The following is a 54,745-nucleotide window of genomic DNA, read 5'->3' as shown; positions in this document are numbered from 1 at the left end:
GCCACGAGACCCTGCTGGGCCTGGGCTTTGCGTTGCTGGGCACGTTCTGCTTTTCCACCGGCAACATGCTGTCGTCGCTGCAGCAGCGCGCAGGCATTCGCCCATTGACGGGCAATGCCTACAGCATGCTGTACGGCGCCGCGGTGCTGTTGGCGGGCTGCGTCGTGGCGGGCGTGCCGTTCCGTTTCGACACGTCCCCGGCCTACGTGGGCGCCCTGCTCTACCTGGCGATTCCGGGGTCGGTGATCGGTTTCACCGCCTACCTGACGCTGGTCGGACGCATGGGGCCGGCGCGTGCGGCCTACTGCACCGTGCTGTTCCCCGTGGTGGCGCTGAGCGTGTCCACCTTTGCCGAAGGCTACCAGTGGACGCCGCCCGCATTGCTGGGCTTGGCGCTGGTCATGTTCGGCAACCTGCTGGTCTTCACGAAATGGACGCCGTTCGTGCGCCGGGCGGCGGCGTAATGGCCCAGGCCATGGGGCTTATCGGCGCTGGCCGGCCAGGGTGCGCAGCGCTTGCACCAGCCGGTCGATTTCATCCGGATGCGTCAGGTAGCTGACCGAGGCGCGCGCAATCTGCGTCAGCCCGCGCGCAGTCATGTCCAGTGGCGTGTATGGCACGCCGTTGCTGCCGATGACGATGCCCTGCGCCGCCAGCGCCTGCTGCACGGCAGTCGCTTCCTGGCCCGCGAGGTTGAACGACACCAACCCCGAAAGTTCGCGCCCCTGGTCCAGCACCTCGATGCCGGGGATGGCCGCCAATTCGGCGCGCAGCGCCTGGGCGGTGGCGTCGACCTGGGCGCGGATCGTATCCAGGCCGATATCCAGCGCTTCCTGCAATGCATTGGCCTGGCCGCAACGCAGCGCCACCGACGCCTCGGCGGATTCGAAGCGCCCCGCATCGGCGCGCAGCCGGGGCTCGCCGTCGGCATCGAGCGGTGCGGAATAGGTGTCGACAAAAGCGGGCGTCAGCTGCGCCAGGAAATCGCGCCGCACATACAACAGGCCGGTGCCGCGCGGGCCGCGCAGCGCCTTTCGGCCCGCGCCGCTGAGCACGTCGCAGCCGACTTCGGCCACGTCCACCGGCAGTTGTCCCACCGCCTGCGCGGCGTCCAGGTAGTACGGCACGCCGGCCGCGCGCGTCACCCGGCCCACGGCGGCAGCGGGGTTGATCAGGCCACCGTTGGCGGGCAGCCAGGTCAGCGCCACCAGGCGCACCCGCGCATCCAGCATGGCCTGCAGGGCAGCGGGGTCGACGCAGCCGCTGTCATCGGACGGAATGGTTTCGATCGACACGTCTACGCCACGCGTCGCCAGCCGCATGGCCGCCAGGTTGCCGCCCCATTCGTGGCGGCCGACCAGGATGCGGTCGCCGTCGCGCCACGGGCCCAACGCCGCGAATGCCGCGCCCCAGCCGGGTGAGTTGCCGCCCGTCAGCGCGATTTCATCGGGCTGGGCGTTGAGCAGCCTGGCTGCCAGGTCGCGGGCCTTGCCAGTCAGTGCGCGGGCGGCCACACCCGCTTCCATGGGCCCCTGCTCGGCCTCGCGCCGCAAGTGGGCCTGGATGGCGTCCAGCGTGGCGGTGGACGGCAGTGATGCGCCCGCATGGTTCAAGTGCACGGTGGTGCGCGTGCCGGGCGTGGCGGCGCGCAGCGCCTGCAAGGTGTCGGGGGTCAACGGGGCAGCGGGCATGGCAGTTCCAGAAAACGGCGCCGGACCGCAGCCCGGCGCCAAGGCATCAGGCGGGGGTCAGTGCGATGACCGCTTCGACTTCCACGGCCACCCCTTGCGGCAGCGACGCCACGCCGACGGCGCTGCGCGAGTGACGGCCCGCATCGCCGAACACCTCGACCATCAGGTCCGAGGCGCCGTTGGCGACCGCGCTCTGGCGGCTGAAGTCCGGCGTGCTGGCCACGAACACGCCCAGGCGCACCACGCGGGCCACGCGATCCAGGCGGTCGCCGGTGGCGGCGGCGACTTGCGACAGGATGCCCAGGCCCGACAGCCGTGCGGCGGCCACGCCGTCTTCGTCGGACACCTGGTTGCCTAACTGGCCCAGGAACGTGGGCTTGCCGCCCTGGCGCGAAATCTGGCCCGAGATATAGAGCAGGTTGCCTTCCTGCACGAAAGGCACGTAGTTGGCGGCGGGGGCGGCCGCGGCTTCCAGCGTCAGGCCAAGTTCGGCCACGCGGCCGGAGATCGAACGGGTCATGGGGGTCACCTCTGAAACGGAAAAGGGAAATCGCACCCCCCGATGCTATCGGCCGAGGCCGTCCCTGACCAATCAATTCTTGCCGGGTATATATGAGTAAAACTAATGCGTTCAGTCAGATGCCGCGGCGTCTGCCAACCAGGCATGGAAGGCCTGCGCCGTGTCGTTGGTTTTGCCGCGCGGGCTGATGAACCACCAGCCGATGCGGGCGTCTTCCAGAACCGTATCCGGCAGGGCCTGGACCAGTGCACCGCTGGCCAATTGTGCGGCGATCATCCGGTGACGGCCCATCGCCAGGCCCTGCCCGGCCAGCGCGGCTTCGACCACAATGTTGTAGTCGTGCAGGCGCACCGTCTGGGCGCGGCCCAGATCCAGGCCGAAGCGACGGGCCCAGGCATCCCATTCGAAAGGGTGTTTGGTGTGCGAGGCCAGAAGCGGATAGCGCAGCAGGTCGTCGGGCGTGCGCGCACGCCGCTTGCCAGCTACCAGGGCCGGTGCACAGACCACGGACAGCCGTTCGGACATCAGACGCCGCGCCCGCACGCCAGGCCACGTGCCGCGGCCATAGCGGATCGCCACGTCGACCTCGCCACCTGCCACATCCGCCAGGCCGATATCGGGCAGCAATTGCAGGTCGATCTCGGGATGGGCGGCGGCAAAATCCGGCAAGCGTGGCGCCAGCCAGCGCGTCGCGAACGAGGCCAGCAGCCCCACCTTGAGCACGCGCCGTTCGGTGGCCGGCGCGCGGATCGCCTCGGTGCCCTGGCGCAGCAGTTCAAAGGCGGCATGCACCCGCTGGTAGTAGGCCTGCCCGGCCGGTGTCAGCGCCACGGCGCGGGTACGGCGTTCGAACAGCGCCACGCCCAGTTCCGTCTCCAGCCGCTGGATATGGTGGCTGATGGCGCTTTGCGTGACGAACAGTTCTTCCCCTGCCAGGCTGAAGCTCAGGCGCCGTGCGGCGGCCTCGAAGGCGCGCAGCGAGACCAGGGCGGGCAGGGATCGGTGGGAACGCATGGGGGCGGCAGGTGGGACCAGGGATGCGCGTCATCCTACGCCGGGTGGCGGGCGCAATGCAAAAAAGCCCTTCAAATGAGACCCGCCAATGCAAAAGGCCCGCAACAACGTTGCGGGCCCTTCAGTACTGCATTCTTTGGCTCCCCGAGCTGGGCTCGAACCAGCGACCTGCGGATTAACAGTCCGTCGCTCTACCGACTGAGCTATCGGGGAACAGGTAGAGGGGCCGAATTATGCACAAATTTTGCGGGGAATGCAAAACGGGTGCGTGCGGACCGTTTTACCCCTGCTGGATGGCCTGCGCCGTGCGGAACAATTGCGGCACGATGTCCTGCTGCAAGCGGTCGACGGGATAGTCGTGGCGCAGTGCCCGCACGCTGATGGCCGCCAGCGGCGCATTGCGCGCATCGCGCATCAGCACGGCGGCGCCCACCTGGTTCTGCAGCACCTGGTCTTCGGTCAATGCATAGCCGTCTTCGCGGGCCTGGCGCACCAGATCCGCCAGTGCGTCGGGGGCGGTCACGGTGCGCGGCGTGTAGGCGCGAGGCGGCGATTGCCGCAGCGCGGCCTGCACGCCGGCATCGTCCAGCGTGGTGAGCAACATGCGGCCGCCGCTGTTGCACCACGCCGGCATGCGGCGCCCGGGCAGCATTTCGGCCAGCGTCAGCTGGCGGCTGGGCAGGCGCAGCAGATAGATCATGTCGCCGCCGGCCAGGACGCTCAGGTGCACCGCCAGCCCGCAGCGGTCTCGCAGCGCCACCAGATGCGGCGCGGCCATCGAGACCAGCCGGTCGTTGCGCAGGAAGAAATAGCTCAGCTCCACCACGCGTGAGCCCAGGCGATACCGGCGCGTCGCCGGGTCCTTGACCAGGTAGTCCAGTTTTTCCCAGGTATGCACGAAGCGCTGCGCAGCGCTCTTGCCCAGGCCGGTCAGGGTGGCGATGTCGGTCAGGCCCAGCGATTCGGTGGCGTCGCGGAACGCTTCCAGCACGCGCATGCCCTTTTCCAGCGAGGCAACGAAGAGCGGGTCGTCGGCCGCGGCAGCGGGCAACTCAGCGGCGGGGGGCTTGCGCGGGGCCATAGTGGGATTCGTCCGAAAAGCGACCAAAAGGCGTTCTGTGGGCGTGGTTCACGAGTTTCCCCGAATTGTCCGGGAACGGGATAGCCACTATAAAGTTAATTATTCAATACTTTGTATCGCATAGCAATACACCCAGGCTGCACATGACGATTGCCCCGCTGTCCGCTCCCCCCTCCCTTTCCGCCACGCCCTCTCCGCTCTGCCACATGACCGCCATGGCGCTGCGTACCGACATCGCCGCCGGCCGGGTCAGTGCGCGCGAGGTCACCGCAGCGCACCTGGCGCGCATCGCCGACGTGAATCCCCACGTCAATGCCGTGGTGACGTTGGACGCAGAGCGCGCCATGGTGATGGCCGCCGCTGCCGACGAACGCCAGGCCCGCGGCATGGCCCTGGGCCTGCTGCATGGCCTGCCGGTGGTGCACAAGGATTCGTTCCTGACCGCCGGCATGCGCACCACGTATGGCTCGCCCGTGTACCGCGACTTCGTGCCCGGCCACGACAGCCTCATCGTCAGCCGCCAGCGCGACGCCGGCGCCATTACGCTGGGCAAGAGCAACCTGCCCGAGTTCGGCGCCGGCTCGCAGACCTACAACACCGTGTTCGGCGCCACCCGCAATCCCTACGATCTGCGCATGACTGCCGGCGGCAGCAGCGGCGGCGCCGCGGCCGCCCTGGCCGCGCGCATGGTGCCGCTGGCCGATGGCACGGACATGGGCGGCTCGTTGCGCAACCCGGCTTCGTTCTGCAACGTGGTGGGCCTGCGGCCGTCGCCTGGCCGCGTGCCGCAATGGCCCAGCGCCAACCCCTACAACGCCTTGACGGTCGCCGGGCCCATGGCGCGCACCGTGGCCGACGTGGCGCTGCTGCTGGCGGCCACTGCGGGCCAGGACCCGCGCGATCCGCTCTCTATCGAGCAGGACCCGGCGCGCTTTCTGGACAGCCTGGAACGCGACTTCAAGGGCGTGCGTATCGCCTATGCGCCCACCTGGGGCGGCTTGCCGACCGAGCCCGCGATCGTGGCGGCGCTGGCGCGGCAACTGCCCGTGTTCCAGACCTTGGGCGCGATCGTCGACGAGGCCTGCCCCGACTTCACCGGCGCCGATGCCGCCTTCCATGCGCTGCGCGGCCAGGTGTTCGCCGTGGGGTACGAGGCCACGCTGCGCGAACACCGCGCGCGGCTGAAGGATTCGGTGATCTGGAACATCGAACTGGGCCTTACCCAGCCGGCGGCCGCGGTGCTGCAGGCCGAGCGCGACCGCACCGCCCTGTTTGCGCGCATGCATCGGTTCATGCAGACCTACGAATTCATGATCGGCCCCGTCAGCCAGGTGCTGCCGTTTGCCGCAGAAACCGAAACGGTGGCGCAGATCGAAGGCGTGCCCATGAACAACTACATCGATTGGATGCGTTCGGGCTACTACCTGTCGCTGACGGGCCATCCCGCCATCTCCGTGCCCTGCGGCTTTGCGGCCAATGGCTTGCCCGTGGGCATCCAGATCGTTGGCCGCTACCGCCAGGAACACGCGCTGCTGCAACTGGCGCACACGTTCGAACAAGCCACCCAGTTCTGGCGCCAGGCGCCTGTCTTGCCGTCCTGACCTTCACTTCATAAAACACAAGGGGAATTCCAGATGCACAAACCGCTCGCCCGGGCGCTTGCCCTATGCCTGCTGTCCGCCGCGCCGTTGTGGGCCAGCGCGCAAAACTATCCCGACAAGCCCGTCACGATGGTGGTGCCGTTCCCGCCGGGTGGCTCCACCGACGTCATTGGCCGCCTGCTCGCGGCCAAGCTGGGCGCGAGCCTGGGGCAGACCGTCGTGGTCGAGAACAAGCCCGGCGCGAATACGGGTATCGGTGCCGCGGCCGTGGCCCGCGCGGCGCCCGACGGCTATACCTTCATGATCACCGGCGCGCCCACGTTCACGCTCAATTCGCTGCTTTACCCCAACCTGAACTACGACCCGCTCAAAAGCTACGAATACGTGGCCATCGCGGGCAGCACGCCGTTCGTCATCCTGACCAACCCGCAGACAGGCATCGGCAGCGTGGCCGACATCACCCGCAAGTCCGCCACGCAACCGCTGAGCTTCGGCTCGTTCGGCAATGGCTCCACGCCGCATATCGCGGGCGAATCCCTGGCTCAGCTCACCGGCGCCAAGCTGTTGCATGTGCCTTACCGCGGCAGCGCGCCCGCCATGACCGACCTGATCGGCAACCAGATCCCTTTGTCCATCGATACGCTGGTGGCCAGCCTGCCGCAGATCAAGGCGGGCAAGGCCCGTGCGGTGGCGCTGACGGGTCGCACGCGGTCGGCGCTGGCCCCCGACGTGCCCACGGTTGCCGAAAGCGGCGTGGCCGGCTACGACTTCGAGACCTGGTTCGGCATCGTGCTGCCGCGCGGCACGCCGGCCCCCATCGTCGAACGCCTGTCCAAGGAAATCCAGGCGGTCATGGCGCAGCCGGACACCCGGGCCAAGCTGCAGGATCTGGGCTTTGACGCCACCTACCAGGATCCGGCGGCGTTCCGCAGCAAGGTCACAGCGGAGCTGGACCGCAACGTGACCATCATCAAGGCGGCGGGGATTCGTCCCGAGTGACAGGGGTATTTCAGGACGGCGCCGGCTGATCCCTTATCATGGCACCCAGAAGGTTCGCGACCTCTCTCGTTTTTTCTGGGTTTATCCATGTCTTCGTTCGACATTCAATTGCTGCTCACCGCCCTGGTGAGCGTTCTGGTGCTGGTCGCTCTCATCGTTTCGCGCATCCGCATGCATCCGCTGCTGGCGCTGCTGATCGTTTCCCTGGGCGTGGGTTTTGCCACCGGCATGGAACCCACCGCCATCGTCAAAAGCCTCACCGACGGCGCCGGCAAGACGCTGGGCGCAGTAGGCGTGGTGATCGCGCTGGGCGCCATGCTGGGCAAGATCCTGGCCGATTCCGGCACCACTGAACGCCTGGCCAACGCCATCCTGGCCCGTACCTCGGTCCGCCTGATTCCCTGGGCCATGACGCTGGTGGCCTTTGTCATCGGCATTCCCATGTTCTTCGAAGTGGGCCTGGTGGTGATGCTGCCGCTGATCTTCAGCGTGGCGCGCAAGCTCGAAAGCCAGGAACGCTTCAAGGGCTCGGCCTACGTCTATGTGGGCGTGCCCGTCATTTCGGCCCTGGCGGCCATGCATGGCATGGTGCCGCCCCACCCCGGGCCGCTGACCGCCATCGCCAGCCTGAAGACCACGGTCGGCCCCACCATGATCTACGGCTTCATTGCCGCACTGCCCGCCATGATCCTGGGTGGCCCCCTGTACGGCGCCTTCATCGCGCCGCGCATGACCACCCGCCCCGATGACGCCCTGCTCGAGCAGTTCACCGCCACCCAGGAAACCGCCAACGGCCGCGCCCCGGCCAGCGTGGGCCTGGGCGTGCTGGCGGCCCTGCTGCCGGCGCTGCTGATGCTGGTGCATGCGGTGGCCGAGATGCTGCTGCCCAAGGGCTCGGGCCTGCTGCACGCGGCAGCCTTCCTGGGCAACCCGCTGGTCGCCATGCTGCTGGGCGTGCTGTTCGCCATGGCCACCCTGGCCCTGCCGCGCGGCGGTGATGCCGAAAAACTGCGCGGCGCACTGGGCCAGAGCCTCAAGCCTATCGCCGGCATCATGCTGATCATCGCCGGCGGCGGCGCGTTCCAGCAGGTGCTGACCAGCGCCAAGGTCGGCGACGCCATCGTGCACCTGACCCAGCAGTTTGCCTTCCCGCCGCTGATCCTGGGCTGGCTGATCGCCATGCTGCTGTCGGTGTCCACCGGTTCCGCCACGGTCGGCATCGTCGGCGCCGCGGGCCTCCTGGCCCCGCTGGCGGGCGCCGACCCCAACCTGAACCTGCCCCTGTTGGCGCTGTCGATCGGCTGCGGCTCGCTGTTCTTCAACTACGCCAATCACGCGGGCTTCTGGATGGTCAAGGAATCCTTCGGCATGACCATGGGCGAAGCCACCAAGACCATTTCGGTGGTGCAGTCCATCGTCTCAGTCGTGGGCCTGATCATGGTGCTGCTGTTCAATATGTTGCCGGCGTTGGGGTGATGCCCCTGCTGGAAATGCAAAAGGCCCAACCAGTCGGTTGGGCCTTTTGCTTGCCGCCGAATTTGGGACTCAGGCGGGGGCCAATTTTTTCAAGGGCGATGGCGGACCGGCATCTTCGTGCGCGCCCTGCCTGATTCCTGCGCTTCCGCTGGTAATGGCACGTACGCCCACGTCGGTAAGCGTCAGTTCACGTACCTTGATGACTGCACCCGGTTTCGAAATGAGCTTGGACTCTTTGACGAACGCCTCGGACGGCTTTCTGATGGCAGTGTTCATTCAATACCTCTGGGTGACAAAGTGGCTGATGGCTTTGGTTCCTGCACCAACAATTTCCACGACATCGTTACGTTCAAATAGCGACCGGTCACTTGAGTCCAAGTAGATCACGCCGATGGGGTGCTGTCCAGATCGGTCCAAGACAGGTACGGCCATTGCGGAGTAGCGCCCCGGCCCCAGTTTTCGTGCTTCTGCCTCCGTGTAGCCCCACTCTTGCACTAATTCGTTGCGCAGTTGCTCTTCAGTTCCGTGTTGACTGGACATCACCAAGGGCTTCTTGCTGCGAATGGCTCTGCCCGTTATGCCCGTATGGATTGAAAACGTTCGTCCGACTCCTTCACCACCCGAGCCTGCGTAGTTGATGATCTGTTCAATCTGTTGCGGGTCATGGATGGGAGGAACAACTCGATGAAAGGTCGCACGGATATCGGCGCCACAGCCGCGTTTGTCGCACCATTCCGAAAGCATGGTGTGCACGGTGGATACTGCAGCGTATAGCCCCTCGTGGACGACATCTGGGCCTTCTTTCTGGTCTTCAGCGCGGGCCGTCGCAACGCGTACGATTGTCGCGATTGCGAGCCATATGCATGCAGCGGTGGCGAAGCCGAATATCCATGGATCGAACGTGGGTTCACGCCAGCTCTTGATCGCGGCGGAACCTGCCACGATGATTGGAGGGCCATTGAATAAAACTTCTCTAGGCGATTTCTTTTGCCAGAAGCGCTTTCGCTGTGCTCCTGGAAGATGATTTGCATTCATGCAGCGGAGCCTCGCCAAGCCTGAGAGTAGGCTTGATTGTAGCGTCGCGCTCCCCGGCAAAAGAGAGGCGAACACGCCGAAACGAGCAAGTCAGACAAGGTCCGTGTTGAATTCTTATCGACCAAAAAAAACCGCGCAGCCTTGGCTGACGCGGAATTTCAAGCGGTTGTTACCGCTGGCCAGATTTGAATTGGTGCCGGTGAAAGGAATCGAACCCTCGACCTTCTCATTACAAGTGAGCTGCTCTACCAACTGAGCTACACCGGCGTGGCGTGCCGGGGCACGCGCAGGGACCGCATTGTAATTAAAAAACGCGACCCCTGCGTGGCGCTCGCTATTTGACGATCGTCAGGCGCGGACGCTTGGGTTCGTCATCGCCGCCGTCGTCGTCAGGCGCGGCATCCGCGTCGGCTTCGGGCGTGGCGGTGTCGGACGCGTTCTGCGTGCCCGGCGCCGGCGGTTCGTAGGGCTGCACTTCGAAGCCCATGCCTGCGCCGGTTTCGCGCGCGTAGATGGCGCTGACGGCGCCCACCGGAACGTAGACGTTTTCGGTCACGCCGCTGAAGCGGGCCTGGAATTCGATGAATTCATTGCCCAGCACCAGGCGGTTGGTGGCCAGCGTGCCGACGTTCAGAGTGATCTGTCCGTCGCGCACGTGGGCGACGGGCACCATCGTGTGCTCGTCGACCTGCACAGTGATGTACGGCGTGTAGCCGTTATCGGTGCACCATTCGTGCAGCGCGCGGATCAGGTACGGTTTGGTCGAAGTTTCACCCATCACGCAACAACCTTAGCGACGCATCACTTTTTCCGAAGGCGTCAGCGCTTCGATGTAGGCCGGACGCGAGAAGATGCGTTCGGCGTACTTTTGCAGCGGCGCTGCGTTCTTGGGCAGTTCGATGCCGTAGTGATCCAGGCGCCACAGCAGCGGGGCCACGGCCACGTCGAGCATGGAGAATTCCTCGCCCAGCATGTACTTGTTCTTGAGCAGCATGGGGGCCAGCTGGGCCAGGCGGTCGCGGATGTTCTGGCGGGCGTTGGCCAGCTTCTTCTCGTCCGGCTTGGCGCTGCGGTCTTCCAGCGTCGAGACGTGAACGAACAGTTCTTTCTCGAAGTTGTACAGGAAGAGGCGCGTGCGGGCGCGCATGACCGGGTCGGCGGGCATGAGCTGCGGGTGCGGGAAGCGTTCGTCGATGTACTCGTTGATGATGTTCGACTCGTACAGGACCAGGTCACGCTCGACCAGAATGGGCACTTGACCGTACGGGTTCATCACCGAGATGTCTTCGGGCTTGTTGTACAGGTCGATGTCGCGGATCTCGAAATCCATGCCCTTTTCGAACAACACGAAGCGGCAGCGTTGCGAAAACGGACACGTGGTTCCGGAATAGAGCACCATCATGGCGGTAAGTCCTTTATGAAAAACGAAAGGCCAGCGCCTTAATCTAGCAGGCGCTGGCCCCGATTGCCAGGCGGGGATAGGCGTACAGCCCTATCCGCCGCTTCCGGCTCCGATATTGGGGACGGAAGTTGTGCCTGGCGGGGCGTTGCGGTTAGCGCACGTGTTTCCAGTAAGAGGCGTTCAAACGCCACATCACTAGGAAAAACAACAGCAGGAACAACATGACACCGACGCCGAGCTTGACGCGGAAAGTCTGGACGGGCTCGGCCATCCAGGACATGAACGCGGTCAGGTCAGCGACGTCGTTGTCGTATGTTGCGACTTGGGCCGGGTTGGCGGCCTTAAATTTGGCATCGAAGGTGGCATGGCCGTGGTATTTGTCTACCGGTTCGGCCTTGACCGTGGAAAAACCTTGAGCATCGTACACCGTCGTGACCCGTTCCCAGGTATTCGGGGTGCCTTCCTTGCCCTCGACCTCGTGCATGGCGACGGTGGTCAGCTCGCGCGGACCCTGCCGTTCCCAGAGGGCGTGGGGCATGCCGACCGACGGAAACACCAGGTTGTTCCAGCCCGTGGCGCGTGACGTGTCGCGGTAGAACGTGCGCAGGTAGGTGTAGATGTAGTCGGAACCCGAGGGGCCGGCGTTGACGGATTTGGCACGGGCGATCACGGACAGGTCCGGGGGCGTCGTGCCAAACCACTTCTTGGCGTCCTTGGGCGTCATGGCGATATTCATCATATCGCCCACCTTTTCGCCGGTGAACAGCAGGCTTTCCTTGATTTGCTGGTCGGTCAGCCCGATGTCCTTGAGCTTGTTGTAGCGCATCGATGACGCGCTATGGCAGTTCAGACAGTAGTTGACGAACAGCTTGGCGCCGTTTTGCAGCGACGCGACATCGTTGACGCGGTAAGGCGCCTTGTCCAGCGGAAAGCCGCCTTCAGCGGCGTAAGTGGCGGTACACGTGAGCATCAAGGCCACGGCACCAATCAGCTTCTTGATCATGGTTAGTCCGTTATTCTCGTGGGCTCAGTGGGCGTGGAACGTGACGCGGTCGGGCACTTTCTTGAAGGTGCCCAGGCGGCTCCAGACCGGCATCAGGAAGAAGAATGCCAGGTACAGCAGCGTGCCGATCTGCGACGTGATGTTCAACGGCGGACTGGGCGGCTGCGTACCGATGTAGCCGAGCACCAGGAAGTTGACCATGAAGATGCCGTAGATCCACTTGTGCCAGGTGGGGCGGTAGCGGATCGACTTGACCGGCGAATGGTCCAGCCACGGCAGGAAGAACAGGATGACCACGGTGCCGCCCATGGCGACCACGCCCCAGAACTTGGCATCGATGGCGCGCAGCAGCACGGCCACGATGATCAGGATCGCGGGGATGGCGATGCGCATGAAGCCCTTCAGGTTGCTCTTGACGAGCAGCGCGATGGCGCCCAGCACCGAAGCGCCGGCCAGGACCCACGTGAATTCATCGGTGGTGGCGCGCAGCATCGAGTAGAACGGCGTGAAATACCAGACCGGGGCGATGTGCGGCGGCGTCTTCAGCGAGTCAGCAGGGATGAAGTTGTTGAACTCGAGGAAGTACCCGCCCATTTCCGGCGCGAAGAACACGATGAAGGCAAAGACGAGCAGAAACCCCGCAACGCCGACCAGGTCGTGCACCGTGTAGAACGGGTGGAACGGAATACCGTCTTTGGGCCGGCCGTATTTGTCTTTCGGGCCTTCCTTGATCTCGATGCCGTCCGGGTTGTTCGAGCCGACTTCGTGCAGCGCTACCAGGTGAGCGGCCACCAGGCCCACCAGCACCAGCGGAATGGCGATGACGTGGAAGGCGAAGAAGCGGTTCAGCGTGGCGTCGGACACGACGTAGTCGCCGCGGATCCAGATCGACAGCTCGGGGCCGATGAACGGGATGGCCGCGAACAGGTTCACGATCACCTGTGCGCCCCAGTAGGACATCTGGCCCCACGGCAGGAGGTAGCCGAAGAAGGCTTCGGCCATCAGACAGAGGAAGATCGCAACGCCGAAGATCCACACCAGTTCACGCGGCTTGCGGTACGAACCGTAGAGCAGCCCGCGCAGCATGTGCAGGTAGACGACGACGAAGAACATCGACGCGCCGGTGGAATGCATGTAGCGCACCAGCCAGCCCCACGGGACCTCGCGCATGATGTATTCGACGGATTGGAACGCGCGTTCGGCGTCCGGCTTGTAATGCATGACCAGGAAGATGCCGGTCACGATCTGCAGCACCAGCACCAGTAGCGCCAGTGAGCCAAAGAAATACCAGAAGTTGAAGTTCTTCGGTGCGTAGTACTCGGACAGATGGGCTTTCCAGGTGGAAGTCACCGGGAAGCGCCGGTCCAGCCAGCCCAACAGGCCTGTCGTCTCGACGGTTTTCTCGCCAGCCATGTAACGGCTCCTTCTCTAATACGTGGCGTATTTGTTTTACTTACGTAATTCGGGAAAAAAGCGCGACGCGAGCGTCAGGCCTTGTTGTCTTCATCAACGCCCACGATGATGCGGGTGTCGGTGAGATACTGGTACGGCGGAACTTCGAGATTATCGGGAGCAGGCTTGTTCTTGTAGACCCGGCCAGCCAGGTCGAACGTGGAGCCGTGGCACGGACAGAGGAATCCGCCTTGCCATGAGGCGCCCATGCCGCCACCGCCACCTGTCTCGAAGTGCGCGGTGGGCGAGCAGCCCAGATGAGTACAGATACCGACACAGACGAAGATTTCGGGCTTGCGCGACCGGCCTTCGTTTTCGGCGTATTTGGGGGTGAACCCGGCGCGTTTGGAGTCAGGGTCCGCCAGGAGGGCGTCCTGGCTTTTGAGGCCGGCGAGCTGCTCGGGAGAGCGGTGGATGATCCAGACAGGTTTTCCGCGCCATTCCACCGTTTTCATTGTGCCGACGGGAATGTCGCCGATGTCGACTTCGACAGGGGCTCCGGCGGCGCGGGCTTTTTCGGAGGGGGAAAACGTGCTTACTAGGGGTATTGCCGTTGCGACACCTGCTACGCCACCCACAGCACAGGCGGTGGTAACCCAGAAACGTCGCGAAGGATCAGGTGGCAGGTTGGGATCAACCGCACCGTCATCGTCATGCACCAGCGTATCCTGACTCATCTTCCTATCCTTGTTGATGCGCCCGCTCTACGAGTAGCATCACTTCTGCGGCATCGGGTTCGCGGGAATGTGTAACAACATAGCAACCGCGTATTATAGCGCCAGCCCACTGGCGGGCGTATCACGAATGGAGTGCTTTTATGAGCAAAGCGACTGGTTTCGTCAAAGAATTCCGAGATTTCGCGGTTAAAGGTAATGCGGTTGACTTGGCGGTCGGTGTGATCATCGGCGCAGCATTCGGCAGGATTGTCGATTCGCTGGTCAAGGACATCGTCATGCCATTGGTCAATTTCGTGCTTGGCGGGTCTGTCGATTTCTCGAACAAGTTCCTGGTGCTGTCGATGCCTGCGGGATACAACGGGCCGATGACTTATGCGGATCTGACGAAGGCGGGCGCGAACGTGTTCGCCTGGGGCAATTTCGTCACGATCATCATCAACTTCGTGTTGCTGGCGTTTGTGATTTTCTGGATGGTGAAGGCGATCTACAAGGCTCGCACGAAGGCCGAGGAAGCGCCGGCCGCGCCGGCTGCGACGCCCGAGGATGTGGCGCTGCTGCGCGAGATCCGGGATCTGCTCAAGCGGCCGTAAAGACAAGGCGCCCTTCGGGGCGCTTTCTTTTTGTGGTTGCAGGGTGTGTTTGCTGGTGGCGGCGCGGTGCTTCGTGGGCCGCCCGGGGCGGGTTGCGCACCCGTGTGGCGCGCCAACGATTGCGGTCCGGAGCCTTCGCTCCGGACTGCCCCTTCGTCATCTTCGTCCTCGCCTTCGGCGACTCCTTCAGATTCCCTCGGGCGCATCGACGGCGCGCCACACGGGTGCGCAACCCGCCCCGGGCTACAAATGTCGGATTTTGCAGACCGTCAGACCGAGGATTGTGTGCGGGATTTGCGGGGCCCGCCGATTGCGGCCGCGCGGGCGGCCAGCAATCGGCTTACGCGCTTGTGGGGCGTTGTGGCGCCCCACTTTCTTTACACCGGGTTATCCAGGTCGACGAAGTCGACCTGGATGCCGAAGCGGTCGGCGACGGCTTGGCCCAGGGCATGGACGCCGTAGCGTTCGGTGGCGTGGTGGCCGGCGCCGATGAAGGCGACGCCGGTTTCCTGGGCGAGGTGGAAGGTGGATTCCGAGGCTTCGCCGGTGATGTAGGCGGTGGCGCCGGCGTCGATGGCGTCGGCGAGCATGCCTTGGGCGCCACCGGTGCACCAGGCGATGCGGGCCAGGGGCTGGTCGGGGTTGCCGACGACGAGGGGCTGGCGGCCCAGGCGTTGCTGGACGCGGGCGGCAAGGTCGCCCAGGGTGGGCAGGTCGGGGGCGGTGCCCAGCCAGACGAGGTTGTCGGCGCCACAGGTGCGGGGCGTGCCGTCGTCGCGGCGTTCGGGGGTGAGGCCCAGGATGCGTGCCAGTTGGGCGTTGTTGCCCAGCGTGGGGTGGGCGTCCAGGGGCAGGTGGTAGGCGTAGAGGTTCAGGTCGTTTTTCAGGGCCAGAGCCATGCGAGTGCGGCGGGTGCCGATGACGCGGCGGTCTTCGTTGCGCCACATCCAGCCGTGGTGGACGAGCACGGCGTCGGCGCCGCGTTCGACGGCGATGCGCAGCAGGGCTTCGCTGGCGGTGACACCGGTGATAATGTGTCCGACTTCGGAACGGCCTTCCACCTGCAGCCCGTTGGGGCAGTAGTCCTTGAAACGGGCGGCTTGCAGGGTGTCGTCCAGCCAGTTGGCCAGGACGTGGGAGTCCACTTTATTCATTGCTAGTCCTATCAGAAACATGCGCCGATATTGGCTGATCTTCGCTCAGGCCGTCACGGTCTGCCTGGGTATTCTATTCGTGGTGACCACTTTGCGGCCCGATCTGCTGCGGTTGGGCGGGCCGGCAGTGGCGCCGCCCGCGCCTCAGCAGGCGGTGAGTGCGCGGCCGTTGGCGGGGGCGGTGTCGTATGCGGACGGGGTGGCGCGGGCTGCGCCGTCGGTGGTGAATGTGTACACGACCAAGCACGTGAATGTGCCGTTGGTGCCGCTGCCGGACGATCCGATCCTGCGCCAGTTGTTCGGGCAGGTGCCGGGGGTGAGCCGGCGTCAGCCCAGCACCAGCCTGGGGTCGGGGGTGGTGGTGAACCACGACGGTTTCGTGCTGACGAACTATCACGTGGTGCAGGCGGCGGACGCGATCGAGGTGGCGTTGGCCGACGGGCGCAAGGATACGGCGAAGGTGGTGGGCGCCGACCCGGATACGGATCTGGCGGTGCTGAAGCTGGCGACGCTGCGCAATCTGCCGGCGGCAACGCTGGCGCCGGATCGCGGCCTGCGGGTGGGCGATGTGGTGCTGGCGATCGGCAATCCGTTTGGCGTGGGGCAGACGACGACGCAGGGCATCGTGTCGGCGTTGGGGCGCAACGGGCTGGGCCTGAACACGTACGAGAATTTCATCCAGACGGACGCGGCGATCAACCCGGGCAATTCGGGCGGTGCGCTGGTGGATGCGCAGGGCAATCTGGTGGGCATCAACACGGCGATCTATTCGGAATCGGGCGGATCGCTGGGCATCGGCTTTGCCACGCCGATCGATATCGCGCGCAAGGTGATGGACGAGATCGTCAAGACAGGCGGCGTGAAGCGCGGCTGGCTGGGCGTGGAACCGCAGGACCTGACGGCGGAACTGGCGCGGGCATTCCAGATGGATGCGAACGCGCGCGGGGTGATCATCGCGGGCGTGATGCGCGACGGGCCAGCCGCCAAGGGCGGGCTGCGGGTGGGCGACATCGTGCAGACGGTGAACGGCAAGCCGATGACGGATACGTCGGGACTCTTGGCCGAAATTGCGCAGTTGCCGCCGGGGCAGCGTGCCACGCTGGGCGTACTGCGCGGCGGCAAGGCGACCGAGGTGGCGGTGGTGGTGGGCACGCGCCCGGGGCTGCCGCGCTAGCGGGCGCGAGTGGCAAGGGGGGGCCTGACGTTCGGCCTGGGGCTGTTGATCTGACGTGACCGCTGGCAGGTGGCGCGTGGTTCGGTGGCCGGGCCGTGGGGCGCGGTGCGTCGACCCAGCTCATGACATACCCCGGGTGATACCCGCGCGTCGCAAAGGCCGCTGCGCCTTGGTGGCTCGGCTTGTGCCCGGGTCTTCGAGCATCAGGCGCACGACTTTCAGTATTTTCCTTTGGGTGGTTTCTGGCTGACGGTGCAGCAGTGCGCAGATTTCGCTGCAGCAGCCGGCCGTCATGTTTTCGGCCGCTGCAGCATCAGGCGCGGCCGGCGTGGCGCCAGGCACGACGGGACTGGCCACGCCGTCGGTCAGCCAGGGCACTTGGGTGTCCAGTGCCTGGGCCAGCCGCAGCAAGGTGCTGCGGGTGGGCGAGTAGCGCTCTTCGCGAGTGAGGATGCGGTGGATGCAGGACTGCGGCACGCCGGACAGGCGCGCCAATTGATTCTGGCTTTTGATGCCGCGACGCCGCATCAGGGCGCGCAGCCGAAGGGCAAGCGACATGGATGCAATGTAGGATTGCAGCCGGCTTCCAACAAGCGGAAACGGTCCGCTTGTTGAGTCGCTTTGGCAGGAAATGGATGCCGGGGGCGGCCTGCCGAGGGCGCAAGGCCCCCGGTATCGTCGCGATGGCGCCGGCTTAGTGGCGCTCGGTCAGCGAGCCGTCGGCCGGGGCGTCTTCGGCGCCTGGCTTGGGGGTGACCATGCGTGCGCAGATCAACCCGATTTCATACAGCAGGCACAGCGGCACGGCCAGCATGAACTGGCTGACCACGTCGGGCGGCGTGACGACGGCGGCGATGATGAAGGCGCCCACCACCACGTAGCCGCGCGCGCTCTTGAGCTTGGACAGCTCGACCACGCCCATGCGCACCAGCAGCACCACGGCCACGGGAACTTCGAAGGTGATGCCGAAGGCCATGAACATCGTCATGACGAAGCTGAGGTAGGCCTCGATGTCAGGCGCCGGCGTGATGGACTGCGGCGCGAAGGTGGCGATGAAGTGAAAGACCGTGCGGAACACCACGAAATAGCAGAACGCCATGCCCGCGATGAACAGCAGCGTGCTGGAGATGATCAGCGGCAGCGCCAGGCGCTTCTCGTGTTTGTACAGGCCGGGCGCGACGAAAGCCCAGGCCTGGTACAGCACCACGGGCAGCGCCACGATGAAGGCGGCCATCATCGTGACCTTGACCGGCACCATGAAGGGCGTGATGACGCCGGTGGCGATCATGCGGGTGCCTTGCGGCAGCGAGGCCAGCATGGGCTGGGCCAGCACGTCGTAGATGGCCGAGGCGCCGGGGTAGATGAACAGGATGATGAACACGACCACCACGGCGGCGACGGCGCGCAGCAGACGGGTACGCAGTTCGACCAGATGGGAGATGAAGCTTTCCTGCTGGCCGTCTTCTTGGGAGGCGTCCTGGGTCACGTTGTCGTTCCGGAGGGCGTGGCGGGCTTGGCCGGCGGGGTGTCGCCAGCGGCGGGCGAAGTTGCGGCAGGCGATCCTGCGGCGGGCGATCCCGCGGCGGGCGCGCTGGGCGTCTGGGCGGGTTGCGGGGCGGGTGCGGGTGGAGCAGCCAGCACGGGGGCGGGCGTATCCAGATCCAGGCTCAGGTTCGGGCTGGGCGGCGCGATGGTGCGCGGCGCGTCGGGGGCGGCAGGCGAACCTGCGGCAGGCGATCCTGCGGCAGGCGAACCCGTGGCAGGTGCATCAGCCGTCGTCGCAGCGTTGGCCGAGGGCGTCGTGGCGGGTTGGCCGGCCAGCGGTTGCATCAAGGGTTCGGCGGGGGCAGCGTCGGTGGCTGCAACGGCGGCCGGCTTGCCGCTGGCTTCGCGGGCAACCTCATCAAGCTCGGCGCGGAATTGCTGGACGGGTTCCTGCAGCGCGGCATGGGTGTCGTTTAGCGACTGCTGCACGCCTTGGGCGGCGTCTTCCATTTCGCTTTTGAACTTGCGCAGTTCGTCCAGCTCGATTTCGCGCTGGATATCGGATTTCACGTCGTTGACGTAACGCTGCGCGCGGCCCAGCAGGTGGCCGACCGTGCGGGCGACCTTGGGCAGGCGTTCGGGGCCGATGACGATCAGCGCGACGACGCCGATCACCATCAGTTCAGTGAGGCTGACATCAAACATTCGACGGCCGCTCGGGAATTGAGGCTATGAGGGCCGGCCGGTTCAGGCCGGGCCCGGGGGGCGAGCAGGCGCTCAGGGGTTGGACTTTTCCTTGGCCTGCACATCGATGGTGTCGCCGGCCACGCGTTGTTGCGCGATCGGTTCGGCGGGCTTGTCGCCGTTGGCGTCTTTCATGCCTTCCTTGAAGCCCTTGACGGCGCCGCCGAGGTCGGAACCGATGTTGCGCAGTTTCTTGGTGCCGAAAATCAGCGCCACGATGACCAGAACGACCAACCAATGCCAAATGCTAAAGCTACCCATGACGGTTCTCCGTATTACGCGGTGGGGGCCACGCGCCCTTTCCAGGGTCGCGAGCCGCCGATGATGTGGAAATGCAGATGCGGGACTTCCTGGCCGCCTTCGACGCCAGAGTTGATCATGATGCGAAATCCGCCATCAGGGCCCGGACGACAACCGTTTTCAGCGGCAAGCCGCGGCGCCAATGACATCATTCTACCCAACCAACCTGCGTCCTCACCCGTAATATCCTGCATGGATGTGACATGACGTCGAGGGATGAGCAGCAAATGCACCGGTGCGGCCGGATTGATATCGTGGAATGCAACAAAGTCCTCGTCCTCGTAGACCTTCTTGGACGGGATTTCGCCAGCGGCGATCTTGCAGAAAAGACAGTTGGCGCTCATTTTTGCAGGTTCCGAGTCAGTCTTGGGGACGGCTGGCCTTCTCGGCCAGGCCCGACAGGCCCTCGCGGCGGGCCAGTTCGGCCAGCACGTCGTCGGGGCGCAGGTTGAAGTGCGTCAGCGCGACCAGGCAGTGAAACCACAGGTCGGCGGTTTCGCTGACGATGCGGTCGGGCACGCCGTCCTTGGCGGCCATGACCAGTTCGGTGGCCTCTTCGCCGATCTTCTTGAGAAAGGCGTCGGGGCCCTTGGACAGCAGCTTGGCTGCGTACGACGCCTTGGGATCGCCGCCGTTTTCAGGGCGGCGGGTTTCCAGGGTGTCGGCGATGCGGGCCAGGACGTCGTGGGCGCTAAGGGGCGTATCGGTCATTTGTAGATCAGTTCGGGGTCTTTCAGCACCGGGTCGACGGTGACCCAGGCGGCCTGGTCGGTCTGCCCTTCCAGGCGGCGGTAGAAGCAGCTGGCGCGGCCGGTGTGGCAGGCGATGCCGCCTTCCTGGTGAACCTTGAGCAGCACCACATCGCCGTCGCAGTCCAGGCGCAATTCATGCACTTGCTGCACGTGGCCCGATTCTTCGCCCTTGCGCCACAGGCGCTGGCGCGAACGCGACCAGTACACCGCGCGGCCGGTGGCGGCGGTTTCGGCGAGCGACTCGCGGTTCATCCAGGCGACCATCATGATCTGGCCGTTGTCGGCGTCCTGCGCGATGGCGGGGATCAGGCCGTTTTCGTCGAAGACGACGTCGGCCATCCAGCTGGGTTCGTTGCTCATTTCTATAACCTCACTTCAATGCCTTGCTCGGCCATGAAGCGCTTGCATTCGCCGACCGTGTGCTGGCCGAAGTGGAAAATGCTGGCGGCCAGCACGGCGCTGGCCCGGCCGGTGGTGACGCCGTCGGCCAGGTGTTGCAGGTTGCCGACGCCGCCGGAGGCGATGACGGGCACCGGCACGGCGTCCGAGACGGTGCGGGTCAGTTCCAGGTCGAAGCCCGACTTGGTGCCGTCGCGGTCCATGCTGGTGAGCAGGATTTCACCGGCGCCATAGGCGGCCATGCGGCGGGCCCAGGCCACGGCGTCCAGCCCGGTGGCCTTGCGGCCGCCATGGGTGAAGACTTCCCAGCGCGGCGCTTCGCCCGGGGCGGATACCCGGCGTGCGTCGATGGCGACCACCACGCATTGCGAGCCGTGGTAATCGGACGCGGCGCGCACCAGGTCCGGGTTGGCCACGGCGGCGCTGTTGATGCTGATCTTGTCGGCGCCGGCATTGAGCAGGCGCTGGATATCGGACACCTGGCGCACGCCGCCACCGACGGTCAGCGGAATGAAGACCTGCGAGGCCACCTGCTCGATGATGGGCAGGATCAGGTCGCGGCCGTCGCTGGTGGCGGTGATGTCCAGGAACGTGAGTTCGTCGGCGCCCTGCTCGTTGTAGCGGCGGGCGATCTCGACGGGGTCGCCCGCATCGAGCAGGTTGACGAAATTGACACCCTTGACGACCCGGCCGGCGGTGACGTCAAGGCAAGGGATGATGCGGCGGGTCAGTGCGCTCTGGGCGGGCGCGCCGGCCTCGGGGGACCTGCTGGGAGTGGTCATTTTGCCAATTCGTCGGCGCGGGCCTGGGCCGCTTGGAAGTCGAGCGTGCCTTCGTAGATGCTGCGGCCCAGGATGGCGCCTTCGACGCCCTCTTCCTCGACGGCGCACAGCGCTTCGATGTCCTGGATGCCGGCGATGCCGCCCGAGGCGTACACGGGGATGCGCACGTGCTGCGCCAGGCGCACGGTGGCTTCGACGTTCACGCCCGACAGCATGCCGTCACGGCCGATGTCGGTGTAGATGATGGCTTCGCAGCCGTAGTCTTCGAACTTCTTGGCCAGGTCGAGCACGTCGTGGCGGGTCAGCTTGCTCCAGCCGTCGGTGGCGATCTTGCCGTCGCGGGCGTCCAGGCCGACGATGATCTGGCCCGGGAAGGCGCCGCAGGCGTCCTGCAGGAAGCCCGGGTTCTTGACCGCGGCGGTGCCGATGATGACGTACGAGATGCCGGCGTCGAGGTAGCGTTCGATGGTGTCGAGATCGCGGATGCCGCCGCCGATCTGGACGGGGATGTCGTCGCCGACGGCGTCCAGGATGGCCTTGATGGGCGCTTCGTTCTTGGGCTTGCCGGCGACGGCGCCGTTCAGGTCGACCAGATGCAGGCGGCGGGCGCCTTGCTCGAGCCAGCGGGTGGCCATGGAAGCGGGGTCTTCGGAGAACACCGTTGCATCGTCCAGGTCGCCCTGGCGCAGACGCACGCAGCGTCCGTCTTTGAGATCGATGGCGGGGATCAGCAGCATGGTGGGCAGCGGGAAAATATAGGTTGAATGGTCTGGAGCGCGTGGGCCGAAGCGGCCTACGGCTGCCAGTCTACAAAATTGCGATACAGGCGCAAACCGTGCTCGGCGCTCTTTTCCGGGTGGAACTGCACCGCGAAAATGTTAGCTGCCGCCACCGCGCAGGTAAAGGCAACGCCGTAATCGGTTTCACCGACGGTCAGGCTTGCATCGACCGGGTCGGCGTAATAACTATGGACGAAATAGAAATGCGTGTCGTCCGGAATGCCGTCCCAGATAGGGTGAGAGCGCGTCTGGCGGACTTTGTTCCATCCCATGTGCGGGACTTTCAGGCGTTCGGGGCGGCCGTCGACCAGGCCCGCGGCGCCGGTGTCGGCCAGGCAGGCTTCGTCGTCGGCCGGAACCGGGTCGGCAAAGCGCGGGCCCGAGAAGCGGCGCACGACGCCGGGGAATAGCCCCAGGCAGGACGTGCCGCCCTCTTCGCTGGCGTCGAACAGCATCTGTTCGCCGACGCAGACGCCCAGCAGCGGCTTGCTGCGTGCGGCTTTGACGACCGCTTCGCGCAGGCCGGATTCATTCAGGGTGCGCATGCAGTCCGCCATGGCGCCCTGCCCGGGAAAGACGACGCGGTCGGCCGCGTCGATGTCCTGGGGCTGGCTGCAGATGCGGATGTCCGCGTCGGGGGCGGCGTACTTGAGCGCGCGCGCGACGGAGTGGAAGTTGCCCATTCCGTAGTCGACGATGGCGATAGTGGTCACTTCGATTTACCTGGTGCGTGGCGGGAGGTCGCGGCGGTTACAGCACGCCCTTGGTGGAGGGCACGACGTCGCCCATGCGGGGGTCGACTTCGACGGCCATGCGCAGCGCGCGGCCACAGGCCTTGAAGACCGTTTCGCACTGGTGGTGCGCGTTGGTGCCGCGCAGGTTGTCGATGTGCAGCGTGATCAGGGCGTGGTTGACCAGGCCCTGGAAGAATTCGCGGGTCAGGTCGACGTCGAAGGCGCCGATGTGCGAACGCGTGAAGGGGATGTGATATTCCAGGCCGGGGCGGCCGGAGAAGTCGACCACCACGCGCGACAGCGCTTCGTCCAGCGGCACGTAGGCGTGGCCGTAGCGGCGCAGGCCGGCCTTGGTGCCCACCGCCTTGGCGATGGCCATGCCCAGGGTGATGCCCACGTCTTCCACCGTGTGATGCGCATCGATGTGCAGGTCGCCCTCGGCCTTGATGTCGAGGTCGATCAGGCCGTGGCGTGCGATCTGGTCCAGCATGTGGTCCAGGAAGGGCACGCCGGTGTCGATCGTCTGCTTGCCGGTGCCATCGAGGTTGATGGCCACGCGGATGCGGGTTTCGTTGGTGTTGCGGGTGATCTCTGCGGTACGCATGTCAGAACTCGATTAGGCACTCAGGATGTCTTGCAGTGCCGATAGCAAAGCGGCGTTCTCGGCCGGGGTGCCCACCGAGATGCGGAGGCAGTCGGCCAGGAGCGGATGGGCGTTGGAGAAGTTACGAACCAATATTTTGCGCGTTTTCAGGGCAAGATGCACGGCGTTGCCGTCCAGCTTGCCGGAAAAGCGGGCGAGTACGAAGTTGGCAGCGGAAGGGAATACCCTGACGCCCGGCAATGCGGCCAGGGCGGCGGCCAGCGGTTCGCGGTCGGCGCGCAGGCGGGCGGCCTGTTCGTCCAGCACCGGCTTGTGGCGCAGCACGGTCAGTACCGCGGCCTGGGTCAGCACGTCCAGGTTGTACGGCGGGCGCACCTTGTTGAGCTGGGCGATCCAGTCGGGGTGGCCGGCCAGGTAGCCAAAACGCAGGCCTGCCAGGCCGATCTTGGACACGGTGCGCATCACCACCACGTTGGGCGCGGCCAGCACCTGGGGCATCCAGCTGCGGTCGGTGAACGGCTGGTAGGCCTCGTCCACGACCACCAGGCCAGGCGCCGCGGCGATGATGGCGGCGATGTCCGCGTCGGACCAGGCGCCGCCGGTGGGGTTGTTGGGCACGGCCAGGAACACCACCTTGGGCTGGTGCTCACGAATGGCGGCCAGCATCGCGGAAATATCCAGGGACAGATCGCTGTTCAACGGCACGCCGACGAAGCGGGCGTGATCGAAGCGGGCCGCCATGTCGAAATAGACGAACGACGGCCAGGGCGACAGCACCACGTCGCCCGGGTTGCAGCAGGCCTGCACCGCGATGTGGATGAGTTCGTCCGAGCCGTTGCCGAACAGCACGTCGGCGTCGGCCGGCACGCCGAACGCCGTCTTGACCGCCTGCTGCAGCGCGGACAGGTCGGCGGCCGGATAGCGGTTCAGCGGCGTGTCGCGCAGCACGCGGGCCAGGTCGTTGCGAACGGCCTCGGGCAGCTCGTACGGGCATTCCATGGCGTCCAGCTTGATGCAGCCGTCGGCATGCGCCACCGGGTAAGCGGCCAGCGCCAGGATGTCGGGCCGGACCGTGCCGGCGATGCGGCCGGCGACGGCGCTCATGGCTTGTCGATCCGGTACTGGGCGCTGGCGGCGTGGGCCTGCAGGCCTTCGCCCAGCGCCAGCTCGGCCGCGATGCGGCCCAATGTCTGGGCGCCCTGGTGCGAGACCTGGATCAGGCTGGAGCGTTTCTGGAAGTCGTAGACGCCCAGCGGCGACGAGAAGCGGGCCGTGCGCGAGGTGGGCAGCACGTGGTTCGGGCCGGCGCAGTAGTCGCCCAGGGCTTCCGAGCTGAAACGGCCCATGAAGATCGCGCCGGCGTGGCGGATCTTGGCGGTCCAGGTTTCGGGCTGCTCGGTGGAGATTTCCAAGTGCTCGGGGGCGATGTCGTTGGCGATGCGGCAGGCTTCGTCCAGGTCGCGGACCTGGATCAGCGCGCCGCGGTTGGCCAGGCTGACGCGCAGGATGTCGGCGCGCGGCATGGTGGGCAACAGGCGCGCGATGGCGGCCTCGACCTCGGCGATGAAGGCGGCGTCCGGGCACAGCAGGATGGACTGGGCCAGTTCGTCGTGTTCGGCCTGCGAGAACAGGTCCATGGCGATCCAGTCGGCCGGCGTCTTGCCGTCGCAGATGACCAGGATTTCGCTGGGGCCGGCGATCATGTCGATGCCGACCACGCCGAACACGCGGCGCTTGGCGGCGGCCACGTAGGCGTTGCCGGGGCCGACGATCTTGTCCACGGCGGGCACGGTGGCGGTGCCGTAGGCCAGCGCGCCCACGGCCTGCGCGCCGCCGATGGCGAACACGCGGTCGACGCCGCCGATGGCGGCCGCGGCCAGCACGATGGGGTTGCGCACGCCGTCGGGCGTGGGCGTGACCATGATCAGTTCTTCGACGCCGGCCACCTTGGCCGGAATGGCGTTCATCAGCACCGACGACGGGTAGGCCGCCTTGCCGCCCGGCACGTACAGGCCGACGCGGTCCAGCGGCGTGACCTGCTGGCCCAGCATCGTGCCTTCGGCATCGGTGTAGGTCCAGGTCTCGGCGCGCTGGCGCTCGTGGTAGCTGCGCACGCGCTCGGCGGCGGCTTCCAGGGCATGGCGCTGGGCCGCGGGCAGTGCGGCCAGGGCGGCATGCCATTCGGCCTGGGGAATTTCGAGCGTGGCTGCCGAGGCGCCGGGCATGCGGTCAAAGCGCTGGGTGTATTCCACCAGCGCCGCGTCGCCGCGGGTGCGCACGTCGGCCAGGATGCCGGCGGCGGCGCGGTCGATGGATTCGTCTTCGGTGGCCTCGAAGGCCAGCAGCTTGGACAGGGCGGATTGGAATCCGGGATCGCGGGAATCGAGACGGTTGATCAGGGCCATGGCGTCATGGTTCAAGCAAAGGAGCGGCCGCCGCGCGGGGCGCGGCGGGCGGGAGTCAGGCGTTGCGGGTGGCGGCTCTTGCGAAGGCGTCCAGCAGCGGCTGCAGGCGGTCGCCGCGGGTTTTCAGGGCGGCCTGGTTGACGATCAGGCGCGATGAGATCGGCATGATGTCTTCGACGGCGACCAGGTCGTTGGCGCGCAGCGTGCCGCCGGTGGAGACCAGGTCCACGATGCAGTCGGCCAAGCCTACCAGCGGCGCCAGTTCCATCGAACCATACAGCTTGATGATGTCGACGTACACACCCTTGGACGCAAAGTGTTCACGGGCTGACTGCACGTACTTGGTGGCCACGCGCAGCCGCGCGCCCTGGTGCACCGCGGCCTGGTAGTCGAAACCATTGCGCACGGCCACGGCCAGGCGGCACTTGGCGATGTTCAGGTCGATGGGCTGGTACAGGCCGCCGGGCTGTTCGGCGGCATGCTCGATCAGCACGTCCTTGCCGGCGATGCCCAGGTCGGCCGCGCCGTACTGCACGTACGTCGGCACGTCGGAGGCGCGCACGATGATCAGGCGCAGGCCGGGATCGCTGGTGGGCAGGATCAGCTTGCGCGAGCTTTCGGGGTTCTCGGGCACTTCGATGCCGGCTTCCGCCAGCAACGGCATGGTTTCTTCGAAGATTCGCCCCTTGGACAAAGCCAGGGTCAGGGGCGCGAGTTGGGCATTGCTCATGCCGATTCCTTGCCGGTTGCGCGTTGAATGTTGGCGCCCAGGGCGCGCAGCTTGACTTCCATGCGGTCGTAGCCGCGGTCCAGGTGATAGATGCGGTCGACCACGGTTTCGCCGTCGGCGGCCAGGCCGGCAATGACCAGGCTGGCCGAAGCCCGCAGGTCGGTCGCCATGACCGTGGCGCCCGACAGGCGCTTGATGCCGCGCACAATGGCGGTATGCCCGTCGATGTCGATGTCGGCGCCCATGCGGCGCAGTTCCTGCACGTGCATGTAGCGGTTTTCGAAGATGTTCTCGACGATGACGCTGGTGCCGTCGGCGACGGTGTTCAGGGTCATGAGCTGGGCCTGCATGTCGGTGGCGAAGCCCGGATACTCGTGGGTGCGGAAACCCACGGCCTTGGGCCGCGTCGACATGGCGCCGCGGATCCAGTCGGGGCCGGTTTCGATGGTCAGGCCGGCTTCGACCAGCTTGTCCAGCGTGGCGCCCAGGATGCCGGCGTCGGCGTTCTTGAGCAGGATGTCGCCACCGGCCGCGCCGACGGCGCACAGGAAGGTGCCGGCTTCGATGCGGTCGGAAATGACGCGGTGCTCGGCGCCGTGCAGGCGCTCGACACCCTCGATCACGATGCGGTCGGTGCCGTGGCCCTGGATGCGGGCGCCCATCTTGATGAGCAGCTCGGCCAGGTCCACCACCTCGGGCTCGCGGGCGGCGTTTTCCAGCACGGTGCGGCCTTCGGCCAGCACGGCGGCCATCAGCAGGTTCTCGGTGCCGGTGACGGTGACCATGTCGGTGCGGATGGAGGCGCCCTTCAGGCGCTTGGCGCGCGCCACTACGAAGCCGTGCTCGATGCTGATTTCAGCGCCCAGCGCGGCCAGGCCCTTGATGTGCTGGTCCACCGGCCGTTGGCCGATGGTGCAGCCGCCCGGCAGGCTGACGCGGGCTTCGCCGAAGCGCGCCACCAGCGGGCCCAGCACCAGGATGGACGCGCGCATGGTCTTGACCAGGTCGTACGGCGCTTCCAGGCTGTCGACGCGGTCGGCCTGCAGCGTGACCATGCCGTCGGCGGCGCGTTCGGCGCGCACGCCCATGCGGCCCAGCAGGCGCAGCATGGTGGCCGTGTCGTTCAGGTGCGGCACGTTGGACAGGGACAGCGGATCGGCCGTCAGCAGCCCGGCGCACAGGATCGGCAGGGCCGAGTTCTTGGCACCGGAAATGGTGATTTCGCCGTGCAGTTGCGCGCCGCCGGTAATGCGTAGCTTGTCCATGGTCACTTGCCCGCCTGGGTGTACTCGCCAGGGGTCAGCGTGCGCATCGACAGGGCATGGATCTCGGCTTTCATGCGGTCGCCCAGGGCGGCGTAGACCAGTTGGTGGCGCTGGATCAGGCGCTTGCCTTCGAAAGCGGCGCTGACGATGACCGCGTCGAAATGCGAGCCGTCGCCTTGCACGTCGAGATGTTCACAGGGCAGGCCATCCGCGATGTATTGGCGGACTTGCGCGGGAGTGGGAAGCATGGACGTCAGTTCCTGAGTTTGTAGCCGCTGGCCAGAAGCCGCAGCGCATAGATCGACAGTGCGAGGAACACCCCCGTCACCACCGCCAGGCTGCGCCAGGGGGAGACGTCCGACACCGAGAAGAATCCGTAACGGAAGCCGTCGATGGTGTAGAAAATGGGGTTCCAGTGGGACACGCCCTGCCAGAAGGCGGGAAGCGTATGGATGGAATAGAACACGCCGGACAGGAAGGTGGCCGGCATGATCAGGAAGTTCTGGAAGGCAGCGAGCTGGTCGAATTTCTCGGACCACAGGCCGGCGATCAGGCCCAGCACGCCCATGATGCCGCAGGCCAGCACGGCGAACACCAGCAGCCACAGCGGGTTGGCGGGCACCAGCGACACGAAGAACAGCGCCACCACCCACACGCACAGGCCCACGGCCAGGCCGCGCACCACGGCCGCCAGCACGTAGGCGGCGAAGATGTCGCGGTGCGACAGCGGCGGCAGCAGCATGAACACCAGGTTGCCGGTGATGCGGCTCTGGATCAGCGACGAGGACGGGTTGGCGAAGGCGTTCTGCAGCATGCTCATCATCATGAGCCCGGGGATCAGGAACGCGGTGTAGGGCACGCTGCCGTACACCATGACGCGCCCTTCCAGCACGTGGGCGAACACCAGCAGGTACAGCAGCGCCGTGATGACGGGCGCGGCGATGGTCTGGAAGCTGACCTTCCAGAAGCGCAGCAATTCCTTGCGCAACAGGGTCGGAAAGCCCGACCCCGCATCCAGGCGGGGTTGCACCAGCGGCTGGCTGGCGTTGGCGGCGGGCTGCGTCATTGGGACATCTCTTCGGGTTGCGGGGCGGGCTTGTCGTCCTGGTGCATGATGCGCACGAAGGCGTCTTCGAGGTCGACGCCGCCGACGCGCGCCAGCAGCGCCTGGGTGGTGTCCAGCGCCACGATGCGGCCACCCTTGAGCATGGCGATGCGGCCGCACAGGGCTTCCGCTTCTTCCAGGTAGTGGGTGGTGAGCATGATGGTGTGGCCGGCCTTGTTCAGGCGCGAGATGAATTCCCATAGCGTGCGGCGCAGATCGACGTCCACGCCCGCGGTGGGCTCGTCCAGCACGATCACGGGCGGGCGGTGCACCAGCGCCTGCGCCACCAGCACGCGGCGTTTCATGCCGCCGGACAGCGCCCGCATGTTCGAATTGGCCTTGTCGGCCAGCCCGAGATTGAAGAGGATTTCGTCGATCCAGTCGTCGTTCTTGCGCAGGCCGAAATAGCCCGACTGGATGCGCAGCGTTTCGCGCACCGTGAAGAACGGGTCGTAGACCAGCTCTTGCGGCACCACGCCCAGGGCCCGCCGTGCCGACTTGTAGTCGGCCACGACGTCGTAGCCACAGACGGTGGCGCGGCCGGCGCTGGCGTGTGCCAATCCGGCCAGGATGGAAATCAGGGTGGTCTTGCCCGCGCCGTTGGGGCCGAGCAGGCCGAAGAACTCGCCGTGCTCGATGTTCAGGCTGACGTTGTCGAGCGCCTGGAAGCCGGCCCCAGGCGCGCGCCCGGTGAGCTTGCCCCAGCCGCTACGGCGCGGCGAGTAGATTTTGGAGACGTTCTCTAGACTAACGGCAGACATGACGGCGGGGAGGTTGCCCGGAAAAGAGCGAATTGATCATTATATAAGCGGCCCGCCTTGCGGCACGCTGATAGCCCCGGCAACCGTAGGGCATGGGCCGTTATGTGTCCCCAAAATAACAGGCCCGGCGGGCCGCAAGGGCGCGCCGGGCCGGCAGGCAACCGGGCAGGATCTTACTGGTTGCGCTGGTTCAGGGCCTGGATCAGGCCGTCGATGCCGTTCTGGTTGATCTGCTGGGCGAACTGATTGCGGTAGTTCTCGATCAGCCAGATGCCTTCGACGTTCATGTCGTAGATCTTCCAGCCCTGGGGCGTCTTTTCCAGGCGGTAGTCCACACCGGTGGGCTGGCCGTTGGCCTGGCTGATGAGCGTGCGCACGACCACGTCGTCGGCCTTGGCGTCGCCGCGGAACGGCAGCGACGTGACCTTGGTGCTGGACGTGACGCGGGTCAGCGCGCCGCTGTAGGTGCGCACCAGCGTGCCGCGGAAGGCATCGGCCAGGGCCGTTTTCTGGGCCTCGCTGGCCTGGCGCCAGTAGCGGCCAGCGGCCAGGCGCGTGGTCTTCTGGAAGTTGACGTACGGCAGGATGTGCTCGTTGACGACCTGGTTGATGCGGGCGGTATTGCCCGCCTTGATCGCGCCGTCGGCCTTCAGGACGTCCAGGGCTTCATTGGCCACGCCCAGCACGAACTGGTCGGGCGCGCCGTTGGCGTCGGGTTGCGCCTGCACGGCAGCGGATGCCGCCAGGCCCAGCAGGCCGGCCAAGGCCAGGCGCTGGAGCAGGGAAAAGAAAGAAAACCGCATGGAAACTCCTTGCTGTACTGAAACGCAATCCAACAGCTTACTTGGTTGCGGGCATCGGTGCAGGCGCCGCGGCGCCCTTGTCCTTGGCGGCGGGGGCATCGCCCTCGTCGTCTTCGTAGTTGGGCAGGCTGGATTCGTCGTCCACGCGCTGGCCGTTGACCATGGCGGCGCGGCGCTGCAGGTAGGCGTCACGAATGAAGCTGTACGGGTCGAGCGCGACGCGGTCGATGGTGTCGGTGGCGCTGAGCAGGCTGGCGCGCGTGTCGACCACTTCCAGGCCCCACAGCGAGTTGCGCAGCGGCACGTTGTCGATGGCGCTCACGCCCATGTAGCCGTACTGGCGGCCTTGCCAGTCGCCGATCAGGCCGACGCCGTCGCGCACGCTGGACGAGCCGAAGAACGGCAGCACCAGGTACGGGCCCTGGCCCAGGCCCCACACGCCCAGCGTGGTGCCGAAGTCGTTCGGGATCTTGCGGGCGCCGTTGGCCGAGGCGACGTCGAAGCAGCCGCCCACGCCCATGGTGGTGTTGAACAGGAAGCGGCCCAGCGTGTTGACGAAGTCGTGGCCACGGCCCTGCAGGAAGCTGTTGGTGCCCGACCAGAGGTCGCCGACGTTGCTGAAGATGTTGTGGACACAGCTGCGCACCGGCTGCGGCGTGACATAGGTGTAGGCCTGTGCGACCGGCTTGAAGACGGCGCGGTCGACGGTGTCGTTGAACTTGTAGACACCGCGGTTGAAGCCTTCCCAGGGGTCGCGCGGGTCCGGATGCTGCGGGGCGGCGCAACCCGCCATCAGCGCGCCGGCGGCGGCCACGGTGGCGATACGGGAAAGAGCTTTCGTGTTCATGATCAGGGCATCCCTATCAGCAGAGTTCTATTCTTATTGCAGCGCATGCCTCGCGCGGCGATGGCCGCACGCGACGGATGGTCTTTAATTCGGGGCTTTCGCTTCAGGGGCGGCGGCCGCGTTCGAGCCTTCTTTCTCGGCCGAGCCGTACAGGAACTTGCTGATCAGCTGTTCCAGCACGACGGCGCTTTGGGTATAGCGGATTTTTCCGCCATCGGCAAAGTTGTCTTCTTCGCTGCCCGGGGTCAAGCCCAGGTACTGTTCGCCCAGCAGGCCGGACGTGAGGATGGCCGCGGACGAGTCCTTGGGGAACTGGTAAGCCGTTTCCAGGTTGATCGCCACGACGGCCTGGAAGGTCTTGTCGTCGAAGGAAATCTTGGCGATCCGGCCGACCACCACGCCCGCGCTTTTCACGGGCGCACGGACCTTGAGGCCGCCTACGTTATCGAAATTGGCCGTGAGCGTATAGGTGGGAGCAAAAGAAAAGGTGCTCAAGTTGCCGGCGCGCAACGCCAGGAACGCCAGCGCGGCCGCGCCCAGCAATACGAACAGGCCTACCCAGAAGTCGGTTTTTTCGCGTGACATGATCGATCCGTATCAGTTTCCAAACATCAAGGCAGTGAGCAGGAAGTCCAGTCCCAGCACCGCCAGCGAGCCCACCACGACCGTGCGGGTGGTGGCGCGGGCGACGCCTTCGGGAGTGGGTTTGGCCTGCCAGCCTTCGTAAAGCGCAACCAGCGTCACCGTGACGCCGAACACCAGGCTTTTGAGGACGCCGTTCAGGACGTCGTTCCAGACATCGACGCCGCCCTGCATCTGCGACCAGAAGGCGCCGGCGTCGACGCCAATCATCAGAACGCCCACGACCCAGCCGCCCAGGATGCCGACCATGGAGAACACGGCGGCCAGGATCGGCATGGCGATGATGCCGCCCCACAGGCGCGGCACGAGGACGCGCCGTACAGGGTCGACCGCCATGACTTCCATGGCGGACAGTTGTTCGCCGGCCTTCATCAGGCCGATTTCAGCGGTGAGCGAGGTGCCGGCCCGGCCGGCGAACAGCAGCGCCGTGACCACGGGGCCCAGCTCGCGCACCAGCGACAGCGCGACCAGCAGGCCCAGAGATTCCGAGGCGCCATAGCGGTTCAGCGTGTAGTAGCCCTGCAGGCCCAGCACGAAACCCACGAACATGCCGGACACGGCAATGATCAGCAGCGAGTAGTTGCCGATGAAATGGACCTGCTGCGACACCAGCCGGGGGCGCGACAGCGCGATGCCGCTGCGCGCCAGCATGGCGCCGAAGAAACGGGTGAAGCCGCCGATGCCGGTGATGCGGTTGCGCAGCCAGCCGCCCAGCGCGCCGATGGCGTTGTTCGATGCGTTCATGCGCGGCGCCCTTGTTGTTGCGACAGCCATTTCTGGAAAGCCGGCGTCTCGGGGTACTGGAACGCGACCGGGCCGTCGGGTTCGCCTTTGAGGAACTGCTGCACGTAAGGGTCTTGCGAGGCCGACAGGCTCTCGGGGCTGCCGGCGGCCTTGAGCTCGCCCTGCCCCACCAGGTAGACCTGGTCGGCGATGGCGAAGGATTCGTGCACGTCGTGGGTGATCAGCACCGAGGCGCAGCCCAGGCGGTCGGCCAGGCTGCGGATCAGGCGGGCAGTGATGCCCAGCGAGATCGGGTCCAGGCCGGCGAAGGGCTCGTCGTACAGGATGAGTTCGGGTTCGAGCACCACCGCGCGGGCCAGCGCCACCCGGCGGGCCATGCCGCCGGACACTTCGGCCACCTTCAGGTGGGCCGCGGCGCGCAGGCCCACGGCATCGAGCTTGTCCAGCACGCGTTCGGTGATGTCGGATTCGGTCAACCGCGTGTGTTCGCGTAGCGGAAACGCCACGTTTTCGAAGACATTCAGGTCGGTGAACAGCGCGCCCTGCTGGAACAGCACCCCCATGCGCTTGCGCAGGGCTTGCAGTTCGGCGGGCGTGGCGCGGGCGATGTCCTGACCGAAAGCCAGCACCGTGCCTTCCTTGGCGACGAGCTGGCCGGTGGCGGCACGCAGCAGGGTCGTCTTGCCGGAACCGGAGCCGCCCATGATGGCGACCACCTGGCCCGGGCGCGCTTCCATGGAAATGTCGCGCAGGACGGTGAAATCACCGTAGCCGAGCGCCACGCCCTGCAGATGCAGGGCAAATTCCGGGGGGCTGCTGGTTTGAGCGGGCATGGGCAACGAACGGGTGTTTCGGTGGCGAATGCCCTGCTGCCGCGCTCGTGGGCGGGCGGAAAGACCGGCCGGCGCGAGCGAGACAGGCTGCGTCGGGAAGCGCCCTGTTACTCATATGCCGGATGCAGGAAGACAAACTGTTGCACCCAGCGGCGAGGGGCCATTGTAGCCCGATGATTTGTCACCGCAGTGCGGTATGGCTGTCCGTGGAACAGTGTTTTCGCCCGGGGGAACAATCGACGGGCCGCCGGCGGCCCCCGGCGTCAACTGCCAGAGCGCGCCGCGGCGGTCTCGCGGACCAGCCGGGCCACCAGCGCGGCCGTGCTTTCGCGTCGGGCCAGCGGGGCGCCCTGGCCGGCCCAGAGGGACAGAACGGCCACGTTACCGGCTTTGCCGCCCGCCGTGCGCATCGGGCGCGTCAGCGCATTCTGCAAGGGGTACGGCAGGATGTCGTCTGATAATTGGTCGGCATCCCGCATGAAGGAATTCACGATGCCGCGGGCCGGGCGTCCGGAAAACGCCCGAGTCACCCGGGATTGCTCGGCGCGCGAGGCCGGCAGTACCGCCTTGTAGGCGTCGTTGATGCCGGCTTCGTCGGTGGTCAGGAAGGCCGTCCCCATCTGTGCGGCCTGGGCGCCCAGGGTCAGTGCGGCCGCAATGCCGCGGCCGTCCATGATGCCGCCGGACGCAATCACAGGCACCGACACCGCGTCGGCGATCTGGGGCACCAGCGCCATGGTGCCGATCAGCGAATGCTCGAAATCATCCAGGAAGGTGCCCCGATGGCCGCCCGCTTCGGCGCCCTGGGCCACGATGGCGTCCACCCCGTCCTGCTCCAGCGCCATGGCCTCGCGCACCGTGGTGGCGGTGCCGACCGTCAGGATGCCCAGTTCGCGGCAGCGCGCCAGCGCATCGGCGGGCATGCGGCCAAAGGTGAAGCTGAACACCGCCGGCCGCGCGCGCAGCACCGCGTCGATCTGGCCGGGCAACGGGTCGGCCTGGGGGCCGGGGGCCGCCGGCGCCGGCAAGCCCAACTGCGCGTGGTAGCGGGCCATCAGGTCCAGCATGCGGGCGGCATCGCCGTGGTAGGGCTGCTCGGGCACCGAGGCGAACAGATTGATCGCGAAAGGCCGGTCGGTACGTTCGCGGATCGCACCCGTCGCCGCGTCAATCTGTTCGGGGGCGAGGTAAGCCGCCCCAAGGGACCCCAGGACGCCCGCCTTCGACGCCTCGGACACCAGCTCGACCGTCGTCGCGCCGCCGGCCATGGGCGCCTGGATGATGGGGTGGTCGAGCTTGAGCTGATCGAGAAGGCGGGATGCCATGGAAGTCTCCTGGTTGGTTTACTGAAGCTGGATGTTTCCAGCCTTGATGACGTGGGCCCACTTGGCCGTTTCGCTCTTGATGAACGCGCCGAATTCCTCGGGCGTGCCGCCGCCGGCCTGGCTGCCGGTGTCGGCAATGGCCTTTTGCACGTCCGCTTCCTTCAGGATGCGGTTGAGCTCGGCGTTGAGCTTGGCGATGATGGGCACGGGGGTGCCGGCGGGGGCGACGATGCCCTGCCAGTTGTACGACTCGAAGCCCGGCAGGCCGGATTCCGCCATGGTCGGCACGTCCGGCAGCACGGCCAGGCGCTGGGCCGACGTCACCGCGATCGGATGGATCTTCTTGCCCTGGATGGCGGGCAGCGCCGAATAACCCATTTCGAACATCATCGAGATATGGCCGCCCATCAGGTCGGTCGCGGCCAGGCTGCCGCCCTTGTAGGGCACGTGCACGATGTCGATCTTGGCCTGTTCGCGGAACATTTCGCCCGACAGGTGATGCGCGCCGCCCACGCCCGACGAGCCGAACGACAGCTTGCCCGGCTGCTTCTTGGCCATGGCGATCAGGTCGGCCAGCGTCTTGACCGGCAGCTCGTTGTTCACGCTGAGCACCAGCGGGCTGTTTTCGATCAGGATGACCGGCGCCAGGTCTTTCAGCGGTTCATAGGGCATGTCCTTCATCAGCGACGGGTTCACCGCCATCGGCGCCAGGTTGCCGGTGCCGATGGTGTAGCCGTCCGGGGCGGCCTTGGCGATGAGGTTGGTGCCGACGACGCCACCCGCCCCTGCCTTGTTTTCCACCACGATGGGCTGGCCCAGCGATTCGCCCAGCTTGCGCGCCAGCAGGCGCACGCGGGTGTCGGCAAAGCCGCCCGGGGCGTAGGGCACGATCATGGTGATGGGTTTGGCGGGCCAGTCGGTGGTCTGGGCCTGAGCGGCGCCGCTGAAGGCGGCGAAGGCCGCCAGGGCGGCGACCAGGGGGCGTAGCGATTTCATGCTGGGTGACTCCTCGTTCTAATGTGATGGGTTCCTAGGAACCGATCGCATTATGCCCAGCGTTGGGGGCGGCGACGCTGATATTTCCCAAGCGCCAGGCCGACAGCGCCAGCAGCGCAGCGCCGCCCGCCAGCACCTGCGGCAGGCCGGCGCCCCAGCGGACCGCGCCCGAGGCCAGCAGCGGGCCCAGGATCTGCCCGGCGGCAAAGGCCGACGTCATGATGGCAGCGGCGCGCGGCGCTGCCGGCCCGGCAAGGCGTTGGGCAGCCAGCATGCCCGCCTGGGTGATGACCATGAACGTGCCGCCCACCAGCACCGCCGCGACGATGACGGCGGCCAGCGTGTGCCAGATCGCCACGGCCAGCATGCCCAGCGCCATCACGGCTTGCGCGCCGCGCCAGACCGCCTTGTCGTCCAGCGCCTGCGCCACGCGGGGCGCAAGCAGGCAGGACAGCGCGGCCGCCAGGCCGAACAGCGGCCAGGCCCAGCCGAACACGGCGGGGTCGGGAACGATCTCGCGGGCCATGGCCGGCAGGAACGTGGCGGGAATGATGTAGCCGGCGCCGAAGATGCCGTAGTGCAAGGCCAGCCGGCCGATGCCTGGCGGCAGGCGGGCAGGCGCGGCCACCGTGCCCAGGTGCGCCTTGGCGTCGGCGCGGGACAGGCGCGGCCAGGCCAGCGCGGACAAGCCCAGGGTCAGGATGCCCAGCGCCGTCCAGTTGCCGTTGGCGTCGGCGCCCGCGGCCATCAGCGCCAGGCAGGCCAGGCCCGTCAGGGCGATGCCGGCGCCAACCCCGGCGTAGGTGATGGCGGCGACGGCCGGCCGGCGCGGATCGTCGGCGGCCACAGGCCGGGCGGCGGCAATGCAGATGAAGGCGCTGGCGCTGGCGTAGCCCGCCGCCAGTCGCAGCAGGGCCCAGGCCAGCACGCCGTGGAACCAGGGCATGGCCAGGGTCAACAGGCCGACCGCCAACAGGCTGGCGGCCAGCATGGCGCGCGGATGGCGCGGCGGGCGCACCGCCGCGGCCAAGGCGCCCAGCAGGTAGCCCGCGTAATTGGCCGATGCCAGCCAGCTGCCCTGCGTCAGCGACAGCCCCGACTCCTGGGCCATCAGCGGCCAGACGGGGGTGAAGGCGAACCGGCCGATGCCCATGGCGGCGGCCAGGGCCAGCGCGGCGGGCCAGGCCAGCGAGACGGCCCCGCGCGGGCGGACGGAATCAGGGTGGGTGGCTATTGACATGGGTCCCACTCTACGGCTGTACTAATATCTTGAATAGTGAATTATTAAGAACATGAGTTCTTGAAATGAGAAACTTGGACCTCGACGCGTTGCAGATTTTCAAGGCGGTGGCCGACCACGGCGGCGTGGCGCGCGCCGCGGCCCACCTGAACCGGGTGCAGTCCAATGTGTCGACGCGCCTGAAGCAGCTGGAAAGTTCGCTGGCGGCGCCGCTCTTTCGGCGCCAGAACCGGCGGCTGGTGCTGTCCGACCAGGGGCGCGTGCTGCTGTCCTATGCCGACCGCCTGCTGCGCCTGTCGGCCGAGGCCCAGGCCGCGGTGCGCGACGGCGCGCCGCAGGGCCTGCTGCGCATCGGCACCATGGAAAGCACGGCTGCCGCGCGCCTGCCGCCCATCCTGGCGGCCTACCATGCGGCCTGGCCGCAAGTGCGCATCGAACTGATCACCGGCACGTCGGGCGCGTTGGCGGCCAAGGTGCGCAACTACGAGATCGAAGCCGCCTTCGTGGCCGAACCGTTCGACGCCCAGGGCCTGGCGCAACAGCCGGCCTTCCAGGAAGAATTGGCGCTGATTTCCCCCTTGGCCTGGCCAGAAATCCATGGCCCCCAAGACGTGGGCGACCGCAGCGTCATTGCGTTCACGGCCGGCTGTTCGTATCGCCGCATCCTGGAATCGTGGTTCAGCCAGGCTGGCGTGGCGCCGGGCAAGGTCATGGAATTCGCCTCGTATCACGCCATCGTGGCCTGCGTGGCCGCGGGTTCGGGCGTGGCCATCGTGCCGCGTTCGGTGCTGGCCGTTCTGGGGGCGCAGGCGTCGCTGCGCGTGACACCCCTGTCCGGTCAGCACGGCCGCGCGCAGACGCAGCTGGTCTGGCGCGCAGATGACGAAACGCCTGCATTGCAGGCGTTCCAGGACATGCTTGCGCAGCGCCGCCCATGATGGGCGGGCTTTGGGGTCAGAAGCGGTAGCCGACGCCCATGGTCAGCACCCACGGGTCGATGCGCGCGGTGCCGATGTGTTCGCCGTTCAGCTTCACCTTCGACTTGATGTCGATGTAGCGGATGTCGGCGTTCATGAACCAGCGTTCGTTGATCTTGATGTCCGCGCCCAGTTGCGCAGCCACGCCCCACGAGTCGCCCATCTTCAGGTCCGAACCCTTCAGCGCGCCTTCGGCCTTGGTGTCGAAGAACTTGGTGTAGTTGATGCCCACGCCGATGTAGGGCTGGACCATGCTGTCGGGCAGGATGTGCCATTGCAGGCTGAGCGTGGGCGGCAATTGCTTGCTCGAACCGATCTTGCCCAGGCCGCTGCCGTGCACGTCATGCTGGAACGGCCAGGCGCCCAGCAGTTCGATGCCGATGTTGCGCGTGGCCATGTAGGCCAGGGTGAAGCTGGGGCGCACGTTGTTGTTGGCATCGAGCTTGACGCTGCCGTCGAGCACGGTGCCGTTGTTCGATGCGGGGCGAACCTGCGTTGCGCCGACCCGGAACAGGATGTCGCCGGCTTCGTGGGCCAGTGCGGGAGCGGCGGCGCCGGCAGCGATCAGGCCGGCGATGGCGGTGGCGCGGATACGCCCATTCAGCGAAAACATTTTCTTCTCCGATCTTTCCATGGGGTGAGTGGAAAGGTTCGCAGACCCGGCGCCGGGGCCGGTTGATATGCGTCAAACGCTGCGGGCAAGCCGGCGCCGCCGTGGCTGCACTGCAACAACGGGCAGCGCAGACGGCAAGCGCAAGGGGAAATCAGGCCAGCGCGGCCAGGAACACGGCGGCGCCCAGCGCCAGCATCAGGAAGGGGCTGACCCGCGTGTAGACCAGCGCCAACGTGGATGCCGCGGCCACGCCCCAGGCCCACGCGCCGCCTTCGGCCGCGCGCAGCACGGTGCATGACGATGCCAGGATCATGCCGGCCGCCACCGGTACCAGCCCGGCTTCGATGGCGCGCACGCAGGTCGCGTGGCGATAGCGCGCCCAGACCCGCGCCAGCGCGTAGATCAGCAGCGAACAGGGCAGGAAGATCGCGATCGACGCGGCGATCGCACCGGCCCATCCACCGACGTGCCAGCCGATCAGCGTCACCAGCAGCGAAGCCGGGCCGGGCGTGATGCGCGACAGCGCGAAGTAGTCCAGGAATTGCGACTCGTTGATCCAGCCATAGCTGTCCACGGCCTGGCGGTGGATGTCGGGCAGGATGCTCTGGCCGCCGCCCACCGTCAGGAACGACAGCGGCGTGAACACCGAGAACAGGTCGTGCAGCAGGGCCAGGTTCATGATTGCCGTTCCTGGCGACCCTGCTGGCGCAAGCGGCTGTAGGCGATGCCGATGGACAGCGGCGCCATGGCGCCCACCACCCACAGCAAGGGCAGGCGCAACAGGAAGATCGCAGCAAAGGTCACGCCCATGATCGCGGCCGGCACCCAACCCACCAGCGCGCGCCGCGCGGCGCGCAGGCCGGTCTGCAGCGATACGCCCACCGCCGCGGCCGCGACCCCGGCCATGGCCACGTGCAGCCCCTGCGACTGCGCCATGCTGGCAAACAGCGCGGCCACGCCGATGGCCACGATCATCGGCGGCACCGTGATGCCCAGGCCGCCCAGCAAGGCGCCCGGGCCGCCGCGCAGCCGAAAGCCGATCCAGATGGCCAGGTTCACCACGTTCACGCCGGGAAACGATTGCGCCAGCGCCAGCCCGCTCAGAAAGTCGGATTCCGACATCCAGCGCCGGTGCTGCACGAATTCGCGCATCATCCAGCCGCTCAGGCCGCCGCCAAAGCTGGTCAGGCCAACCTTGGTGAAGGCCAGGAATATCTGCGGCAGCGTCGGCGGGGCGGCAAGCTCGGGGTCGGGGGCGGACATGGCGGGGGCGGCGGCGGATCGATGCCGCATCTTACGGAAACCAGAATGTCGGTTGCCTGAAAAGACTTCGCCGCCTTGGCACTCGGTGCAAAAGGCGGCGAATTCAGGGCGTTGTGCGCCGGGAATCAGCGCGGCAGTTCGCTCGATCCCATCAGATAGGCATCCACCGAACGCGCGCATTGACGGCCTTCGCGGATGGCCCAGACCACCAGGGACTGGCCGCGGCGCATGTCACCGGCGGTGAAGACCTTTTCCACGTTGGTGCGGTAGTCGTCGGTATTGGCGCGCACGTTGCCGCGCGCATCGCGATCCACGCCGAAGGCATCCAGCACGGTCTGCACCGGCGACACGAAGCCCATGGCCAGCAGCACCAGGTCGGCCTTGATCTCGAATTCCGAGCCATCGACCTCGCGCATCTTCATTTGGCCGGTGGACTCGTCCTTGAACCATTCGACGCGGGCGCCGACCAGCTTTTCGACCTTGCCGTTGCTGCCCTTGAGTAGCTTGGTGGTCACGGACCAGTCGCGGTCGCAGCCTTCTTCGTGCGACGACGACGTGCGCATCTTCAGCGGCCAGTACGGCCACGTCATGGTCTTGTTCTCGGATTCGGGCGGCTGGGGCATCAGCTCGAATTGCGTGACGGAGGCCGCGCCGTGGCGGTTGCTGGTGCCCACGCAATCGGACCCGGTGTCGCCGCCGCCGATCACCACCACGTGCTTGCCCTTGGCCAGCGTCTGGTTGGTGAGGCGGTCGCCGGCCACGGCCTTGTTCTGCTGGCGCAGGAAGTCCATGGCGTAATACACGCCCGACAGTTCACGGCCCGGCACCGGCAGGTCGCGCGGGGTTTCCGAGCCGCCGCTCATCACCACGGCGTCGAACTCGGCCAGCAGCGATTGCGGGGTGCGCACGGTCAGGCCGTCGGCCACGGGGTCGGTCGGGTTGCCGACGTAGGTCGACGGCGCGAATTCCACGCCTTCGGCTTCCATCTGCGAGATGCGGCGGTCGATCTGGTGCTTTTCCAGCTTGAAATCGGGGATGCCGTAGCGCAGCAGGCCGCCGATGCGGTCGCTCTTTTCGAACAGCGTCACCGAGTGGCCGGCGCGCGCCAGTTGCTGGGCGCAGGCCATGCCGGCGGGGCCGGAACCTACTACTGCGACCTTCTTGCCGGTCTTGCGGGCGGGCAGCAGCGGGGTCACCCAGCCTTCGGCCCACCCCTTGTCGATGATGGCGTGCTCGATGGACTTGATGCCGACAGCGTCGCTGTTGATGTTCAAGGTACAGGCAGCCTCACACGGCGCCGGGCAGATGCGGCCGGTGAACTCGGGGAAGTTGTTGGTCGAGTGCAGCACGTCCAGCGCGCGGCGCCAGTCCTGCTTGTAGACCAGGTCGTTCCAGTCCGGAATGATGTTGTTGACCGGGCAGCCGTTGTTGCAGAACGGGATGCCGCAGTCCATGCAGCGCGCCGCTTGCTGCTTGGCCTGGTCGTCGGTCAGGTGCAGCACGAATTCGCGCCAGTTCTTCAGCCGCTTCTGCGGGGCCTCGGAGGCCTCCTGCAGACGCTGAAATTCCATAAAGCCGGTAATCTTTCCCATGGTATCCCTCACGCAGCCAGTTGTTGCGGGTTGGCTGCACGCCACATTTCACCCAATGCGCGGCGGTAGTCCGTCGGCATGACCTTTACGAATTTGCCGCGCGACGCTTCCCAGTCGCCCAGGATTTCGCGAGCGCGGAAGCTGCCGGTGTAGCGGAAGTGGTCTTCCACCAGGCGGCGCAGGATGGTTTCATCCGTTTCGCGTTCGCCACCGCGCTGCGCGCTGTGCCAGACGTCGATGTTGTTCTGGGCCTGCTGCTCCGCGTGCGGTGCCACGGCTTCCAGTTCGACCATCGACAGGTTGGCGCGATGCTTGAGCGTGCGCTCGGGGTCCCACACGTATGCCACGCCGCCCGACATGCCTGCGGCGAAGTTGCGGCCGGTGGCGCCCAGCACCACGACGGTGCCGCCGGTCATGTATTCGCAGCCGTGGTCGCCCGTGCCTTCCACCACCGTGGCGGCGCCCGAGTTGCGCACGGCGAAACGTTCGCCGGCCACGCCGTTGAAGAACGCTTCACCGGCCAGCGCGCCGTACAGGACGGTGTTGCCGGCGATGATGTGGTCGGGGCCGAAGCCGCGGAAGTCGTTGGGCGAGCGCACGATGATGCGTCCGCCGGACAGGCCCTTGCCCACGTAGTCGTTGCCTTCGCCGACCAGGTCCATGGTGATGCCATGGGCCAGGAAGGCGCCGAAGCTCTGGCCGGCTGTGCCGTTGCACTGGATGTGGATCGTGTCGTCCGGCAGGCCGTCATGGCCGTAGCGCGACGCCACCGCACCCGACAGCATGGCGCCGATGGTGCGGTTGCGGTTGCGCACCGGCACGATGAACGAGACCTTCTCGCCGCGCTCCAGCGCCGGCTTGCTGCGTTCGATCAGCTGGTGATCCAACGCACCGGCCAGGCCGTGGTCCTGCTCTTCGGTCTGGCGCACGTCGGCATCGGATTGGGTCTGATGGAACACGCGGGCAAAGTCCAGGCCCTGGGCCTTCCAGTGCTCGACGCCCGAGCGCATGTCCAGCAGGTCGGCGCGGCCGATCAGGTCGTCGAACTTGCGGATGCCCAGCTGGGCCATGATTTCACGCACTTCTTCGGCGATGAAGAAGAAGAAGTTGACGACGTGTTCGGGCTTGCCCTGGAACTTCTTGCGCAGCACCGGATCCTGCGTGGCCACGCCCACCGGGCAGGTGTTCAGGTGGCACTTGCGCATCATGATGCAGCCTTCGACGACCAGCGGCGCCGTGGCAAAGCCGAATTCGTCGGCGCCCAGCAGCGCGCCGATGACGACGTCGCGGCCGGTCTTCATCTGGCCGTCGGCCTGCACGCGGATGCGGCTGCGTAGGCGGTTCAGCACCAGCGTCTGTTGCGTTTCGGCCAGGCCCAGTTCCCAGGGCGTGCCCACGTGCTTGATGGACGACACCGGCGATGCGCCCGTGCCGCCGTCGTGGCCGGCGATCACGACGTGATCGGCCTTGGCCTTGGCGACGCCCGCGGCCACCGTGCCCACGCCCACTTCCGACACCAGCTTGACCGAGATGGATGCGCGGGCGTTGACGTTCTTCAGATCGTGGATCAGTTGGGCCAGGTCTTCGATCGAGTAGATGTCATGGTGCGGCGGGGGCGAAATCAGGCCCACGCCCGGCACCGAATAGCGCAGCTTGGCAATGTATTCCGACACCTTGTGGCCGGGCAGCTGACCGCCTTCGCCGGGCTTGGCGCCCTGCGCCATCTTGATCTGGATCTGGTCGGCCGACGACAGGTATTCGGCGGTGACGCCGAAGCGGCCCGAGGCGACCTGCTTGATCTTCGAGCGCAGCGAGTCGCCCTTCTTCAAGGCCACGTCGGCTTCGATGCGGTCCGAGCCCAGCAGCGAGGCCAGCGTGTCGCCGTCCTTGATGGTGCTCTTGCCTTCGCGCATTTCGGCGCGGTAGCGCAGTTCGTCTTCGCCGCCTTCGCCGGTGTTGGACTTGCCGCCGATGCGGTTCATGGCCACGGCCAGCACCGAGTGGGCTTCGGTCGAGATCGAGCCCAGCGACATGGCGCCGGTGGCAAAGCGCTTGACGATGTCCTTGGCCGATTCGACGTCATCGAGCGGAATGGCGCGCGACGGGTCGAAGCGGAACTCGAACAGGCCGCGCAGCGTCATGTGGCGGCGGCTCTGGTCGTTGATGATCTGCGCGTACTCTTTGTACGTGCGGTAGTTGTTGGCGCGCGAAGCGTGCTGCAGCTTGGCGATGGAATCCGGCGTCCACATGTGCTCTTCGCCGCGCACGCGATAGGCGTATTCGCCGCCCGCGTCCAGGTCGTTGGCCAGCACCGGGTCGGTGCTGAAGGCCGCGCGGTGCTGGCGCAGCGCTTCTTCGGCCACCTGGAAGATGCCGATGCCTTCGATATTGGACGACGTGCCGGTGAAGTACTTGTTCACCAGGCTGCTCTGCAGGCCCACGGCTTCGAAGATCTGCGCGCCGGTGTAGGACATGTAGGTGGAAATGCCCATCTTGGACATCACCTTGTTCAGGCCCTTGCCGATTGCCTTGATGAAGTTCTTGACGGCCTTTTCGGGGTCGTTCATCTTGCCCAGCGATTCCAGCGCCAGGTAGGGGTGGATGGCTTCGGCGCCGTAGCCGCCCAGCAGCGCGAAGTGGTGCACCTCGCGGGCCGAGCCGGTTTCGACCACCAGGCCGGTGTTGGTGCGCAGGCCCGCGCGGATCAGGTGCTGGTGCACGGCCGAGGTGGCCAGCAGCGCGGGGATGGCCACGCGTTCGCTGTCGACCAGGCGATCCGACACGATCAGGATGTTGTAGCCGCTTTGCACCGCATCCACGGCGCGCGCGCACAGCGCGGCCACGCGGGCTTCGATGCCTTCGGGGCCCCAGGCGGCCGGGTAGGTGATGTCCAGTTCGAAGCTGCGGAACTTCTTGCCGGTGACCTGTTCGATGTCGCGGATCTGCGCCATGGCGGCGAAATCCAGCACCGGCTGCGACACTTCAAGGCGCAGCGGCGGGTTGACGTTGTTGATGTCCAGCAGGTTGGGCTTGGGGCCGATGAACGACACCAGCGACATCACCATCTGTTCGCGGATGGGGTCGATGGGCGGGTTCGTGACCTGGGCGAACAGCTGGCGGAAATAGTTGTAGAACGGCTTGGCGCGGTCGGACAGCACGGCCAGCGGGGCATCGTTGCCCATCGAGCCGATCACTTCCTCGCCCGACGTGGCCATGGGTTCCAGGATGAACTTGTAGTCTTCCTGGGTCCAGCCGAAGGCCTGCTGGCGGTCCAGCAGCGACACGGACGATTGCGTCGCCACGGCGGCCTGGCGCGGGGCCGGCAGCGATTCCAGCTTGATCTGCAGGCGCTCGATCCATTGGCGGTACGGGCGGCTGTTGGCCAATTGCAGCTTGATCTCGGCGTCGTCGATGATGCGGCCTTGTTCCAGGTCGATCAGGAACATCTTGCCCGGCTGCAGGCGCCACTTCTTGACGATGCGGTTTTCGGGAATGGACAGCGTGCCGGCTTCCGAGGCCAGGATGACCATGTCGTCATCGGTGACCAGGTAGCGCGCCGGGCGCAGGCCGTTGCGGTCCAGCGTGGCGCCGATCTGGCGGCCATCGGTGAACGCGACCGCGGCGGGGCCGTCCCACGGCTCCATCATGGCGGCGTGGTACTCGTAGAAGGCGCGGCGGCTTTCGTCCATCTGCGTGTGCTGTTCCCAGGCTTCCGGGATCATCATCATCATGGCGTGGGCCAGCGAGTAGCCCGAGTTCACCAGCAGTTCCAGGCAGTTGTCGAACGTGGCGGTGTCGGACTGGCCTTCGTAGACGATGGGGTACAGCTTCTTCAGGTCGTCGCCCAGCACGGCCGACTGCATCATGCCTTCGCGGGCGCGCAGCCAGTTGAAGTTGCCCTTGACCGTATTGATTTCGCCGTTGTGGGCGATCATGCGGTACGGGTGGGCCAGCGGCCAGGCGGGGAAGGTATTGGTCGAGAAGCGTTGGTGCACCAGCGCCAGCGCGGACACCGTGCGCGGGTCGGCCAGGTCGCGGTAGTAGCGGCCCACCTGGTCGGCCAGCAGCAGGCCCTTGTAGACCACGGTGCGTACCGAGGCCGACGGCACGAAGTATTCCTTGCCGTGCGCCAGGTGCATGTGCTGGATCGCGTGGCTGGCGGTCTTGCGGATCACGTACAGCTTGCGCTCGAGCGCGTCGGGCACCATCACGTCGGCGCCGCGGCCGATGAACAGCTGGCGGATCACGGGCTCGCAGTCGCGCACGGTGGGCGACATGGGCATGTCGACGTCCACGGGCACGTTGCGCCAGCCCAGCACCACCTGGCCTTCGGCGCGCACCGAGCGTTCCAGCTCTTGTTCGCAGGCCAGGCGCGAGGCGGTTTCCTTGGGCAGGAACACCATGGCCACGCCGTATTCGCCGGGCGGGGGCAGGGTGATGCCGTGCTGGGCGAATTCGTCGCGGTAGAGCGTGTCGGGGATCTGGATCAGGATGCCGGCGCCGTCGCCCATCAGCTTGTCCGCGCCCACCGCACCGCGGTGATCCAGGTTTTCCAGGATCTTCAGGCCTTGCTGGATGATGGCGTGGCTTTTCTTGCCCTTGATGTGCGCCACGAACCCCACGCCGCAAGCGTCGTGCTCGTTCTTGGGGTGGTACAGGCCCTGGGCAGGCGGCATGCCGATGCGGGTGGCATCGATCGGGGTCGCCTTGGGCGTGGGACAGGAATCGTTCGGGGTAATTTGGGGCATGGCGCGCTCCGCAGTGAGCCTGCGTCGTAATGTTGCAGTGCAGGAGACGGACAATACCCCCGTCAACAGTAGGGTGCAACAGGAATATAAGGGGTGTGACCCTAATTTATATGATGCACCGTCATAGAGCATTAATATGGTGACGCATCAACGTCCGCGCCAGATAAGGCTTGCCGGGGACGTGTCTTCCGAGCCGCGGGGCCAAGGGTAGTGAAAGCCCTATTTTCCCGATGTTTCGTCCCCATTTATTATGATGTTTTGAGGCGTCGGGAACTTTGGCGCGCGTGTGGTCGGCAGGCGCGAACGCGAGCCGTCTACGGTGTTCACCGCAGCGGCCATGAAAAAAGCGCCCGAAGGCGCTGTGTCAGGAAGACGAACCGGAAGTGGTCGGTGGCGAGACCGGCGCAGGCGTGGCCGGCTGTTCGGTGTCGGCGGCGGGCGTGGCCGGCTTCTTGCGCGGACGGCCGCGCTGCCCAGGCGCGACGCGGCGGCTGGCCGTGTGCGCCAGGCTGGCAATGAAGTTGGCGCCGCCCAACGCCCATTGGCCGGAGACGGCTTGGTCGATGCGCTGCGTTTCCTCGCGCGACAGGCCGTCCTGCAGGCGCTTGCGGTAGTTGGCCTGCCGGTCGAACGGCGTGTTGCCACACGCCCAGTAGTCGGCGTGGTCGGACTGCCATTGCGCCGGCGCGGCCGTGGTGTTGCCGGTATGGCTGGAGGCCGACGACCAGGGCCAGGAATCAGGATCTTGCGACGCGCCGCTGCGCACGGGGTAGGTTTCCAGCCAGACCAGGGCGGGCAGCACCCAGGCGCCCGGCTCGAGCAAGGCCGAGCGGTAGCGGCCTGCGAATACCCGGCCCCCGCGCAGACGGGCTGCGAGGTTGCGGCCCAGCGTCTGCATCAGGCGCGGCAGGCCTTCTTCGTCGGCCGGCGTAGCCAAAAGCAGAATGCGGTCGTTGGCGAGCAGCCAGCCATGGACCGAGACCCGGTGGCGCTGGGCGGATTCGCCCAGCCACGCGGCAAGTTGGTTGAGGATATCGGCCGGGGCGGGCTGGGACGGCGCCGCCAGCGGCTGAATGAAGTTGGCCTGCACCAGTTGGGGCAGCCCAGGGGCGTACAGACGGGGCAGACGGGCCATAGTGTCAGGGCTTGCGCTTCCAGAAGAACGGGTTGTCTTCTCGTACTTATATAAATAGTGCCACGGTGGGCGCTGGTCAAGCCCCGTGATCACAATATGGGCACGGAATCGATACTTTTTATAAGAAGGACCCCGTTTCGGGCAGGTTAACATTCGGCGACGGATCGTCGTACCGTGGATATACCCTAATCCCGACCGTGCTCATTTCAGCCTCATCCCCCCGGAGATCGCCCATGCCCGCCGCCCTGGAACTCATTTCCCAGCATCGCTGTTTTGGCGGCACGCAGCGCTATTACCGCCATGATTCGGCCGAGATCGGCCTGCCGATGCGTTTCTCGGTGTTCGTGCCGCCCCAGGCCGAACACGGCCCGGTGCCGGTGCTGGTCTACCTGGCCGGCCTGACCTGCACCGAAGAGACCTTCATGATCAAGGCGGGCGCGCAGCGCCTGGCCGCCGAACTGGGCGTGATGCTCGTGGCGCCCGACACCAGCCCGCGTGGCGCCAACGTGCCCGGCGAAGACGAAAGCTGGGATCTCGGTACCGGTGCCGGCTTCTATGTGGACGCCACCACCGCGGCCTGGCGCGGCCACTACCGCATGGACAGCTACGTCACGCGGGAACTGCACGGCATCATCACCAGCGCCCTGCCCGGCGACGCCGCGCGCGTCGGCCTTTTCGGCCACTCGATGGGCGGCCATGGCGCCCTGGTGCTGGCACTGCGCAACCCGGGCCAGTACCGTTCGGTGTCGGCCTTCGCACCCATCGCCGCGCCCAGCCAGTGCCCCTGGGGCAAGAAAGCATTCGGCGCCTACCTGGGCGACAACCCGGACGACTGGGCGGCCTACGACGCTTCCCGCTTGATGGCTGGCCTGCGCCAGCCCTTCCCCGACGGCATCCTGATCGATCAGGGCACCGCCGACCAGTTCCTGGCCGAACAGTTGTATCCCGAGGTATTCGAGGCCGCCTGCGCTGCAGCCGGCCAGCCGTTGACGCTGCGTCGCCAGGACGGCTACGACCACGGCTACTACTTCATCTCGACGTTCATCGAAGATCACATCCGGTTTCACGTCGAACGGCTTGGAAAACCGGCCGTCTGAGGCCCCGCTTCTATACTGGGCAGCCTGCCGCGGCAGGCTGTCGGCGCCCGGTGCGCCACCGCCCGCCCCGCCGTTCTCGTTAAGGACCGCCTGATTTGATCAACGGAATCGCTCCCTTCGTCTGGATCCTGCTGGCCGCGATCGTCCTGTTCCTGCCGGGCATCGCGATGCTGCTGGGCAAGGGCGGCCCGCGCGACGAGCGCGGCCGTCGCACCTTCCAGTTCCGCCCGGTGCGGCGCCTGTTTGGCCTGATGCTGTTGCTGCTGGGCGGCGTGTCCGGCTTGCTGGCCTTGTCGCTGGTGCAGTTCTTCAGGCTGACCACCGACCAGCCGGTTGCCCGGATCGAGGCGCGCCAGCAGGCCGACGGCCAGTTCCAGGTCAGCGCCACCGCGCCGGGCGTGGGCGCCCGGCAATATGTGTTGTACGGCGACCAGTGGCAGATCGACGCGCGCGTCGTGCGCTGGCGCCTGCCGGCCCTGATGGCCGGCGTGCCGCCGCTGTATCGCCTTGAACGCCTGTCCGGCCGCTACAGCGACGCGGCGCGCGAAGCCTCGGCTACCCGTTCGGTACACGCCCTGGACGACTGGCCTGCGCCGGATCTGGGCCAGCTCAAGCAAAGTTTCCCGAACTGGTTCCCCTTCGTCGATGTCCAATTCGGCAGTGCGGCCTACATGCCGCTTTTCGACGGCGCGAAGTACCAGGTCTTCCTGGACCCCCGCGGCGCCCTGTTCGTCCGCCCGGACGGCGAGTCCACCGCCGAGGGTTTGAAGCGCCTGGGTTGGTAGGGGGGGGGAGAGCCCCCACGCTGCACGCGCTTCGCGCGCTTGCTGCCCCCCGTGGGGGCTGCCCGCCCTTGGGACGGCCCGGCGGGCGGGCGGCTTTGCTTTTGCAGGGAAAAATAAATAGGGACGCGCTTAGCGAAGGAAACTTTGACGCGCCGCAATAGTCGAATTAGCACTCCCTTTACTAGAGTGCTAACATCGAATCCATGTCTTTACCCCTTCGCTTTCCGGAGACCGCCGCTATGAAACAACCCAGTACCTCGTTGGCCGCTTCCGGCAACGCCCTGGCGTTGGCCATTGCCAATCCGGGCGCACTCGGCACGATCGACGCGTACATTTCCGCAGTCAATCGCCTGCCGGTCCTGTCCGCCGAGCGCGAGACCGAACTGGGCCGTCGCCTGCGCGACCAGGAAGACCTGGGCGCCGCGCGCGAACTCGTGCTGTCGCACCTGCGCCTGGTGGTGTCGGTGGCTCGCCAGTACCTGGGCTATGGGTTGCCCCACGCCGACCTGATCCAGGAAGGCAACGTCGGCCTGATGAAGGCCGTCAAACGCTTCGACCCCGAGCGCGGCGTGCGCCTGGTGTCGTTCGCCGTCCACTGGATCAAGGCCGAAATCCACGAATACATCATTCGCAACTGGCGTCTGGTCAAGGTGGCTACCACCAAGGCCCAGCGCAAGCTGTTCTTCAACCTGCGCAGCATGCGCCCCGACGGCCAGACGCTCGACCCCGAACAGGTCGATCACATCGCGCGCGAACTCAATGTGCGCCGCGAAGACGTCAGCGAAATGGAAGTGCGCCTGTCCGGCCGCGACATGTCGCTTGAAAACCAGGACGACGATGACGACAGCTACGCGCCCATCGCGTACCTGTCCGACGAAGGCCGCCAGGAACCGACCCGCGTGCTGGAACGCGCCGCGCGCGACCAGCTGCAAAGCTCGGGCCTGTCCGGCGCCCTCGAAGCCCTGGACCCGCGCTCGCGCCGCATCGTCGAAGCCCGTTGGCTGCAAGACGACGGTGGCGCCACGCTGCACGAACTGGCGCAGGAATTCGGCGTATCCGCCGAACGCATCCGCCAGATCGAAGCGGCCGCACTGAAGAAAATGCGCGGCAACCTCGCCGCCTGATCCTGCATTCGCGCCACGCAAAGGGCTGCCTCGGGCAGCCCTTTTCTTTTGCCGGCGCCGCCTGCGCGTATGCCACGTCGCCGATACAGGCAGGGCGATGCGAGACGCCAATAAATTGATACAAATTCATCGTGAAATAACGCGCGATTCCAGAAACTTAATGAGGTGCGCACCGCCTAACTTCACGTAGACCGCAAACTTTGGTTGGCAGTCTTGTCATCCGTCTCGGCTTCTCCTCTTTCCCCTCCCCTATGAGACGGATGCTTGCGGGGCACCACGCATATGGTGCCCCGTTTTTTATTGCGCGAAGCATCTATGCTGCCTGCGCGCTGCCCGGCTCGGCCTGCGCCGTGTGCCACAGCGCATCCTGCACGCGGCGCACGCCGGTGGCCATCGAGCCGTCTTGGTAGAGCTTGATCCAGCGATAGCCCGGGGCCAGGTTGTCCACCACGTGCTTGCCGTCGCGGATGCTGAACTGAAAGCAGGTGGACGGGGTGGCCAGCATGCGCAGGTTGTGCCGGCGGCGATCGAATTCGTGGTGCACGTGGCCCCACAGCAGCACGCGCACCTGCGGCCAGCGCGTCAGCAGCTTGAACAGCGCCTGCGGGTTGTCGATCATCATCGAGTCGTGCCAGTGGCTGTCGATCTGCATCGGGTTGTGGTGCATGGCCAATAGCGTGTGCCGGCCGGGCGCCTCGGCCAGGGCGGCTTCCAGCAAGTCCAGCTGGCTGTCGGGCAGATGGCCGGCGTTCGAACCCGGCACGGTGGTGTCCAGCGAGACCACGCGCCAGGCGCCCACGTCGGTCACGGGCACCGACCACTCGGGCAGTTCCTGGCGCATCGCCGCCGGCAGGTCATGGTTGCCGGGCAGGCAGCGAATCTGCGCGCCTTCCAGCGCCGGGGCCGAGCCGAGGGTGGCCGCCAGGCGCCGGTAGGCCGCGGGTTCACCGTCCTGGGACAGGTCGCCGGTGGCCAGAAGCAGGTCGGGATGCTTGCCGTCGGCCTCGATCTGGCGCAGCACGGCGCGCAGGCTGGCATCGGTATTGACGCCCAGCATCACGGTTTCGGGCTCGCCGAACAGGTGGCAATCTGTCAATTGGACAAGCATGGCCGGGGGATCATTGCGCCGGGCCAGGGTGTGGACGCGTGCCAAGTGCGGCTCCTGCAAAGTTCTGCACGGCCACTACCTTACCGAAAAAGTCGCGGCTCGGCGCATGCGCAGCGGTCGGGATGGCGTAACGAAACGTGGTGGGTCATGCGCCCACGGCAGGACTTGCGCGAAAACCCGCTATTCTTGTGGAACTTCTCACAAGCTTCATGATCGGGACGCGGCGTTTTCCATGGATGTAGGTTTTCTCGTATTCGGCCTGGCCGGCCTGTTGACACTGGTGTGCTTCATGCCGCCCCTGGCCGGTCGCCTCAAGCTGCCCTACTCGGTGCTGCTGGCTATCGTCGGCTGCTTGCTGGGCATCATCGTGCACGTGCACGGCTGGGCGCCCAGCTGGATCGGGGATTTCCTGGATTCGCTGGAACGGTTCGAGATCTCGTCCGAGACCTTCCTGATGGTCTTCCTGCCGGTGCTGCTGTTCGAGACTGCGCTGTCCATGAACGTGCGTCGGCTGATGGACGACATCGGGCCCATCCTGATGATGGCCATCGTGGCCGTGGTGGTGTGTACGGTGGTGGTGGGCGTGACGCTGGACGCCATTTCGCCCTACGGCCTCGTGGTGTGCCTGCTGCTGGGCGCCATCGTGGCGACCACCGACCCGGTGGCCGTGGTGGGCATCTTCCGCGAAGTCGGCGCGCCCAAGCGCCTGACCACGCTGGTTGAAGGCGAAAGCCTGTTCAACGACGCGGCGTCCATCGCCTTGTATTCCGTGCTGCTGGCCGTTCTGGGCGGGCACGGCGAACTGACCGTCAGCGGCATTTTCAACGACTTCATCGTGCACTTCATCGGCGGCGGCATTGCGGGTTTCGCCATGGGGCGCCTGGCCTGTTTCCTGTTCGCCTGGCTGCGCGGCTTTCCCACCGCCGAAATCACGCTGACGCTGACGCTGGCCTACCTGTCGTTCTTCATTTCCGAGCATTACCTGAACGTGTCGGGCGTGGTTGCCACCGTGATCGCGGGCCTGGTCGTCGGGTCCACCGGGCGCACCCGCATGTCGCCCACCACCTTCGAATACCTGTCCAGCGCCTGGGAACAATTCGGATTCTGGGCCAATTCCCTCATCTTCCTGTTCGCCGCCATGCTGATTCCCAAGCTGATGGCCGCGGCCGATTGGCAGGAACTGGTGCTGGTCGGGGTCGTGTTCGTGGTGACCCTGGTGGCGCGTGCGATCGTGGTGTTCGGCCTGTTGCCCCTGCTGGGCCTGACCAAACTGGGCACCAAGGTCAGCAATCCCTATAAGGCGGTGATGCTGTGGGGCGGCCTGCGGGGCGCAGTGTCGCTGGCGTTGGCGCTGGCCGTGACCGAGCAGACCGGCGTGCCCGAAGAGGCGCGCCAGTTCATCGCGGTGGCCACCACCGGGTTCGTGCTGCTGACCTTGTTCGTCAATGGCATCAGCCTGCGGCCGCTGATCCGCATGCTGGGGCTGAACCAGCTGTCGCCGGTCGAGCGCACTATCCGCAATCAGGCGCTGGCTGTGGCGCTGGAAGACCTGCAAGGCAAGACCGACGAGGTCGCCAAGACCGAACACATCGGCACCGAGGTGCGCGACCGCATCCGCGCCGTGTTCGACGCCAGCCTGACCAGCGTGCACGACGGCCAGGTCAGCCAGATGAGCGACGAGCAGCGCGTGTCGGTCGGCCTGGCCATCGTGGCGCAGCGCGAAGAGGAAATGTTCTTCGACATTCTCAAGGCGCAGATCGTGGACTGGCGCATGGCCGAGGCGCTATTGGCGCGGGCCGAACGGCTGGAGGACGCCATCCGCATGGGCGGGGTGCCGGGCTTCGAGCGCGCCATCGTGGCCGACGTGCGCTATTCCACCGGGTTCCGGCTGGCCCTGCGGCTGCATTACCTGTTCGGCTTCCAGGGCTGGCTGGCGCGCGAGCTGGGCCAGCGATTCGCCAACCTGATGAGCAAGCGGTCGGTGGCGCAGCGCCTTATCGTGTTTGCGCGCGAACAGATCACGCCTCTGCTGGGCGAAACGGCCACGCAACGCATCGTGTCGCTGCACCAGCGCCGGCTGGACCTGATCGACAACGCCATGCAGGCCCTGAACCTGCAATACCCTTCGTATGCGCAGTGGCTGCAGGAAAGCTACCTGGGGCGCGTGGCCCGCGAACTTGAACGCATCCGCTACCGCGACATGCTCGAGCAGTTCCTGATCAGCGGCGAGGTCTATGCCGACCTGATGGCGCAATTGAAGAGCCGCTGGGCCCACATCGACACGCACCCGCCGCTGGACATCGAAATGAGCGCGGCTGACCTGATCAACCGCGTGCCGCTGTTCGAAGGCCTGTCGGCTGATTCGTTGCGGGCCATCAGCAAGCTGCTCAAGCCGCGCCTGGCGCTGCCCGACCAGCGAGTGCTGACCAAGGGCCGGCATGGCGAGGAAATGTGTTTCGTGGCCTCGGGCGCCGTGGCGGTCCACCTGCCCGACAACACCATGATCGAACTGGGCAGCGGCGAATTCTTCGGCGAACTGGGCTTGCTGGGCGAGCAGCAGATCGCGCCGGAGGTGACCTCGCTGGGCTACAGCAAGCTGCTGATGCTGGCGTCTCGCGATTTCCATGCGCTGCTGGCGCGCGACGAGCACCTGCGTGAGCGCATCCAGGTGGTGGCCAAGCAGCGGCTGCGCGCCATCGAGGTCTGGAAGCAGTTTTCGCAGGCGAACGCCGCGCCAGCGCCGGTACCGGCGCCGGTTTCCGCGCCTACGCCTTCGCAGGCGGCAGAGGCTGCCGAGGCCGCGGGCGCCGCGGGGGCTGGCGGCGTCGATGCCCAGGCTTCACGCGCCTTGCGTGAAGCGGGCGAGCATGAGGCGCCTTCGCACGGCGCGCCTTCGCATGAGGCCCCCCGGCGCGACGACCTCTTGGGTGAACCCGGCGTACAGCCGCGCTAACGCGGTCGCGAGCCGGCCGGCGCGTCAGATCTCGCCGGCCGCCTGGCGCTGCATGATGTCTTCAAGAATCACCAGCGCCGCTTCCAGCGTGAATTCACCGTCGGCCACCCGGCGTACCGCCGTGGCCACGTCGACGGCGGCGATTTCCATGACTTCGCCGTCCCGGTTGGCCGGCCGGGCATCGGCCGCCAGCACGCAGGTGCTGG

General features: G+C 66.4%; 56 protein-coding genes, 2 tRNA genes and 1 pseudogene (2 of these 59 running past the window's edge). 11 read left to right on the top strand and 48 right to left on the bottom strand.

Features of this window, described 5'->3' with window-relative positions; genetic code table 11:
* Positions 1 to 464, top strand: the 3' portion of a protein-coding gene (locus U858_RS0125515; protein WP_025139960.1) for a DMT family transporter. The gene continues 430 nt to the left of window position 1, outside the view; only the last 464 of its 894 coding nucleotides appear in the window; the start codon falls outside the window, past its left edge; it ends in the stop codon at positions 462 to 464.
* A gap of 18 nt (positions 465 to 482) precedes the next feature.
* Here the strand turns inward: U858_RS0125515 and U858_RS0125510 are convergent, their stop codons facing one another.
* The 5 genes from U858_RS0125510 to U858_RS0125490 form a co-directional block, all read right to left on the bottom strand.
* Positions 483 to 1,691, bottom strand: coding sequence for an aminotransferase class V-fold PLP-dependent enzyme (locus tag U858_RS0125510; RefSeq protein WP_025139959.1), 1,209 nt, complete (start codon positions 1,689 to 1,691; stop codon positions 483 to 485).
* A 46-nt stretch (positions 1,692 to 1,737) separates the two neighbouring features.
* Entirely contained in the window at positions 1,738 to 2,211 is a 474-nt protein-coding gene (locus tag U858_RS0125505) for a RidA family protein (RefSeq protein WP_025139958.1), read from the bottom strand.
* A 111-nt stretch (positions 2,212 to 2,322) separates the two neighbouring features.
* Positions 2,323 to 3,225: a transcriptional regulator GcvA gene (gene gcvA, locus U858_RS0125500; protein ID WP_029954295.1), complete on the bottom strand. Its 903-nt coding sequence runs from the start codon at positions 3,223 to 3,225 to the stop codon at positions 2,323 to 2,325.
* A 137-nt stretch (positions 3,226 to 3,362) separates the two neighbouring features.
* Positions 3,363 to 3,438: transfer RNA gene (locus U858_RS0125495), tRNA-Asn, on the bottom strand.
* A 67-nt stretch (positions 3,439 to 3,505) separates the two neighbouring features.
* Complete coding sequence (locus tag U858_RS0125490; protein ID WP_029954294.1) at positions 3,506 to 4,306, bottom strand: IclR family transcriptional regulator; 801 nt, start codon at positions 4,304 to 4,306, stop codon at positions 3,506 to 3,508.
* A gap of 206 nt (positions 4,307 to 4,512) precedes the next feature.
* Here U858_RS0125490 and U858_RS0125485 point away from each other — a divergent pair, with 206 nt between their 5' ends.
* The 3 genes from U858_RS0125485 to U858_RS0125475 all read left to right on the top strand — a co-directional run bounded on the left by U858_RS0125485 (position 4,513) and on the right by U858_RS0125475 (position 8,382).
* Entirely contained in the window at positions 4,513 to 5,907 is a 1,395-nt protein-coding gene (locus tag U858_RS0125485; protein WP_025139956.1) for an amidase, read from the top strand.
* Positions 5,908 to 5,940: 33 nt separating this feature from the next.
* Entirely contained in the window at positions 5,941 to 6,906 is a 966-nt protein-coding gene (locus U858_RS0125480; protein WP_025139955.1) for a tripartite tricarboxylate transporter substrate binding protein, read from the top strand.
* A gap of 87 nt (positions 6,907 to 6,993) precedes the next feature.
* A complete protein-coding gene (locus U858_RS0125475) occupies positions 6,994 to 8,382 on the top strand; it encodes a gluconate:H+ symporter (protein ID WP_025139954.1) in 1,389 nt (462 codons plus the stop codon).
* Between the two features lie 69 nt (positions 8,383 to 8,451).
* Here U858_RS0125475 and U858_RS35085 read toward each other — a convergent pair whose 3' ends face one another.
* The 8 genes from U858_RS35085 to petA all read right to left on the bottom strand — a co-directional run bounded on the left by U858_RS35085 (position 8,452) and on the right by petA (position 13,951).
* A complete protein-coding gene (locus U858_RS35085) occupies positions 8,452 to 8,658 on the bottom strand; it encodes a sulfatase (RefSeq protein WP_081821730.1) in 207 nt (68 codons plus the stop codon).
* Positions 8,659 to 9,417, bottom strand: a complete 759-nt coding sequence (locus U858_RS35080) for a GAF domain-containing protein (RefSeq protein WP_232786604.1) — start codon at positions 9,415 to 9,417, stop codon at positions 8,659 to 8,661. It abuts the gene before it with no gap.
* A gap of 191 nt (positions 9,418 to 9,608) precedes the next feature.
* Positions 9,609 to 9,684, bottom strand: a tRNA-Thr gene (locus U858_RS0125470).
* Positions 9,685 to 9,751: 67 nt separating this feature from the next.
* The gene (locus tag U858_RS0125465) at positions 9,752 to 10,195 is read right to left on the bottom strand and encodes a ClpXP protease specificity-enhancing factor (RefSeq protein WP_025139953.1); all 444 of its coding nucleotides are present in this window, start codon (positions 10,193 to 10,195) and stop codon (positions 9,752 to 9,754) included.
* A gap of 12 nt (positions 10,196 to 10,207) precedes the next feature.
* Positions 10,208 to 10,819 carry a glutathione S-transferase N-terminal domain-containing protein gene (locus U858_RS0125460; protein ID WP_006388039.1) on the bottom strand — a complete coding sequence of 204 codons (612 nt, stop codon included), beginning with the start codon at positions 10,817 to 10,819 and terminating at the stop codon, positions 10,208 to 10,210.
* 151 nt (positions 10,820 to 10,970) lie between these two features.
* Positions 10,971 to 11,822 (bottom strand): cytochrome c1, encoded by an 852-nt coding sequence (locus U858_RS0125455; protein ID WP_025139952.1) that lies wholly within the window; start codon positions 11,820 to 11,822, stop codon positions 10,971 to 10,973.
* A gap of 24 nt (positions 11,823 to 11,846) precedes the next feature.
* Complete coding sequence (locus U858_RS0125450) at positions 11,847 to 13,235, bottom strand: cytochrome bc complex cytochrome b subunit (RefSeq protein ID WP_025139951.1); 1,389 nt, start codon at positions 13,233 to 13,235, stop codon at positions 11,847 to 11,849.
* A gap of 74 nt (positions 13,236 to 13,309) precedes the next feature.
* On the bottom strand, positions 13,310 to 13,951 hold the full coding sequence (gene petA, locus U858_RS0125445) for a ubiquinol-cytochrome c reductase iron-sulfur subunit (RefSeq protein WP_025139950.1): 642 nt from the start codon (positions 13,949 to 13,951) through the stop codon (positions 13,310 to 13,312).
* Between the two features lie 140 nt (positions 13,952 to 14,091).
* On the opposite strand from petA, the gene mscL reads away from it, so the two are divergent.
* A complete protein-coding gene (mscL, locus tag U858_RS0125440) occupies positions 14,092 to 14,541 on the top strand; it encodes a large conductance mechanosensitive channel protein MscL (protein WP_025139949.1) in 450 nt (149 codons plus the stop codon).
* A 377-nt stretch (positions 14,542 to 14,918) separates the two neighbouring features.
* Here mscL and U858_RS0125435 read toward each other — a convergent pair whose 3' ends face one another.
* Positions 14,919 to 15,695 carry a Nif3-like dinuclear metal center hexameric protein gene (locus tag U858_RS0125435; RefSeq protein ID WP_025139948.1) on the bottom strand — a complete coding sequence of 259 codons (777 nt, stop codon included), beginning with the start codon at positions 15,693 to 15,695 and terminating at the stop codon, positions 14,919 to 14,921.
* A 19-nt stretch (positions 15,696 to 15,714) separates the two neighbouring features.
* Here U858_RS0125435 and U858_RS0125430 point away from each other — a divergent pair, with 19 nt between their 5' ends.
* Entirely contained in the window at positions 15,715 to 16,869 is a 1,155-nt protein-coding gene (locus U858_RS0125430; protein WP_025139947.1) for a trypsin-like peptidase domain-containing protein, read from the top strand.
* Positions 16,870 to 16,989: 120 nt separating this feature from the next.
* On the opposite strand, the gene U858_RS0125425 is transcribed toward U858_RS0125430, so the two are convergent.
* The 26 genes and pseudogenes from U858_RS0125425 to U858_RS0125300 all read right to left on the bottom strand — a co-directional run bounded on the left by U858_RS0125425 (position 16,990) and on the right by U858_RS0125300 (position 37,144).
* Positions 16,990 to 17,427: a helix-turn-helix transcriptional regulator gene (locus tag U858_RS0125425; protein WP_025139946.1), complete on the bottom strand. Its 438-nt coding sequence runs from the start codon at positions 17,425 to 17,427 to the stop codon at positions 16,990 to 16,992.
* A 136-nt stretch (positions 17,428 to 17,563) separates the two neighbouring features.
* On the bottom strand, positions 17,564 to 18,355 hold the full coding sequence (tatC, locus tag U858_RS0125420; protein ID WP_025139945.1) for a twin-arginine translocase subunit TatC: 792 nt from the start codon (positions 18,353 to 18,355) through the stop codon (positions 17,564 to 17,566).
* Positions 18,356 to 18,588: 233 nt separating this feature from the next.
* Positions 18,589 to 19,059 (bottom strand): annotated as a pseudogene (tatB, locus tag U858_RS36455) (Sec-independent protein translocase protein TatB); the annotation flags it as partial.
* 72 nt (positions 19,060 to 19,131) lie between these two features.
* Entirely contained in the window at positions 19,132 to 19,359 is a 228-nt protein-coding gene (gene tatA, locus U858_RS0125410; protein WP_025139943.1) for a Sec-independent protein translocase subunit TatA, read from the bottom strand.
* Between the two features lie 14 nt (positions 19,360 to 19,373).
* Positions 19,374 to 19,742, bottom strand: coding sequence for a histidine triad nucleotide-binding protein (locus tag U858_RS0125405; protein ID WP_025139942.1), 369 nt, complete (start codon positions 19,740 to 19,742; stop codon positions 19,374 to 19,376).
* Positions 19,743 to 19,758: 16 nt separating this feature from the next.
* Complete coding sequence (locus U858_RS0125400) at positions 19,759 to 20,109, bottom strand: phosphoribosyl-ATP diphosphatase (protein ID WP_025139941.1); 351 nt, start codon at positions 20,107 to 20,109, stop codon at positions 19,759 to 19,761.
* Positions 20,106 to 20,510, bottom strand: a complete 405-nt coding sequence (gene hisI / locus U858_RS0125395) for a phosphoribosyl-AMP cyclohydrolase (RefSeq protein ID WP_025139940.1) — start codon at positions 20,508 to 20,510, stop codon at positions 20,106 to 20,108. The genes U858_RS0125400 and hisI overlap by 4 nt, the downstream gene beginning before the upstream one ends.
* Before the next feature lie 2 nt (positions 20,511 to 20,512).
* The gene (gene hisF / locus U858_RS0125390) at positions 20,513 to 21,331 is read right to left on the bottom strand and encodes an imidazole glycerol phosphate synthase subunit HisF (protein ID WP_025139939.1); all 819 of its coding nucleotides are present in this window, start codon (positions 21,329 to 21,331) and stop codon (positions 20,513 to 20,515) included.
* Entirely contained in the window at positions 21,328 to 22,068 is a 741-nt protein-coding gene (hisA, locus tag U858_RS0125385; protein ID WP_025139938.1) for a 1-(5-phosphoribosyl)-5-[(5-phosphoribosylamino)methylideneamino]imidazole-4-carboxamide isomerase, read from the bottom strand. Before hisA ends, hisF begins: the two co-directional genes overlap by 4 nt.
* Positions 22,069 to 22,124: 56 nt before the next feature.
* Positions 22,125 to 22,823, bottom strand: coding sequence for an imidazole glycerol phosphate synthase subunit HisH (gene hisH, locus U858_RS0125380; protein ID WP_025139937.1), 699 nt, complete (start codon positions 22,821 to 22,823; stop codon positions 22,125 to 22,127).
* 37 nt (positions 22,824 to 22,860) lie between these two features.
* Entirely contained in the window at positions 22,861 to 23,448 is a 588-nt protein-coding gene (gene hisB, locus U858_RS0125375) for an imidazoleglycerol-phosphate dehydratase HisB (protein ID WP_025139936.1), read from the bottom strand.
* A 12-nt stretch (positions 23,449 to 23,460) separates the two neighbouring features.
* Complete coding sequence (hisC, locus tag U858_RS0125370) at positions 23,461 to 24,552, bottom strand: histidinol-phosphate transaminase (RefSeq protein WP_025139935.1); 1,092 nt, start codon at positions 24,550 to 24,552, stop codon at positions 23,461 to 23,463.
* Positions 24,549 to 25,853 carry a histidinol dehydrogenase gene (gene hisD, locus U858_RS0125365; protein ID WP_025139934.1) on the bottom strand — a complete coding sequence of 435 codons (1,305 nt, stop codon included), beginning with the start codon at positions 25,851 to 25,853 and terminating at the stop codon, positions 24,549 to 24,551. Before hisD ends, hisC begins: the two co-directional genes overlap by 4 nt.
* A gap of 55 nt (positions 25,854 to 25,908) precedes the next feature.
* Positions 25,909 to 26,583 carry an ATP phosphoribosyltransferase gene (gene hisG, locus U858_RS0125360; RefSeq protein WP_025139933.1) on the bottom strand — a complete coding sequence of 225 codons (675 nt, stop codon included), beginning with the start codon at positions 26,581 to 26,583 and terminating at the stop codon, positions 25,909 to 25,911.
* Positions 26,580 to 27,848, bottom strand: a complete 1,269-nt coding sequence (gene murA, locus U858_RS0125355; RefSeq protein ID WP_025139932.1) for a UDP-N-acetylglucosamine 1-carboxyvinyltransferase — start codon at positions 27,846 to 27,848, stop codon at positions 26,580 to 26,582. The genes hisG and murA overlap by 4 nt, the downstream gene beginning before the upstream one ends.
* Before the next feature lie 2 nt (positions 27,849 to 27,850).
* Positions 27,851 to 28,096, bottom strand: a complete 246-nt coding sequence (locus U858_RS0125350) for a BolA family protein (RefSeq protein ID WP_025139931.1) — start codon at positions 28,094 to 28,096, stop codon at positions 27,851 to 27,853.
* A 5-nt stretch (positions 28,097 to 28,101) separates the two neighbouring features.
* A complete protein-coding gene (locus U858_RS0125345; RefSeq protein ID WP_006392336.1) occupies positions 28,102 to 28,914 on the bottom strand; it encodes an ABC transporter permease in 813 nt (270 codons plus the stop codon).
* The gene (locus U858_RS0125340) at positions 28,911 to 29,714 is read right to left on the bottom strand and encodes an ABC transporter ATP-binding protein (RefSeq protein WP_025139930.1); all 804 of its coding nucleotides are present in this window, start codon (positions 29,712 to 29,714) and stop codon (positions 28,911 to 28,913) included. Before U858_RS0125340 ends, U858_RS0125345 begins: the two co-directional genes overlap by 4 nt.
* Before the next feature lie 173 nt (positions 29,715 to 29,887).
* Positions 29,888 to 30,517, bottom strand: a complete 630-nt coding sequence (locus U858_RS0125335; RefSeq protein WP_025139929.1) for a phospholipid-binding protein MlaC — start codon at positions 30,515 to 30,517, stop codon at positions 29,888 to 29,890.
* A gap of 37 nt (positions 30,518 to 30,554) precedes the next feature.
* Positions 30,555 to 31,364: a VacJ family lipoprotein gene (locus U858_RS0125330; protein ID WP_025139928.1), complete on the bottom strand. Its 810-nt coding sequence runs from the start codon at positions 31,362 to 31,364 to the stop codon at positions 30,555 to 30,557.
* Between the two features lie 84 nt (positions 31,365 to 31,448).
* Complete coding sequence (gene mlaD, locus U858_RS0125325) at positions 31,449 to 31,949, bottom strand: outer membrane lipid asymmetry maintenance protein MlaD (RefSeq protein ID WP_025139927.1); 501 nt, start codon at positions 31,947 to 31,949, stop codon at positions 31,449 to 31,451.
* A 12-nt stretch (positions 31,950 to 31,961) separates the two neighbouring features.
* Positions 31,962 to 32,750 carry a lipid asymmetry maintenance ABC transporter permease subunit MlaE gene (gene mlaE, locus U858_RS0125320; RefSeq protein WP_025139926.1) on the bottom strand — a complete coding sequence of 263 codons (789 nt, stop codon included), beginning with the start codon at positions 32,748 to 32,750 and terminating at the stop codon, positions 31,962 to 31,964.
* Positions 32,747 to 33,583, bottom strand: coding sequence for an ABC transporter ATP-binding protein (locus tag U858_RS0125315; RefSeq protein WP_025139925.1), 837 nt, complete (start codon positions 33,581 to 33,583; stop codon positions 32,747 to 32,749). The genes mlaE and U858_RS0125315 overlap by 4 nt, the downstream gene beginning before the upstream one ends.
* A gap of 263 nt (positions 33,584 to 33,846) precedes the next feature.
* Positions 33,847 to 34,908 carry a nitronate monooxygenase family protein gene (locus U858_RS0125310; protein ID WP_029954292.1) on the bottom strand — a complete coding sequence of 354 codons (1,062 nt, stop codon included), beginning with the start codon at positions 34,906 to 34,908 and terminating at the stop codon, positions 33,847 to 33,849.
* A gap of 18 nt (positions 34,909 to 34,926) precedes the next feature.
* Entirely contained in the window at positions 34,927 to 35,904 is a 978-nt protein-coding gene (locus U858_RS0125305) for a tripartite tricarboxylate transporter substrate binding protein (RefSeq protein ID WP_025139924.1), read from the bottom strand.
* 34 nt (positions 35,905 to 35,938) lie between these two features.
* Positions 35,939 to 37,144 carry a YbfB/YjiJ family MFS transporter gene (locus U858_RS0125300; RefSeq protein ID WP_025139923.1) on the bottom strand — a complete coding sequence of 402 codons (1,206 nt, stop codon included), beginning with the start codon at positions 37,142 to 37,144 and terminating at the stop codon, positions 35,939 to 35,941.
* 65 nt (positions 37,145 to 37,209) lie between these two features.
* Here U858_RS0125300 and U858_RS0125295 point away from each other — a divergent pair, with 65 nt between their 5' ends.
* Positions 37,210 to 38,082, top strand: a complete 873-nt coding sequence (locus U858_RS0125295) for a LysR family transcriptional regulator (protein WP_025139922.1) — start codon at positions 37,210 to 37,212, stop codon at positions 38,080 to 38,082.
* Between the two features lie 16 nt (positions 38,083 to 38,098).
* Here the strand turns inward: U858_RS0125295 and U858_RS0125290 are convergent, their stop codons facing one another.
* From U858_RS0125290 to U858_RS0125265, 6 genes are all read right to left on the bottom strand, one after another.
* Positions 38,099 to 38,734 (bottom strand): OmpW family protein, encoded by a 636-nt coding sequence (locus tag U858_RS0125290; RefSeq protein ID WP_025139921.1) that lies wholly within the window; start codon positions 38,732 to 38,734, stop codon positions 38,099 to 38,101.
* Positions 38,735 to 38,885: 151 nt separating this feature from the next.
* Positions 38,886 to 39,413 carry a chromate transporter gene (locus tag U858_RS0125285; protein ID WP_025139920.1) on the bottom strand — a complete coding sequence of 176 codons (528 nt, stop codon included), beginning with the start codon at positions 39,411 to 39,413 and terminating at the stop codon, positions 38,886 to 38,888.
* Positions 39,410 to 39,997, bottom strand: coding sequence for a chromate transporter (locus U858_RS0125280; RefSeq protein ID WP_025139919.1), 588 nt, complete (start codon positions 39,995 to 39,997; stop codon positions 39,410 to 39,412). The genes U858_RS0125285 and U858_RS0125280 overlap by 4 nt, the downstream gene beginning before the upstream one ends.
* Positions 39,998 to 40,122: 125 nt before the next feature.
* Positions 40,123 to 41,589, bottom strand: a complete 1,467-nt coding sequence (locus U858_RS0125275; protein WP_025139918.1) for a glutamate synthase subunit beta — start codon at positions 41,587 to 41,589, stop codon at positions 40,123 to 40,125.
* Positions 41,590 to 41,597: 8 nt separating this feature from the next.
* Positions 41,598 to 46,337 carry a glutamate synthase-related protein gene (locus tag U858_RS0125270; RefSeq protein WP_025139917.1) on the bottom strand — a complete coding sequence of 1,580 codons (4,740 nt, stop codon included), beginning with the start codon at positions 46,335 to 46,337 and terminating at the stop codon, positions 41,598 to 41,600.
* A gap of 364 nt (positions 46,338 to 46,701) precedes the next feature.
* Entirely contained in the window at positions 46,702 to 47,472 is a 771-nt protein-coding gene (locus tag U858_RS0125265) for a hypothetical protein (protein WP_025139916.1), read from the bottom strand.
* A 233-nt stretch (positions 47,473 to 47,705) separates the two neighbouring features.
* Between U858_RS0125265 and fghA the strand changes: the two genes are divergently transcribed.
* From fghA to rpoH, 3 genes are all read left to right on the top strand, one after another.
* The gene (gene fghA, locus U858_RS0125260; RefSeq protein WP_025139915.1) at positions 47,706 to 48,569 is read left to right on the top strand and encodes an S-formylglutathione hydrolase; all 864 of its coding nucleotides are present in this window, start codon (positions 47,706 to 47,708) and stop codon (positions 48,567 to 48,569) included.
* A gap of 95 nt (positions 48,570 to 48,664) precedes the next feature.
* A complete protein-coding gene (locus tag U858_RS0125255) occupies positions 48,665 to 49,354 on the top strand; it encodes a hypothetical protein (protein ID WP_025139914.1) in 690 nt (229 codons plus the stop codon).
* Between the two features lie 203 nt (positions 49,355 to 49,557).
* Positions 49,558 to 50,478: an RNA polymerase sigma factor RpoH gene (gene rpoH, locus U858_RS0125250; protein ID WP_369797722.1), complete on the top strand. Its 921-nt coding sequence runs from the start codon at positions 49,558 to 49,560 to the stop codon at positions 50,476 to 50,478.
* Positions 50,479 to 50,791: 313 nt separating this feature from the next.
* On the opposite strand, the gene cpdA is transcribed toward rpoH, so the two are convergent.
* The gene (cpdA, locus tag U858_RS0125245) at positions 50,792 to 51,631 is read right to left on the bottom strand and encodes a 3',5'-cyclic-AMP phosphodiesterase (RefSeq protein ID WP_025139912.1); all 840 of its coding nucleotides are present in this window, start codon (positions 51,629 to 51,631) and stop codon (positions 50,792 to 50,794) included.
* A gap of 187 nt (positions 51,632 to 51,818) precedes the next feature.
* Here cpdA and U858_RS0125240 point away from each other — a divergent pair, with 187 nt between their 5' ends.
* Entirely contained in the window at positions 51,819 to 54,539 is a 2,721-nt protein-coding gene (locus tag U858_RS0125240) for a cation:proton antiporter (RefSeq protein WP_025139911.1), read from the top strand.
* 24 nt (positions 54,540 to 54,563) lie between these two features.
* Here the strand turns inward: U858_RS0125240 and U858_RS0125235 are convergent, their stop codons facing one another.
* Positions 54,564 to 54,745 carry the 3' portion of an NUDIX domain-containing protein gene (locus U858_RS0125235; RefSeq protein WP_025139910.1) on the bottom strand. Its footprint extends 625 nt past the window's final position, so the window shows 182 of its 807 coding nt (coding positions 626-807); its start codon lies off the right edge, out of view; the stop codon is at positions 54,564 to 54,566.

This window comes from Achromobacter sp. DH1f (genome assembly GCF_000633435.1).
Lineage (GTDB): Bacteria > Pseudomonadota > Gammaproteobacteria > Burkholderiales > Burkholderiaceae_B > Achromobacter > Achromobacter deleyi.
This window is presented reverse-complemented; position numbering and strand designations above follow the sequence as displayed.

Bases quoted from the DNA above. Each gene is read 5' to 3' on its own strand.
- U858_RS0125330 (WP_025139928.1), bottom strand. From the start codon at position 31,364: ATGAACACGAAAGCTCTTTCCCGTATCGCCACCGTGGCCGCCGCCGGC.
- U858_RS0125340 (WP_025139930.1), bottom strand. From the start codon at position 29,714: ATGTCTGCCGTTAGTCTAGAGAACGTCTCCAAAATCTACTCGCCGCGC.
- U858_RS0125450 (WP_025139951.1), bottom strand. From the start codon at position 13,235: ATGGCTGGCGAGAAAACCGTCGAGACGACAGGCCTGTTGGGCTGGCTG.
- U858_RS0125295 (WP_025139922.1), top strand. From the start codon at position 37,210: ATGAGAAACTTGGACCTCGACGCGTTGCAGATTTTCAAGGCGGTGGCC.
- U858_RS0125400 (WP_025139941.1), bottom strand. From the start codon at position 20,109: ATGACCGATACGCCCCTTAGCGCCCACGACGTCCTGGCCCGCATCGCC.
- U858_RS0125455 (WP_025139952.1), bottom strand. From the start codon at position 11,822: ATGATCAAGAAGCTGATTGGTGCCGTGGCCTTGATGCTCACGTGTACC.
- hisB (WP_025139936.1), bottom strand. From the start codon at position 23,448: ATGCGTACCGCAGAGATCACCCGCAACACCAACGAAACCCGCATCCGC.
- mlaE (WP_025139926.1), bottom strand. From the start codon at position 32,750: ATGAACGCATCGAACAACGCCATCGGCGCGCTGGGCGGCTGGCTGCGC.
- hisA (WP_025139938.1), bottom strand. From the start codon at position 22,068: ATGCTGCTGATCCCCGCCATCGATCTCAAAGACGGACGCTGCGTGCGT.
- tatA (WP_025139943.1), bottom strand. From the start codon at position 19,359: ATGGGTAGCTTTAGCATTTGGCATTGGTTGGTCGTTCTGGTCATCGTG.
- U858_RS0125335 (WP_025139929.1), bottom strand. From the start codon at position 30,517: ATGCGGTTTTCTTTCTTTTCCCTGCTCCAGCGCCTGGCCTTGGCCGGC.
- hisC (WP_025139935.1), bottom strand. From the start codon at position 24,552: ATGAGCGCCGTCGCCGGCCGCATCGCCGGCACGGTCCGGCCCGACATC.
- U858_RS0125475 (WP_025139954.1), top strand. From the start codon at position 6,994: ATGTCTTCGTTCGACATTCAATTGCTGCTCACCGCCCTGGTGAGCGTT.
- U858_RS0125345 (WP_006392336.1), bottom strand. From the start codon at position 28,914: ATGACGCAGCCCGCCGCCAACGCCAGCCAGCCGCTGGTGCAACCCCGC.
- U858_RS0125460 (WP_006388039.1), bottom strand. From the start codon at position 10,819: ATGATGGTGCTCTATTCCGGAACCACGTGTCCGTTTTCGCAACGCTGC.
- petA (WP_025139950.1), bottom strand. From the start codon at position 13,951: ATGAGTCAGGATACGCTGGTGCATGACGATGACGGTGCGGTTGATCCC.
- U858_RS0125300 (WP_025139923.1), bottom strand. From the start codon at position 37,144: ATGTCAATAGCCACCCACCCTGATTCCGTCCGCCCGCGCGGGGCCGTC.
- U858_RS0125270 (WP_025139917.1), bottom strand. From the start codon at position 46,337: ATGCCCCAAATTACCCCGAACGATTCCTGTCCCACGCCCAAGGCGACC.
- rpoH (WP_369797722.1), top strand. From the start codon at position 49,558: ATGTCTTTACCCCTTCGCTTTCCGGAGACCGCCGCTATGAAACAACCC.
- U858_RS0125285 (WP_025139920.1), bottom strand. From the start codon at position 39,413: ATGAACCTGGCCCTGCTGCACGACCTGTTCTCGGTGTTCACGCCGCTG.
- U858_RS0125305 (WP_025139924.1), bottom strand. From the start codon at position 35,904: ATGAAATCGCTACGCCCCCTGGTCGCCGCCCTGGCGGCCTTCGCCGCC.
- hisD (WP_025139934.1), bottom strand. From the start codon at position 25,853: ATGGCCCTGATCAACCGTCTCGATTCCCGCGATCCCGGATTCCAATCC.
- U858_RS0125275 (WP_025139918.1), bottom strand. From the start codon at position 41,589: ATGGGAAAGATTACCGGCTTTATGGAATTTCAGCGTCTGCAGGAGGCC.
- hisF (WP_025139939.1), bottom strand. From the start codon at position 21,331: ATGACCACTCCCAGCAGGTCCCCCGAGGCCGGCGCGCCCGCCCAGAGC.
- U858_RS0125435 (WP_025139948.1), bottom strand. From the start codon at position 15,695: ATGAATAAAGTGGACTCCCACGTCCTGGCCAACTGGCTGGACGACACC.
- U858_RS0125315 (WP_025139925.1), bottom strand. From the start codon at position 33,583: ATGCCCGCTCAAACCAGCAGCCCCCCGGAATTTGCCCTGCATCTGCAG.
- U858_RS0125485 (WP_025139956.1), top strand. From the start codon at position 4,513: ATGACCGCCATGGCGCTGCGTACCGACATCGCCGCCGGCCGGGTCAGT.
- U858_RS0125430 (WP_025139947.1), top strand. From the start codon at position 15,715: ATGCGCCGATATTGGCTGATCTTCGCTCAGGCCGTCACGGTCTGCCTG.
- U858_RS0125490 (WP_029954294.1), bottom strand. From the start codon at position 4,306: ATGGCCCCGCGCAAGCCCCCCGCCGCTGAGTTGCCCGCTGCCGCGGCC.
- U858_RS0125480 (WP_025139955.1), top strand. From the start codon at position 5,941: ATGCACAAACCGCTCGCCCGGGCGCTTGCCCTATGCCTGCTGTCCGCC.
- mlaD (WP_025139927.1), bottom strand. From the start codon at position 31,949: ATGTCACGCGAAAAAACCGACTTCTGGGTAGGCCTGTTCGTATTGCTG.
- U858_RS0125510 (WP_025139959.1), bottom strand. From the start codon at position 1,691: ATGCCCGCTGCCCCGTTGACCCCCGACACCTTGCAGGCGCTGCGCGCC.
- U858_RS35085 (WP_081821730.1), bottom strand. From the start codon at position 8,658: ATGAACACTGCCATCAGAAAGCCGTCCGAGGCGTTCGTCAAAGAGTCC.
- gcvA (WP_029954295.1), bottom strand. From the start codon at position 3,225: ATGCGTTCCCACCGATCCCTGCCCGCCCTGGTCTCGCTGCGCGCCTTC.
- U858_RS0125280 (WP_025139919.1), bottom strand. From the start codon at position 39,997: ATGTCCGCCCCCGACCCCGAGCTTGCCGCCCCGCCGACGCTGCCGCAG.
- hisI (WP_025139940.1), bottom strand. From the start codon at position 20,510: ATGAGCAACGAACCCAGCTGGATGGCCGACGTCGTCTTCGACGAAAAC.
- U858_RS0125310 (WP_029954292.1), bottom strand. From the start codon at position 34,908: ATGGCATCCCGCCTTCTCGATCAGCTCAAGCTCGACCACCCCATCATC.
- hisG (WP_025139933.1), bottom strand. From the start codon at position 26,583: ATGAGCAATGCCCAACTCGCGCCCCTGACCCTGGCTTTGTCCAAGGGG.
- U858_RS0125405 (WP_025139942.1), bottom strand. From the start codon at position 19,742: ATGAGCGCCAACTGTCTTTTCTGCAAGATCGCCGCTGGCGAAATCCCG.
- U858_RS0125350 (WP_025139931.1), bottom strand. From the start codon at position 28,096: ATGCTTCCCACTCCCGCGCAAGTCCGCCAATACATCGCGGATGGCCTG.
- mscL (WP_025139949.1), top strand. From the start codon at position 14,092: ATGAGCAAAGCGACTGGTTTCGTCAAAGAATTCCGAGATTTCGCGGTT.
- U858_RS0125425 (WP_025139946.1), bottom strand. From the start codon at position 17,427: ATGTCGCTTGCCCTTCGGCTGCGCGCCCTGATGCGGCGTCGCGGCATC.
- murA (WP_025139932.1), bottom strand. From the start codon at position 27,848: ATGGACAAGCTACGCATTACCGGCGGCGCGCAACTGCACGGCGAAATC.
- U858_RS0125240 (WP_025139911.1), top strand. From the start codon at position 51,819: ATGGATGTAGGTTTTCTCGTATTCGGCCTGGCCGGCCTGTTGACACTG.
- fghA (WP_025139915.1), top strand. From the start codon at position 47,706: ATGCCCGCCGCCCTGGAACTCATTTCCCAGCATCGCTGTTTTGGCGGC.
- U858_RS0125465 (WP_025139953.1), bottom strand. From the start codon at position 10,195: ATGGGTGAAACTTCGACCAAACCGTACCTGATCCGCGCGCTGCACGAA.
- U858_RS0125505 (WP_025139958.1), bottom strand. From the start codon at position 2,211: ATGACCCGTTCGATCTCCGGCCGCGTGGCCGAACTTGGCCTGACGCTG.
- U858_RS0125290 (WP_025139921.1), bottom strand. From the start codon at position 38,734: ATGTTTTCGCTGAATGGGCGTATCCGCGCCACCGCCATCGCCGGCCTG.
- U858_RS35080 (WP_232786604.1), bottom strand. From the start codon at position 9,417: ATGAATGCAAATCATCTTCCAGGAGCACAGCGAAAGCGCTTCTGGCAA.
- U858_RS0125265 (WP_025139916.1), bottom strand. From the start codon at position 47,472: ATGGCCCGTCTGCCCCGTCTGTACGCCCCTGGGCTGCCCCAACTGGTG.